58 protein-coding genes are annotated in these 57,671 nt (G+C 49.2%); 31 read left to right on the forward strand and 27 right to left on the reverse strand.

The features are described from left to right. The first annotated feature begins 131 nt into the window (after positions 1-131). Positions 132-533 carry a hypothetical protein gene (locus PHQ97_06500; GenBank protein ID MDD4392383.1) on the forward strand — a complete coding sequence of 134 codons (402 nt, stop codon included), beginning with the start codon at positions 132-134 and terminating at the stop codon, positions 531-533. Positions 534-878: 345 nt separating this feature from the next. On the opposite strand, the gene PHQ97_06505 is transcribed toward PHQ97_06500, so the two are convergent. Further along, positions 879-1,391, reverse strand: coding sequence for a chemotaxis protein CheW (locus PHQ97_06505; GenBank protein MDD4392384.1), 513 nt, complete (start codon positions 1,389-1,391; stop codon positions 879-881). A 1,065-nt stretch (positions 1,392-2,456) separates the two neighbouring features. Here PHQ97_06505 and PHQ97_06510 point away from each other — a divergent pair. Further along, positions 2,457-3,449 (forward strand): tRNA 4-thiouridine(8) synthase ThiI, encoded by a 993-nt coding sequence (locus PHQ97_06510; GenBank protein MDD4392385.1) that lies wholly within the window; start codon positions 2,457-2,459, stop codon positions 3,447-3,449. Positions 3,450-3,647: 198 nt separating this feature from the next. On the opposite strand, the gene rlmN is transcribed toward PHQ97_06510, so the two are convergent. Further along, complete coding sequence (gene rlmN / locus PHQ97_06515; GenBank protein MDD4392386.1) at positions 3,648-4,697, reverse strand: 23S rRNA (adenine(2503)-C(2))-methyltransferase RlmN; 1,050 nt, start codon at positions 4,695-4,697, stop codon at positions 3,648-3,650. A gap of 472 nt (positions 4,698-5,169) precedes the next feature. Between rlmN and ffh the strand changes: the two genes are divergently transcribed. From ffh to PHQ97_06570, 11 genes are all read left to right on the forward strand, one after another. Beyond that, positions 5,170-6,501 carry a signal recognition particle protein gene (gene ffh / locus PHQ97_06520; GenBank protein ID MDD4392387.1) on the forward strand — a complete coding sequence of 444 codons (1,332 nt, stop codon included), beginning with the start codon at positions 5,170-5,172 and terminating at the stop codon, positions 6,499-6,501. A gap of 12 nt (positions 6,502-6,513) precedes the next feature. Next, positions 6,514-6,768 carry a 30S ribosomal protein S16 gene (gene rpsP, locus PHQ97_06525; protein MDD4392388.1) on the forward strand — a complete coding sequence of 85 codons (255 nt, stop codon included), beginning with the start codon at positions 6,514-6,516 and terminating at the stop codon, positions 6,766-6,768. Positions 6,769-6,814: 46 nt separating this feature from the next. After that, on the forward strand, positions 6,815-7,045 hold the full coding sequence (locus PHQ97_06530) for a KH domain-containing protein (protein MDD4392389.1): 231 nt from the start codon (positions 6,815-6,817) through the stop codon (positions 7,043-7,045). A 19-nt stretch (positions 7,046-7,064) separates the two neighbouring features. Next, positions 7,065-7,556, forward strand: coding sequence for a ribosome maturation factor RimM (rimM, locus tag PHQ97_06535; protein ID MDD4392390.1), 492 nt, complete (start codon positions 7,065-7,067; stop codon positions 7,554-7,556). Positions 7,557-7,581: 25 nt separating this feature from the next. Next, on the forward strand, positions 7,582-8,331 hold the full coding sequence (gene trmD, locus PHQ97_06540; GenBank protein ID MDD4392391.1) for a tRNA (guanosine(37)-N1)-methyltransferase TrmD: 750 nt from the start codon (positions 7,582-7,584) through the stop codon (positions 8,329-8,331). Then, on the forward strand, positions 8,324-8,878 hold the full coding sequence (locus PHQ97_06545) for an RNA methyltransferase (protein ID MDD4392392.1): 555 nt from the start codon (positions 8,324-8,326) through the stop codon (positions 8,876-8,878). Before trmD ends, PHQ97_06545 begins: the two co-directional genes overlap by 8 nt. 59 nt (positions 8,879-8,937) lie before the next feature. Further along, complete coding sequence (rplS, locus tag PHQ97_06550; GenBank protein MDD4392393.1) at positions 8,938-9,291, forward strand: 50S ribosomal protein L19; 354 nt, start codon at positions 8,938-8,940, stop codon at positions 9,289-9,291. A 64-nt stretch (positions 9,292-9,355) separates the two neighbouring features. Beyond that, positions 9,356-9,979, forward strand: a complete 624-nt coding sequence (locus PHQ97_06555; protein ID MDD4392394.1) for a ribonuclease HII — start codon at positions 9,356-9,358, stop codon at positions 9,977-9,979. A gap of 29 nt (positions 9,980-10,008) precedes the next feature. Beyond that, complete coding sequence (locus tag PHQ97_06560) at positions 10,009-10,380, forward strand: YraN family protein (protein MDD4392395.1); 372 nt, start codon at positions 10,009-10,011, stop codon at positions 10,378-10,380. Positions 10,381-10,388: 8 nt separating this feature from the next. Next, positions 10,389-11,240, forward strand: a complete 852-nt coding sequence (gene rsmI / locus PHQ97_06565; GenBank protein ID MDD4392396.1) for a 16S rRNA (cytidine(1402)-2'-O)-methyltransferase — start codon at positions 10,389-10,391, stop codon at positions 11,238-11,240. Between the two features lie 64 nt (positions 11,241-11,304). Further along, complete coding sequence (locus PHQ97_06570) at positions 11,305-11,892, forward strand: 4'-phosphopantetheinyl transferase superfamily protein (GenBank protein ID MDD4392397.1); 588 nt, start codon at positions 11,305-11,307, stop codon at positions 11,890-11,892. A gap of 110 nt (positions 11,893-12,002) precedes the next feature. On the opposite strand, the gene PHQ97_06575 is transcribed toward PHQ97_06570, so the two are convergent. The 7 genes from PHQ97_06575 to PHQ97_06605 all read right to left on the reverse strand — a co-directional run bounded on the left by PHQ97_06575 (position 12,003) and on the right by PHQ97_06605 (position 15,874). Beyond that, the gene (locus tag PHQ97_06575; GenBank protein MDD4392398.1) at positions 12,003-12,443 is read right to left on the reverse strand and encodes a histidine kinase N-terminal domain-containing protein; all 441 of its coding nucleotides are present in this window, start codon (positions 12,441-12,443) and stop codon (positions 12,003-12,005) included. Between the two features lie 36 nt (positions 12,444-12,479). Beyond that, on the reverse strand, positions 12,480-12,674 hold the full coding sequence (locus PHQ97_06580) for a hypothetical protein (protein ID MDD4392399.1): 195 nt from the start codon (positions 12,672-12,674) through the stop codon (positions 12,480-12,482). 519 nt (positions 12,675-13,193) lie between these two features. Then, a complete protein-coding gene (locus PHQ97_06585) occupies positions 13,194-13,532 on the reverse strand; it encodes a ferredoxin-thioredoxin reductase catalytic domain-containing protein (protein ID MDD4392400.1) in 339 nt (112 codons plus the stop codon). After that, positions 13,532-13,783, reverse strand: a complete 252-nt coding sequence (locus tag PHQ97_06590; protein MDD4392401.1) for a glutaredoxin family protein — start codon at positions 13,781-13,783, stop codon at positions 13,532-13,534. The genes PHQ97_06585 and PHQ97_06590 overlap by 1 nt, the downstream gene beginning before the upstream one ends. Before the next feature lie 204 nt (positions 13,784-13,987). Next, entirely contained in the window at positions 13,988-14,656 is a 669-nt protein-coding gene (locus PHQ97_06595) for a TIGR04282 family arsenosugar biosynthesis glycosyltransferase (GenBank protein ID MDD4392402.1), read from the reverse strand. After that, a complete protein-coding gene (locus tag PHQ97_06600; GenBank protein ID MDD4392403.1) occupies positions 14,656-15,255 on the reverse strand; it encodes a peroxiredoxin in 600 nt (199 codons plus the stop codon). Before PHQ97_06600 ends, PHQ97_06595 begins: the two co-directional genes overlap by 1 nt. A gap of 46 nt (positions 15,256-15,301) precedes the next feature. Continuing rightward, positions 15,302-15,874: a TlpA disulfide reductase family protein gene (locus PHQ97_06605; protein MDD4392404.1), complete on the reverse strand. Its 573-nt coding sequence runs from the start codon at positions 15,872-15,874 to the stop codon at positions 15,302-15,304. A gap of 1,087 nt (positions 15,875-16,961) precedes the next feature. Between PHQ97_06605 and gspG the strand changes: the two genes are divergently transcribed. From gspG to PHQ97_06670, 13 genes are all read left to right on the forward strand, one after another. Then, positions 16,962-17,417, forward strand: a complete 456-nt coding sequence (gene gspG / locus PHQ97_06610; GenBank protein MDD4392405.1) for a type II secretion system major pseudopilin GspG — start codon at positions 16,962-16,964, stop codon at positions 17,415-17,417. A gap of 17 nt (positions 17,418-17,434) precedes the next feature. Continuing rightward, positions 17,435-17,950, forward strand: coding sequence for a type II secretion system protein (locus PHQ97_06615; GenBank protein ID MDD4392406.1), 516 nt, complete (start codon positions 17,435-17,437; stop codon positions 17,948-17,950). A 5-nt stretch (positions 17,951-17,955) separates the two neighbouring features. Beyond that, positions 17,956-18,444 (forward strand): prepilin-type N-terminal cleavage/methylation domain-containing protein, encoded by a 489-nt coding sequence (locus PHQ97_06620; protein ID MDD4392407.1) that lies wholly within the window; start codon positions 17,956-17,958, stop codon positions 18,442-18,444. Positions 18,445-18,477: 33 nt separating this feature from the next. Then, complete coding sequence (locus tag PHQ97_06625) at positions 18,478-19,158, forward strand: prepilin-type N-terminal cleavage/methylation domain-containing protein (GenBank protein ID MDD4392408.1); 681 nt, start codon at positions 18,478-18,480, stop codon at positions 19,156-19,158. A gap of 4 nt (positions 19,159-19,162) precedes the next feature. Beyond that, entirely contained in the window at positions 19,163-20,245 is a 1,083-nt protein-coding gene (locus PHQ97_06630; GenBank protein MDD4392409.1) for a general secretion pathway protein GspK, read from the forward strand. A gap of 83 nt (positions 20,246-20,328) precedes the next feature. Next, positions 20,329-21,819 (forward strand): type II secretion system protein GspL, encoded by a 1,491-nt coding sequence (gene gspL, locus PHQ97_06635; protein MDD4392410.1) that lies wholly within the window; start codon positions 20,329-20,331, stop codon positions 21,817-21,819. A 22-nt stretch (positions 21,820-21,841) separates the two neighbouring features. Beyond that, positions 21,842-22,369: a hypothetical protein gene (locus PHQ97_06640; GenBank protein MDD4392411.1), complete on the forward strand. Its 528-nt coding sequence runs from the start codon at positions 21,842-21,844 to the stop codon at positions 22,367-22,369. A gap of 9 nt (positions 22,370-22,378) precedes the next feature. Beyond that, on the forward strand, positions 22,379-23,260 hold the full coding sequence (gene gspN, locus PHQ97_06645) for a type II secretion system protein GspN (GenBank protein MDD4392412.1): 882 nt from the start codon (positions 22,379-22,381) through the stop codon (positions 23,258-23,260). 42 nt (positions 23,261-23,302) lie between these two features. Then, complete coding sequence (locus PHQ97_06650) at positions 23,303-24,157, forward strand: type II secretion system protein N (protein ID MDD4392413.1); 855 nt, start codon at positions 23,303-23,305, stop codon at positions 24,155-24,157. A 122-nt stretch (positions 24,158-24,279) separates the two neighbouring features. Next, on the forward strand, positions 24,280-26,292 hold the full coding sequence (gene gspD / locus PHQ97_06655; protein MDD4392414.1) for a type II secretion system secretin GspD: 2,013 nt from the start codon (positions 24,280-24,282) through the stop codon (positions 26,290-26,292). 97 nt (positions 26,293-26,389) lie between these two features. Then, positions 26,390-28,132, forward strand: coding sequence for a type II secretion system ATPase GspE (gene gspE, locus PHQ97_06660; protein MDD4392415.1), 1,743 nt, complete (start codon positions 26,390-26,392; stop codon positions 28,130-28,132). 21 nt (positions 28,133-28,153) lie between these two features. After that, entirely contained in the window at positions 28,154-28,573 is a 420-nt protein-coding gene (gene yidD, locus PHQ97_06665; protein MDD4392416.1) for a membrane protein insertion efficiency factor YidD, read from the forward strand. Positions 28,574-28,576: 3 nt separating this feature from the next. Next, positions 28,577-29,515, forward strand: a complete 939-nt coding sequence (locus PHQ97_06670; protein ID MDD4392417.1) for a tetratricopeptide repeat protein — start codon at positions 28,577-28,579, stop codon at positions 29,513-29,515. Positions 29,516-29,623: 108 nt separating this feature from the next. On the opposite strand, the gene PHQ97_06675 is transcribed toward PHQ97_06670, so the two are convergent. The 5 genes from PHQ97_06675 to PHQ97_06695 form a co-directional block, all read right to left on the reverse strand. Beyond that, positions 29,624-32,020 carry a PAS domain S-box protein gene (locus PHQ97_06675; protein ID MDD4392418.1) on the reverse strand — a complete coding sequence of 799 codons (2,397 nt, stop codon included), beginning with the start codon at positions 32,018-32,020 and terminating at the stop codon, positions 29,624-29,626. 104 nt (positions 32,021-32,124) lie between these two features. Then, the gene (locus PHQ97_06680) at positions 32,125-34,302 is read right to left on the reverse strand and encodes a DNA translocase FtsK (protein MDD4392419.1); all 2,178 of its coding nucleotides are present in this window, start codon (positions 34,300-34,302) and stop codon (positions 32,125-32,127) included. A 22-nt stretch (positions 34,303-34,324) separates the two neighbouring features. Then, complete coding sequence (locus PHQ97_06685; protein ID MDD4392420.1) at positions 34,325-35,974, reverse strand: ribonuclease J; 1,650 nt, start codon at positions 35,972-35,974, stop codon at positions 34,325-34,327. Further along, the gene (locus PHQ97_06690; GenBank protein MDD4392421.1) at positions 35,968-36,693 is read right to left on the reverse strand and encodes a lysophospholipid acyltransferase family protein; all 726 of its coding nucleotides are present in this window, start codon (positions 36,691-36,693) and stop codon (positions 35,968-35,970) included. Before PHQ97_06690 ends, PHQ97_06685 begins: the two co-directional genes overlap by 7 nt. Before the next feature lie 203 nt (positions 36,694-36,896). Next, positions 36,897-37,229: a hypothetical protein gene (locus tag PHQ97_06695; GenBank protein MDD4392422.1), complete on the reverse strand. Its 333-nt coding sequence runs from the start codon at positions 37,227-37,229 to the stop codon at positions 36,897-36,899. Positions 37,230-37,577: 348 nt separating this feature from the next. Between PHQ97_06695 and thyX the strand changes: the two genes are divergently transcribed. Further along, a complete protein-coding gene (thyX, locus tag PHQ97_06700; protein MDD4392423.1) occupies positions 37,578-38,240 on the forward strand; it encodes an FAD-dependent thymidylate synthase in 663 nt (220 codons plus the stop codon). Positions 38,241-38,362: 122 nt separating this feature from the next. On the opposite strand, the gene PHQ97_06705 is transcribed toward thyX, so the two are convergent. From PHQ97_06705 to PHQ97_06740, 8 genes are all read right to left on the reverse strand, one after another. After that, positions 38,363-38,551 (reverse strand): 4Fe-4S binding protein, encoded by a 189-nt coding sequence (locus PHQ97_06705; GenBank protein ID MDD4392424.1) that lies wholly within the window; start codon positions 38,549-38,551, stop codon positions 38,363-38,365. 177 nt (positions 38,552-38,728) lie between these two features. Beyond that, the gene (locus tag PHQ97_06710) at positions 38,729-39,730 is read right to left on the reverse strand and encodes a hypothetical protein (protein MDD4392425.1); all 1,002 of its coding nucleotides are present in this window, start codon (positions 39,728-39,730) and stop codon (positions 38,729-38,731) included. An 8-nt stretch (positions 39,731-39,738) separates the two neighbouring features. After that, a complete protein-coding gene (gene cysS, locus PHQ97_06715) occupies positions 39,739-42,018 on the reverse strand; it encodes a cysteine--tRNA ligase (protein MDD4392426.1) in 2,280 nt (759 codons plus the stop codon). Positions 42,019-42,035: 17 nt separating this feature from the next. Continuing rightward, a complete protein-coding gene (gene tmk, locus PHQ97_06720) occupies positions 42,036-42,680 on the reverse strand; it encodes a dTMP kinase (protein ID MDD4392427.1) in 645 nt (214 codons plus the stop codon). A gap of 10 nt (positions 42,681-42,690) precedes the next feature. Then, positions 42,691-43,656, reverse strand: coding sequence for an HD domain-containing protein (locus PHQ97_06725; protein MDD4392428.1), 966 nt, complete (start codon positions 43,654-43,656; stop codon positions 42,691-42,693). Positions 43,657-43,704: 48 nt separating this feature from the next. Continuing rightward, positions 43,705-44,478 (reverse strand): 5'/3'-nucleotidase SurE, encoded by a 774-nt coding sequence (gene surE, locus PHQ97_06730; protein ID MDD4392429.1) that lies wholly within the window; start codon positions 44,476-44,478, stop codon positions 43,705-43,707. Positions 44,479-45,121: 643 nt separating this feature from the next. Beyond that, complete coding sequence (locus tag PHQ97_06735) at positions 45,122-47,227, reverse strand: DEAD/DEAH box helicase (protein MDD4392430.1); 2,106 nt, start codon at positions 47,225-47,227, stop codon at positions 45,122-45,124. 311 nt (positions 47,228-47,538) lie between these two features. Beyond that, the gene (locus PHQ97_06740) at positions 47,539-48,360 is read right to left on the reverse strand and encodes a fibronectin type III domain-containing protein (GenBank protein ID MDD4392431.1); all 822 of its coding nucleotides are present in this window, start codon (positions 48,358-48,360) and stop codon (positions 47,539-47,541) included. 496 nt (positions 48,361-48,856) lie between these two features. Between PHQ97_06740 and PHQ97_06745 the strand changes: the two genes are divergently transcribed. Next, positions 48,857-49,000, forward strand: coding sequence for a hypothetical protein (locus PHQ97_06745; GenBank protein MDD4392432.1), 144 nt, complete (start codon positions 48,857-48,859; stop codon positions 48,998-49,000). A gap of 11 nt (positions 49,001-49,011) precedes the next feature. On the opposite strand, the gene PHQ97_06750 is transcribed toward PHQ97_06745, so the two are convergent. After that, positions 49,012-50,385, reverse strand: coding sequence for a sigma-54 dependent transcriptional regulator (locus PHQ97_06750; GenBank protein MDD4392433.1), 1,374 nt, complete (start codon positions 50,383-50,385; stop codon positions 49,012-49,014). A gap of 337 nt (positions 50,386-50,722) precedes the next feature. Between PHQ97_06750 and PHQ97_06755 the strand changes: the two genes are divergently transcribed. After that, the gene (locus tag PHQ97_06755) at positions 50,723-52,708 is read left to right on the forward strand and encodes a U32 family peptidase (protein ID MDD4392434.1); all 1,986 of its coding nucleotides are present in this window, start codon (positions 50,723-50,725) and stop codon (positions 52,706-52,708) included. Between the two features lie 234 nt (positions 52,709-52,942). Here PHQ97_06755 and PHQ97_06760 read toward each other — a convergent pair whose 3' ends face one another. From PHQ97_06760 to PHQ97_06770, 3 genes are all read right to left on the reverse strand, one after another. Beyond that, entirely contained in the window at positions 52,943-54,256 is a 1,314-nt protein-coding gene (locus PHQ97_06760) for an amidohydrolase (GenBank protein ID MDD4392435.1), read from the reverse strand. Next, entirely contained in the window at positions 54,240-55,082 is an 843-nt protein-coding gene (locus PHQ97_06765) for a purine-nucleoside phosphorylase (protein ID MDD4392436.1), read from the reverse strand. Before PHQ97_06765 ends, PHQ97_06760 begins: the two co-directional genes overlap by 17 nt. Before the next feature lie 110 nt (positions 55,083-55,192). Beyond that, the gene (locus PHQ97_06770; GenBank protein ID MDD4392437.1) at positions 55,193-55,393 is read right to left on the reverse strand and encodes a hypothetical protein; all 201 of its coding nucleotides are present in this window, start codon (positions 55,391-55,393) and stop codon (positions 55,193-55,195) included. Between the two features lie 140 nt (positions 55,394-55,533). Between PHQ97_06770 and PHQ97_06775 the strand changes: the two genes are divergently transcribed. Then, entirely contained in the window at positions 55,534-55,887 is a 354-nt protein-coding gene (locus tag PHQ97_06775; protein ID MDD4392438.1) for a hypothetical protein, read from the forward strand. A 79-nt stretch (positions 55,888-55,966) separates the two neighbouring features. After that, positions 55,967-56,407, forward strand: a complete 441-nt coding sequence (locus PHQ97_06780) for a SoxR reducing system RseC family protein (GenBank protein MDD4392439.1) — start codon at positions 55,967-55,969, stop codon at positions 56,405-56,407. 119 nt (positions 56,408-56,526) lie between these two features. Here PHQ97_06780 and PHQ97_06785 read toward each other — a convergent pair whose 3' ends face one another. Further along, positions 56,527-57,621 carry a KamA family radical SAM protein gene (locus tag PHQ97_06785; protein MDD4392440.1) on the reverse strand — a complete coding sequence of 365 codons (1,095 nt, stop codon included), beginning with the start codon at positions 57,619-57,621 and terminating at the stop codon, positions 56,527-56,529. Positions 57,622-57,671 lie beyond the last annotated feature (50 nt).

The raw sequence follows: 57,671 nt of genomic DNA on the forward strand, positions 1-57,671 counted from the left end.
ATGCAGATCGAATATTGCCGGGTTTTGGAAAGCTGATAAAAAATCATTCTCTCCCTGATCAAATCATCCAACTAATTGCCGACGCGCATTCGTTAGCTTAATCCAACTGAATATTGTGATCATAGGATTTTGTGTATTCAAAATTTTTGAATGAACAGATCGAAATGACCAGAGAAAAGCTCTCTATCGTTTCCCGACATTATGACGATCTGGGAACATTTGACCTTCCGGTGGACGGTGGCTTTTTTTCGAAACTGAAAGAATCCACCCGGGGACTGGAATTAAAAGCCGGACAAATGAAGGAAATTTTTTCTGTGATATTGAATAATATGGGAGAGATCATCGATTCCTTGATAAATTTGACGGTCCTGTATGTCGCTTTATTCTTATTTCAGGTGGTTTTGATTCCTGTATGTATGTTATGGGCATTGTTTAAACTCGTGAATATCGTATTCGTGTCAAATTTAGAGACCTGGCTTATAAACGAGCTTCAACCGAACCCCGTGCCGGCGGACCGGACCATGAAGGCATGATAGTTTTATCTTATCGACAGGAGCTGGAAATGCAGACGATGTCAGAATGGCTGAACAACGCAGGTTTACACTTGGCCGGGCGGTCTCGCTGGCACTGGATCTGGGGAGCGGTCGTTGATCGAAAAAAATGCCTTTGTCCGTTTTGACAGCGATTCAAAGTATAATAAAGCGATCATACAAAAGCTGATTTCCGAAACCAGGGCGCATATTGCGCGTGTTGAAAACATGGCCAAAAAAATAAGGTCTGCGGAACAAAAATGACGGATATGCTCTGATTTCCAGGGAAAGCCGGATCATATCCGTCAGACAACCGGCGTAAATGGGGCAGGATTGAAATAAACCAGGCTACGCGACATCCTGAATCAACACGGTCTCTTCGGTACTCAGCACTTTGTCGATGTCCAGAAGGATTTTAACCCCGCTTTCCATTTTTGCCATCCCAAGGATATATCTCGTATCCAGAGATATCCCAAAGGCCGGAGTGTTTTCAATGTCCTCGCCTTTGATATTAAGAACCTCGGAAACAGAATCAACGACGATGCCCATAAGAATGATTCCGGACGGACCTGCAAGTTCCACTACAATGATACAGGTGCGTTCCGTATAATCTACGGATTCCATGCCAAATTTCATTCGAAGATCAATAACCGGGATCACTTTTCCCCGCAGATTGATTACCCCTTTGATATAATCCGGAGTCTGAGGGACTGAGGTGATCGGCATCATTCCGATGATTTCCTTGATTTTCAAAATGCCGATCCCATATTCTTCATTGCCCAGCGTGAAAGTCAGATATTTGCCTTCTCTGTCCGCCATGATTTTTACTGCCTTGTTGATGGTTTCAGTTGTTTCAGTCATCTGGATACCTCCTTTATGATCAAACGTTTCATGTACGGAAATTGACGCAGTTACATATAATATGTTGCAGCAACACGGCCTGTCAGGCATCATTAAAAAAACAAGCCAGTTCAATGACTGCGATGATATATATTACAGCCAGAGCTATTATCAGTTTCAAGTAGAAAAATAAAGAGAGAAGAGAGTTGGGTTCAGTTCGGCCCAATTGAGGAAATAACCCATCCGGTCTGCAAACCGGTTTTACGACCAATACCCGGGAGTATGAGCAAGTAGCTCCAACGTGTCTGAAACCTCTCTATTGACCTCTTTTACTATCGCCATCGAACAATTCTGAATCAGCCTGGTTTTATTTAGATCATATCCGGTGGGTCCAATAATCTGTTCGATTGGCGCTTCTGAAATATCACGGGATGCGGGAAACTTTTTGAATAATTCTCCGGAGACGAAGTTTGGGCTTGATCATAACTGCGGCCACAATGTCACGGGGTCCGTCCCGTCCGTTGCCGGCTTCTCCAGCACGGTCCGGGGGATGCCGGGCCCATGAAGCTAAAGCGCAAAAACTCGGCAAGCCTCAAACAGTTTGCGCTTCTTAACGCTTCATGGCCCCGACATCTTTTTCCCGGATCGCGCCATGTCGTACGCCGGCAACGGGCGGGACTCAGAGGCTACGCACAGCAAAATATGGCCGCAGTTATGATCAAGCCCCGAAGTTTACTTGTTTGACGGTGCAGCGCGCAGAAAGGATAGTTGCGATAGGCAATTCAAACGGGTTGTTGAAATTGAGTTGTGTCTTGACATTCGGGGGGGGCACCTTTAGAATTTGTCGGATCAGTTCAATGCGTTCTTCATTCAGCATGATGGCTGAACCTTACTGTCTGGCTGATTCAATATTGCCGATTGGCTGTTGCAATTTTTTCAGTCATGAGCTTCGCCCTGCCACAGGGCAAATGCACAAACCGGGGAAAACAGATATTTCCGGATAGACGCTGCCTGACCAGGTCAGTGGACTGTTTGTATGGTCAACACAATAGACATTATCATTGAATGAAAGTGGGCCAGGGTTGTATGAATTCAACTAAAAAAGTTCGGGCTTTAGGTCTTTGTTCCGGAGGGCTTGACAGTATATTGGCCGCTCTCGTATTAAAAGAACAGGGGATAGTCGTTGAATGGATTACGTTTGAGACGCCGTTTTTTTCGGCGGACAAGTCGGTAAAAGCATCCGAGATGACCGGTATTCCAATAACGGTTCAGCAGATTACGACTCCCTATCTTGACATGCTCAAACACCCGCCGTGCGGATATGGGAAAAACATGAATCCCTGTCTGGATTGTCATGCGTTGATGTTCAGACTGGCCGGTGAAGTGATGAAGAAAAAAGGAATGGACTTTCTGTTCAGCGGTGAGGTCATGGGACAGCGTCCCATGTCACAGACCAGAACCTCGCTTCGGTATGTGGAAAAACATTCGGGTTTTGACGGATATATACTCCGGCCGTTGAGTGCAAAGAAACTTCCGGAAACCATCCCGGAGAAACAGGGTCAGGTAAACAGGGAACTGTTGCTTGATCTGTCCGGAAGGTCCCGTAAACCTCAAATTCAGCTTGCCGCAGAATTTGAAATCACTCAATATCCGGTGCCTGCCGGGGGGTGCCTTCTGACAGACAAAATTTACTCAATCCGGCTTAAGGATTTGTTTGATCACGGGGATTCTGATCAAGAGACGGATTTTTATCTGCTCAAATACGGCAGACATTTTCGTTTGAATCAGGCCGTAAAGCTCGTTGTCGGTCGAGCGCAGAAAGAAAACGAACAATTGTTGAAACTGTACAGGCCTGAAATGGATTTCATTCTTAACATCAGTCAGATACCCGGTCCCGTTGTCCTCGTGCCGTATGGGGGAAGCAGTGAAGATATCTTTCTTGCCGCATCCATCTGTGCAAGCTACAGTAAAGCCGGGAAGGGCACCGTTGCGGATGTGCTGGTAAGAACGCCCGCCGGGCAGTACAACATCAAGGGGGTGGCAGCTTCACCGGATGAATTCAGGCATCTGATGCTGTAATTGCAGCGTTGTATAAACAAAAGGATGATTTTTTTTGGGGCTCGATCATAACTTCGGCCATAGTTCCGAAGTGTGGCCGCCGAGTCCTGCCTGTTCCCGGTGTACGACATTGCGCGATCCGGGGAAAAGATGCCGGGACGGAGCCCGCGCCAACGTGGCCGAAGTTATGATCGAGCCCTTGTTTTTTAACCATTTTGTTTATGACCCGATGGGGGAAGCTTGTTCGGTGTGACGGGCGCGAAGCTGGCCGCATGCGGCGGATATGTCCAGGCCCTTGCTGTATCGGATGTTGACGGTGTAATTGTTTTTTAAAAGAATTTCCTGAAAACGGAGGATATCGGCGGTTTCGGGCCGCTTAAATTTGCACCTGTCATATTCGTTAAACGGAATCAGATTGATTTTTGCCTTGATGGACTGTAACAGCCTGGACAGTCGTTTTGCGTCATCCGGCAAATCATTTATTCCCCGGATCAGAATGTATTCAAAGGTGATTCTCCGGCGGGGTTTCAGGGGAAAGTTTCGGCATGCTTCAAGAAGCTGCTCCAGGGGATATTGCCGGTTGATCGGCATAAGCATGCTGCGGGTTTTGTTATCGGTTGCATTCAGGGAAACTGCCAGGTTAACCTGTGCATCTCGCCCCAGGTCAGAGAGCCTTGGCACTATGCCCGCGGTCGACACCGTCACCCTTCGGGTTGAAAATTTGAGACCGAAATCGCTGTTGGTAATCACATCGATGGCCTGAATCAGGTTGTCATAATTAGCCAGAGGCTCTCCCATGCCCATGAAAACGATATTGGTCAGCGGCTTGGATTCCTTCAGCTCATTTGCGATATCCCGAACCTGCGAGACAATCTCGGCTTTGGTCAGGTTGCGTGTAAAACCGTTTTTGGCGGTCAGGCAAAACTGGCATCCCTGAACGCACCCGACCTGAGTCGATATGCAGAGCGTGAAATGGTCTTTTTCCGGAATCAGGACGCTTTCAATGTACTCACCGTCGTTCAGCCGGAACAGATATTTTTTGGCGCCGTCGATGGACGATTCCGTTTTCAGGATTTTCAGACGCGACATCGTGAAATTTTCAGACAGTACATCGCGAAGACTCTGGCTGAGGTCCGTCATGTCTGAAAAACTGTCAGCTTGTCGCACATAAATCCATCTTGATATTTGCCGGGCCCGGTAGGATTCCCATGAATGCTCCAGAAGCCATGCGCTCAGTTCCTCAACAGAGAGTTCTTTAATATCCTGCATAGTCGATTCAATCATTGTGCTCGTTAACATCAATTAATAAAAGGGGCTTTCGTTTCATTGTGCCGTTCGAATTCGGATACTATTTGAAAACTCGGATAAAATCAATCCCGGTGGATACTGGATGCATAATTTCATCGCTGTTGTCCGGAAAATGGCATTACATGCGGTGTAACCGTAACCGGAGATGAATGAGAAAATAAAATGTTTTCGAGAGGTTGAGCGTGGGTGAACAAATGACCGCTGGTAAATATAACGGTTTAGTTTAGTAATATCTTTTGCTTGACATTAAAATGGTTTAATAATAGATTCAAACTTTTCTCTCAATACAGTTCTGCGGCAAGGCTATTGAGAAACAAAATAAATTAAATTATAATAAAAAATAATCAGGCGCGTGGGGGAATATCCGGATTCAGGGACGCTGATATCGTAAAGAAATAGATTCCCCCGCTTGAAATATGTTGATCGGTGAGGTATGTTTGAAAATTTAAGTGACAGGCTGAACTCCGTATTCAAGGAACTGAGGGGGCACGGCAAATTAACGGAGACCAACATTGAGGAGGGCCTTAAAGAGGTTCGGATGGCGCTTCTCGAGGCCGATGTTCACTTCCGGGTTGTTAAACAATTTGTTTCCGGTATCAGGGCGCGTGCGCTGGGTCAGGAGGTGATGGGCAGTCTGACCCCTGGCCAGCAGGTGGTCAAGATCGTTAATGAAGAGCTGGCCGGGCTGATGGGAGGCGACTATAAAGAACTGGAGCTTTCCGGGCCGCTTCCGATATCGGTTATGCTTGTGGGCCTTCAGGGGTCCGGTAAAACAACGACATCCGGAAAGCTTGCCGCTTTGCTGAGGAAAAAAGGCAGAAAACCTTATCTGGTTCCGGCAGATGTCTATCGGCCGGCAGCGATAGAGCAGCTGAAAAAGATAGGCTCTCAGCTTGATATTCCGGTATTCCCGTCTTCGACCCTGATGAAGCCGGTTGATATCTGCCAGGAGGCCCGCGTTGCCGCTTTGAAGGCGGGTTGCGATACGCTCCTTTTGGATACGGCAGGGCGTCTTCATATCGACGAGGAACTGATGGCGGAGTTGTCCCGGATCAAGGATATGGTTCATCCGTCCGATATTTTGTTTGTGGCTGACGCCATGACCGGCCAGGATGCGGTCAACAGCGCCAAATCGTTTAATGATGCCCTGGATATCGGCGGTGTCATCCTGACGAAAATGGATGGTGATGCCAGGGGCGGCGCAGCGATTTCCATCAAGGCTATTACCGGTAAACCGATCAAATTCATAGGTGTCGGCGAAAAAATAGGTGATCTGGAAGTTTTTCATCCTGACAGGATGGCGTCCAGGATACTGGGGATGGGGGATGTCCTTACGATCATCGAAAAAGCTCAATCGGTCATCGATGAAAAGGAAGCGGCTGAGCTAGAAAAAAAACTTAAAAAAAGTCAGTTTACACTCCAGGATTTTCGTAATCAGATGGTTCAGATCCGCAAGATGGGGTCATTGAGCGATATTATCGGGATGATCCCCGGTATGGGGAAGATAAAGCAGCTTAAGAATCTGGAAGTTGATGAAAAAGAACTTTCCAGAATCGAAGCCATCATCAATTCGATGACACCCGGTGAACGTCGGCAGTACACCATAATTAACGGAAGCCGGCGGAAAAGGATTGCAAAAGGAAGTGGGACTAGCGTACAGGATGTTAACCGGCTGCTTAAAAATTACAGCCAAGTGCTGAAAATGATTAAAAAGATGAATAAAGGCGGCATGCGAGGCCTCGGCCGGGGGATGCTGCCGTTCTGAAGGAGATATAAAATGGGAGTAAAAATCAGATTAGCCAGGCATGGGGCGAAAAAAAGACCGTTTTATCGTATTGTAGTGGCTGATGGCGAATGCCGAAGGGATGGCAGGTTTCTTGAAATTGTGGGAACTTACAATCCTCTGCAGGAGCCGGCAGAAGTAGCTTTAAAGGCGGAGCGGATTAAATATTGGATGGGTCAGGGGGCTATCCCGACTGATACCGTGAAAAGTCTTTTGCGAAGGGAAAAGTTTTTTACTTGTCCCGAGTAATTTTCATTGCCTCTTGTTCTCAACAGCCAACGAAGGAGATGGAGCTATGAAAGATCTTGTCAAGTATATTGCGCAGGCACTGGTCGATAATCCTGAAGAGGTGGTAGTCGACGAAATCGAGGGGAACCAGACATCGGTATTGGAACTTAAGGTTGCCAAAGAGGATTTGGGGAAGGTTATCGGTAAACAGGGACGAACGGCAAGAGCGATTCGGACGATACTGAGCGCGGCGTCAGCGAAGGTAAAAAAACGGACGGTTCTGGAGATAATTGAATAATTAGCCGGATAAATGTCAAATGCTGATTGGGAAAATTGTCGGGGTTCATGGCCTTAAAGGGACGCTCAAGGTTCTTTCTTATGTTGAATCCGTGTCTTTTTTTAAGCCGGGAAGTTCGATTCGTGTAAAAAATCAAAACGGTATCGAGTCCATCTATACGCTCAAATGGGTTAAACCGCACAAGCGCGGTCTCCTGTTTCAGATTGAAGATGTAAATGACTGTGATATGGCCCAGCCGCTGATCGGATCGATGCTGCACATCGATAGAGAAGCGCTGCCGGACATAGAAAATGGAACCTACTACTGGGTGGATCTTATCGGGCTTTCTGTCGTTACATCCGATAATATCTGTATCGGACGCGTGGAATCCATATTTCCGACCGGGAGCAATGATGTCCTGGTTGTGAAAGACAACGGTAATGAAATTCTAGTTCCGGCTCTGGAATCGGTTATCAGAGAAGTTGATCTCGAGAATGGAACACTGGTGGTTGATCTGCCGGAAGGATTGTAACTGAAGAGGCTCATCGGGTTATTAAATGAAAATTGATGTTCTAACCATATTCCCGGAAATGTTCGACGCATTCCGGGAATATGGAATGATCAGAAAGGCTGTTCAGGAACACAAGGTTTTTGTTTCTGCCGTCAATATCCGGGATTTTGCCGATGGCCGGCACCGGGTTACGGATGACAGACCCTATGGCGGCGGATGTGGTATGGTCATGAAGCCGGGACCACTGGCTGGCGCAATCCGATCAGCAAAGAAACAGTCTCCTTTGTCCAGGACAATTTTGCTCAGCCCCCAGGGGCGGGTGTTTGATCAGAATCTGGCCCGTGAATTTGCGACATGGGAAGGGATGATTCTGGTTTGCGGACGTTATGAGGGGGTGGATGAGCGCGTCTGTCAGGATGAAATAGATTACGAGATTTCCATAGGCGATTATGTGCTGACCGGGGGGGAACTGGCGGCTATGGTCATTACTGAAGCGGTGGTTCGACTTATTCCCGGCGTACTCGGAGGAGAGGAATCAGCGGAAAAAGATTCGTTTGAAAATGATCTTCTGGAACACGGGCATTATACCCGACCATACGATTTTGAGGGGAAAACCGTACCGGAAGTTCTGCTGTCAGGCAATCATAAAGATATAGAACAGTGGAGGCATGAAACATCCCTCATCCGCACCTTCCTCAAGAGACCGGATTTATTGAGAAGACGGTTCCTGAGCGTTCAGGAAAAAGAAATACTGAAAAAGTGGTGGCGGGATATTGAAGATATCATTCATGCCTGAATTGTATGTGGCCTTGATCCATTTTCCTGTGGTTAACAAAAACGGGGAGGTTATTGCATCGGCAGTAACAAATCTGGATCTGCACGATATTTCAAGATCTGCCAGAACATACGGGGTGCAAAGGTATTATGTTGTAACTCCGCTGGATGATCAAAAGCAGTTCGTCGGCCGGCTTGTCGATCATTGGGTCACCGGCAGCGGGGCTGTATATAATCCGGAACGTCGTAAGGCCCTGGAGTTAGTTTGTATCAAAAGTTCATTGGAAGAAGTAAGAGATGATATTCGTCAAGTCAGCGGACAATATCCTCACACGATAGTGACCTGTGCGCGTCATTGTCCGCGCAGCATCGGGTATGATCAGCTGAAAGAGAACATAAACAGTGGTGGACCTCATTTGTTGATGTTCGGTACGGCGTGGGGACTGTCTGGAGACTTCATGGACCAGGCGGATTTTGTTCTTGATCCCGTGGTCGGGATGACGGATTATAATCATCTCTCTGTTCGATCGGCTGCCGCCATCATTCTGGACAGACTGGTGGGAAGGTAAACGATAGCCGGGTTCGATCTGAAAAACAGTTAAATTAGAGAAAGATATTGGGAGACGTTATGCAAATGATCAAACAACTGGAACGGGAAGTCATGCGGCTGGATATTCCCAGCTTTGACCCCGGAGATACCGTCAAGGTGCATGTGAAAATACGTGAAGGTGAAAAAGAGCGAATCCAGGTGTTTCATGGCGTTGTTATCAGCCGGAAAAACGGTTTGGCCAATGCCGCATTTACCGTGAGGAAAATGTCATACGGTGTAGGCGTGGAACGGGTATTTCCCCTTCATTCGCCCATCATTGACAAAATTGAAGTGGTCACCCGGGGCCGGGTCCGCCGCTCCAAAATTTATTACCTGCGCAATCTTAAAGGTAAGGCTGCCAGAATCAGGGAACGTCAAACTGCTCGCGGGTAGTATCAGCACGGGAACAGGCTTCTGACGGATGGCGCTTCATTACAGCGGGTCGCAAGGACGCATCATGTCAATGGCACCTGATTTGTGGGCCTTCGAAAATAAAGCCAGGGGAAAAGGGTATAAAATTATTGCAGGCATAGACGAGGCCGGCCGGGGACCACTGGCCGGCCCGGTTGTATCGGCTGCCGTCATTCTGCCCGATGTCTTTCCGGTATCCGGCATCACTGATTCAAAAAAACTGACCCCGAAAAAAAGAGATGCGCTATACGATCAGATATACATCCATGCGGTTTCTATCGGAATCGGAATCGTGGATGCCATTGAGATTGATCGTATCAACATTCTTCAGGCATCGCTGCTGTCGATGGCCATTGCGGTCGACAACCTGAACCCGGCGCCGGATTGTCTCCTGATTGACGGTACGTTTCGGATACGGTCGTGTTTGATGCAGTATCCCATTGTTAAAGGTGATAACTTAAGCATGTCCATCGGTGCTGCGTCCATTGTCGCTAAAGTTACGCGTGATCGGATGATGCAGCTGTATCACCAGTATTATCCGCAATATGGTTTTGAAAAGCATAAGGGGTATCCCACCAGAGCACATAAAGATGCCATTTTGAGATTCGGATCTTGTCCGATACACCGGAAAAGTTTCAAAGGGGTGAATGGTCCGGAAAACATCTTTTAATACTGAAGATGGGCAAACGGGGCGGCAGGATGCAGAACAGACGGCAGCTGTTGGGGAAAACCGGTGAGGATATCGCTGTGAATTACCTGCTTCTACAGGGGTATACCATTATGGAACGCAACTATCGAACCTGCTTCGGAGAGATTGACATCATCGCCAAAGACGGCAATTCCATCGCATTTATTGAGGTAAAAAGCCGGACATCGAAGCGGTTCGGTGATCCGAAGTGGGCCATCACTCCTAAAAAGCAAAGAACCATTTCGATGGTGGCGCTGTATTACCTCAAACAGACACAGCATTCTCAGGTGAAGGCCCGGTTTGATGTGTTGACCGTCAATTCTGCTGACATCGATCCCCGGGTCCAACTTATCAAGAATGCTTTTGAACTGGCCTACACCTAATCCGGCTTATGAAATCATCAGGCAAACTTTATGTCGTAGCGACTCCGATTGGTAATATGGAGGATATCACTCTCAGGGCCGTCAGAATACTCGGGGAAGTGGATCTGATCGCTGCGGAAGATACGCGGCAAACCGGAAAACTGCTGGCCTGTCACGGAATAAAGGGCCATCTGATTTCTGTCCATGAACACAATGAAATCGAGCGGACTGCAGGGCTGATCCGGAAACTGAAAGACGGTTGCTCCATTGCGCTGGTTACCGATGCCGGCACGCCCGGGGTGTCAGATCCGGGATATCATCTGGTCCGGGTGGCCATAGAAGAGAAAATTTCTGTTGTTCCGATCCCGGGAGTATCTGCTGCCATCGCCGCACTGAGTGCTTCCGGCCTTCCGACCGATTCCTTCCTTTTTGTCGGATTTTTACCCAAAAAATCATCAAAACGGCTTCAGCAACTCCACGATCTCTCAAATCAGCCCGGAACCATTATCGTGTATGAATCTCCCCGGCGTATCCTTTCGCTGCTGAAAGAACTTGAATCCGTGATGGGAGACCGATACGCGGTCCTGTCCAGAGAGATTACCAAACTTCATGAGGAATTTATCCGGGGAACGGTCTCGGAGATATGGGCAGATCTTGGCGGGCGCCAGTCGGTCAAAGGAGAATGCACGCTTCTGATTTCCGGATGCGAAAAGGATAAACCGGTTTCCATGGAAATAATTCAGGAAGAAATTCAAAGTGCTTTAAAATTAAAAAACGGGACGGTTTCTGATATTGTAAAAGATATTGCCAGGCGATACCCGCTTTCAAAATCCAGAATTTATGAGGAAGCATTGAAAATCAAAGCGAATGAAACGTCATAAGATGCCCTTTTCATTGTTACGCCAACAGCTTTCAGTCGAAAATCGCCTGCCGGATGTCTCCGCTGTGAATCATTACGCGAATCGAAAGAATACGATATATCCGGTAATCCTGCCGGTTCCGGATAACCGGAAAAATCTGTCCGGAAGGGGCAAAGTGGCCTTCCTGAGCCGCCACGCGAGGTCGGCTCTGGCGCTGTCTGCCTCGATCAGCCAGGCCAGTATCACTGAACTGGAAAAAGATGAAAGCGGAGCACCGGTACCTTCTAACGGATATTACTGGTCATTGACGCATAAATCCGATTTTGTGGCGGCGGTCACCTCCCGTTCGATGATTGGCATAGATGTTGAGAAAATCAGACCCTGCTCGGCGTCCCTGTTCCGGAAAACAGCGAAAGAAGAGGAGTGGCGTCTGTCTGATACAGATCGCCGATTTCTTTTTTTCCGTTTCTGGACCTCCAAGGAGGCTGTATTGAAGGCCGCCGGAACCGGACTCAGGGATCTGGCATGCTGCCGCGTGGTGAATGTTCCGGATCAATATCATCTGGTGGTTCATTACAACGATACGGATTGGTTAATTGAACATCGGTGGTTTGATGGGCATATTGCTTCCATCGTCGCCAATGACTGCCATATCGAGTGGGTATTCGCCTGAACAAAGACTCCGGCTTTTTCAGGTTTAATCTGCCGCCGGTGAGACGAATTTCAGAAACCTCACGGCATCACATGCAAATACATACGGACGTTACCATAGCAGGGCAGTCATTACCTGCTCATTTCTTCGTATTTCTGAATTACAAAATAGGTTCCGTGATCAAAGATCCGGATCGTCTTGTTGATGCTCTCTATTGCTTTGTGCTGATCCAGAGGGGTAAGAAACATTGCCTGGACGTCTGCGTAAAGCCACATGTGGCGTCTCATCATAATCAGTGCGTAGATGGTTTCCTTCAAGGGAGTGCCTTCGAGATAACGGTCTTCAGCGTATTTTGAAAAAAAACGATATACTTCCGTATAGGGCTTTTCACTGAAGAATATGTCTCTGAGCTTTTTATAAAAATCCATGCCCTGCTGGATGCATTCGTTATGAGGCTTTGAATGAAAAGACGGGGTCCTGAGATTTGTCCGAACGGCTTTGCTCCACTGATCAGATATTTTTTCAGCATGCCGTTCGGTAATCTCGATCAATCTGTCTGCAAATGCTCTCATTTTTTTCTCCTTTGATCATAACCTTACTCACTGGGTTTACAGATCGACCCAGAGATCTGCCTCATTCCCGCAATGCGTGCAGACAATATGGCCCTTTTCTTTTTTGGGGGCCGTTTTTTTCCCCTTAACGGGTACCTCTTTTTCAACCGGTTCCAGAGAACAGCTGATGGTCATTTCTGCCTCATTTCCGCAATTTTCACATTTGCATACTCGTTTTACTATTTTACTCATCTGATTGCCTCCTTTTGATTTTTAGGTTAGGGACATTACGACTGTCCTGAAACTGAGCAGGATAATATGGCTTTTAATAGCCCTGACGCGAAATAAATTGCTGAGCTGAATGCGGTAAAAAATACGTCCGTATAGCGCCGGGATCGATCAGCGGGTATTGCTTCGGTCACCGAAAATAAAGGGTTGGTGCTATCATTGGCCATTGGGTCATTCCCGCGCAAGGCGGGGATCCAGTTCGAGAAACAAGCCCGAAAATAAAACCGGGACAACATACGGGTTGAAACCGTCAGAGAGGAAAATTCGTTACAAACGATAACGCATCATTGATGCGGTCGTTATACAACTGAATCTGGTATTGTATTTAAATCAGATTTATACTTTAAGATGAAATAAATACCGCCGGATGTCAAGAAGGAAGTGTGTCCGGAAACGGTGCGTCCTCTGTAAAATCAGCGAAGATACTATTGAAATCAAAGTCATTTCCGAAGCCGTTTCTTTTCCACTGAACGATATTTTGTGCTAAGATTCCCCCGAAGTCTTTTCAGGAGGGCGTCGTTCAGGGATATAAGCATGCGGCAGCCTGCCTTCATTCCACTCCACGGACACATACAGATTGCAATAGCAGCTGCCATATTCTTTGACATCGGCAGCCCGGTAAACACAGGGACAGATAATGTCCTGATCCTGCGCCCGGTTTTCCGATGCCAGTCTGCATGGGCAGGACATATAGCCATAGCGACGTTTGTTGACCAACAGACCTTCCAGCAGCTCAAAGACTCTTTGCCTGTCGTGATTGAAAACATACCCCTTGGGTTCCTGGGCCGATTTCAATATGCCGTAGAGTGTTTCAGCATCCATTATAGCCCCAGCGCCTCCTTTATTTCTTTTTCCTTGTAACCGATGATAACTTTATCGCCAATGATGATGGTGGGAAATGAACATTGAGGATTGAATGCCATCACGTCTTTTAAAATGGCTTTTCGTTCCTCCCCATGCAGGAGATCGACATCAACGAATTCATATTTGATGATGCATTCTCCCAGAAATTTTTTTGTAGCATTGCAGTGGCTGCACGTGCTCAGCGTATACAGTTTGACAGGCAGTGTCATGAAATTTCTCCTTGTCATGGATTAGTCTTCAGTCGTGAGTCATCCGTCTGAAGGCCACTATTTTCAGTTCTCGTCAGACTATATCTCTTGGATTAATTGTTTGACCGAAATTTTACTTCCGGTTTTAAACGTACATGGACTCCATCCGGGTTGAAACAGCCCTATCAGGGGCACGATGCATCGTGGCCTGTTGCTCAACGGCATTCAGCGATTCAAGATCTGCTTCAGATATCGTAACGTATGCGAACTGCGAATCATTGACGGCGATGCGGATCGTACAAATGATATCAAATCATCCGGTTCATCGATATCCTGACAAACCGGCAGGATGTGAACCCTGCGGCAGCGGATTGTCAATCGGCTCAGGGTAAGGGAAAACACCTGTGGACTGCTCCAGGGCATGTTGTTAAACACATCGGGTTGAAAGGTGTCGGAATTAAACCCAATCAGGTAATAGCCCCCGTCATGGGACGGGCCGATTACAGCATCGGTTCTGAGCAGCGCATCACAGGCCTGATGGACGATCGATGACGTAAGCGCTGGGATATCGCTTCCGATAAGTAATACGGGGTTGAACCCGTCCGAGAATGTTTCTGAAAACGCGGATAGCATTCTTTGTCCTATATCGCATCCCTCTTGAGGAATGTAGTCATATTGGCTGCCGAACCCTTTGATCATGTTTTCCGACGCATATGCGGGGAAAAAGCAGATTCGGATATGGTAAAGCCCTGTGTCAATTGCATCGAGAACATCGGCTAAAAAGCATTTATACAGAGAAAGCACCGTATCCGGCGGCAGTTTTTTTGCCAGTCGTGTTTTGACGAGTCCTTTTTCAGGCGCACGTGCGAAAACGATGATGCAGGGCCTGGACACTATAGAAGTTTTTCCAGCTCGGTAACGATCAGTTTAAGATCTGGCCTGACATTGATATCCGAAACATGGGTAAAGGTGATAATTCCCTGCTTATCGATGATAAACAGGGCTCGTTCCGCAAGCCCGTCTGAGCGAAGGATGCCGAATTTGTCTGATACCGCGCCATGAGGCCAGAAATCCGAGAGGACATCAAACCACAGGTCACCCATTTGAAGCGTCCAGGCGAACAGGGTGGGAATATTATCAACTGAAATTCCTAACAGCACGGCATCGTGCTGCTCGAAAAAAGGTTTTGCAAGGTTATACCCGGGCCACTGATCTGAACATACGGGTGTCCAGGCCGCAGGTATAAAAGAAAGAACCACATTTTTCTCTCCTCTGAACTGGCGAAGAGAGATCTGTTTGCCTTGAATGGATGGCAGGGTGAAATCCGGAGCGGGCTCGCCTGCTTTGACCTTTAAAACACTGTCGGTCGGCTTCAGCTTTCCGGGATCGTAAATTGACCCTTTATACGCATCGGAAAGCCCCATCGCCGTTCCGGCAGATATTAACAGGACCGCAAAGATCAAAATTGAGGACAAAAGGATATATCGTTTCATTAAACCTCCTTTTCATAACCGCGTGAGCGGAAGGATTCCTCCCTTTTTATTTGAGTCCGGATCGTTTTACGATGGTATCTAAAAAATTATCCGGGTTGTTAAAACCGCCGAGCTGGGTATATACGATGCGGTTCGTGCCGTCCGGTTCAATTCGGACAGCGATAAAATAGGGCGTTAGCACCTGACCGATTTTGTCGTGGATGGATAAATCCGTATCCGGGAACAGAGGGAACGGTATGGCGTACGATTTTCGGAAAAAATCGACTTCAAATGGAGAATTCCCGGCACCGATACCGATAATTTTAATTTTGTCGCGAAAGTCGCCGCTTTTTTGGATCCGTTGATACAGCTGGTTGACCGATGGCGCATGACGCTGACAATGCGGGCAGTACATACTGAAAATTTCTATGATGACCACTCTGGACCGGATTTGAGGAATTTGAAAAGAATCGCTGCCCTTCAGCCCCAGGTAGGTCCGGTGAACGTCGTCATCCGGAATTTTCAGGGTAATGTCAGGCAGTGGGTGGCCGATTTGTGGTTCGATTGTTTTCCCGTAGATCAGATTCGGGAATGCGAAAAGGCATATTGCGAAAAAAACACTGTTTATCAGGCACTTCATGATCGTTTCCTCCATTTGAGGCCGAGGACATTCCGGTGCTTTTTCGTAATGAGGCACACAGAGATTGGAAGATGTCCGATTCAGCAGGGAGTTTCCGGATCGAAAAATCGGGATATGCAACCCGGTTATCCTGTGCAATAATTCACCGAGTTACGCCTGGGGCCACTTTTGTAACGTGATAGTATGATATGAGGCGGATGAAAAAAATCATAATGTGAAAATCACTCGCTGTGCCCGATTCCTGGGGGTATGCTTGAAACAATGAACCCGGGGGGGCTTTGAATCTGACAGAAAAAAACGCTACGATCACCCGGGTGATTCACTTGTTTATCGGGTTTCTGCGGGTAGTTCCAAGGGCTCGGATTAAAATTTCTCTAAACAAAAAATATCAGAATTCAAATGGAATATCAAGTTATTGATAAAGAAATTATGTCAAATTGTTGGGGATGATGGTATAGGAGAAAGTAAATATAAGAAAAAAATCAGGTGGTTGATCATAATCTGTCGAACGAAGCTGCCGGCGTGGTCGATGATGGCCTGTCCGTCCTGTCGGGCTTGATCATAACTGCGGCCACCATGTCACGGGGTCCGTCCCGCCCATTGCCGGCTTCTCCAGCACGATCCGGGGGATGCCGGGCCCATGAAGCTAAAGCGCAAAAACTCGGCACGCCTCAAACAGTTTGCGCTTTTTAACGCTTCATGGCCCCGACATCTTTTCCCCGGATCGCGCCATGTCGTACGCCGGCAACCGGCGGGACGCAGAGGCTACGCACAGCAAAATATGGCCGCAGTTATGATCAAGCCCGTCCTGTCATTTCTGCGGGCAGCGGCCAGGGGGGGGTGAAGCTGGTTTTTTAACCGATGAAAGGCGATACCGCTTCGAAATTGATCCGGGGGCGGCCGGCGCATCCGGTTCGATATGGCCGATCGGCGGCAGATCGAATTGATTTATTTGTCAGCAGTTTGCTTTCGCGAAAGGGATGTGGTATTTTTTGTCATTGGAACATGAATTTGAAATTGAGCGACGATTTGTTGATAGTTCAGCAAAAGATCAGGTAAAAGGCATTTAAATACACACGGAGGTATGATGAAATACAATATATTCCGCAGATCGATCCGCCAGGGGGGCTTTACCCTGATCGAGTTGATGGTGGTGATTGTCATATTGGGGATTCTGGCCGGGTTAATCATTCCCAGAATCATGGGGCGTCCCGAAGAGGCAAAACAATTGAAGGCGAAAATGCAGATCGAAAGCATTGAAACCGCGCTTAAACTATACAAACTTGACACCGGTACTTATCCCTCAACGGAGCAGGGGCTCCAGGCCCTGGTCGAAATACCGGATACGGAACCGGTCCCGGCAAAATGGCGTAAAGGTGGATATCTCGAAAAAGGCAGACTTCCCAAAGATCCATGGGGATATGAGTTTGTATATTTGAGCCCGGGAATTCATGACGATGTTGATATTATGTCATACGGCGCTGACGGGGTTCCCGGCGGAGAAGATAAAAATCAGGATATCAACAGCTGGGAAATTGAATAAGAGACATCTTCGTGCCCATGATCAACGATCTCGTCGATAACCGGGGGGGATATACCCTGATAGAACTCATCGTGGTGGTAGCCGTCATGAGCATGGTGCTTTTTTTTACCGTTCCCCGATTTCAGAAAACGGTTTTTGTCAGCGATACCAAACAACTTTCCCAGTGGTTGATCGTAAATGTGAAAGCGTTGAAAGAGCGCGCTGTCCGGGATCAGAAAAATTATCGGCTGCATATCAATATGACCGACAGTCTTCTGTGGATCACCCATGATGAGATGTCTGAGGAAGCGGCCGATGAGGCGCAACGCGGTGCCTATCAACTGCCTTCAGGGGTGAAGGTTCTGGACGTGGAGTATCCGGGCCAGTTCAGGGTGGATTCCGGCAGTGCCGTTATCCGGTTTTACAAAAAAGGGTATTCCGAAAGGGCATTGATTCATGTCGCAGATGAAGATGATAACCGCGTTTCTTATCACATCGAGCCTTTTCTCTCCAGAATCGGCATAACCCCGGATGATGTCGGATTTGAGGGATGAGGGATATGACAACCAAATCCGGTGCTGACTGTAAACCGCTCATGATTTTTCCCGGCGATTATCACAGGGGGGCAGGGGGGGGGAGCATTGGCCGTCGGTATCGATTGATACGTTCATGTGCCGGCTTTACCTTGATGGAGGTCATGGTGGCGGTATCCATTATTGCCATAGTGCTGGTCAGTGTATTCCGGATGCATGCGCAGAGTATCTCGATGAATCAATCCGTACAGTTTTATACAACGGCGCCCCAGCTGGCCCAGGCAAAAATGTCGGAACTGGAGAGAACCGTGACCGACAGCGGGGCGGAACAATCCGGCAGTTTCGGAGACCGGTTTGACGGCTATGTCTGGAAGGCATCCATACAGGAGGTGGAATCAGAGCCCCTCGGCAGTATTGCAGGGGATCTGAAACGTATCGATCTATCGGTGTCGTACCGCGATGACCAATTGGTGTATCTTCTTCGAAATTATGTGATGGCCCGTGATGAGCAATAGGTGGATTTACACATGTTGTCCGGCAGATATGCCATGAAAACACATCCCCGCTCCGGCGGTTTTACCCTGTTGGAAATTTTGATCGCAATGTTTATCTTTGCGATCGTGATCAGCGTGCTGTTCGGTTCGTATCGGGCCGTTTTTATGGATATCGGGTCCATCACCCGTGGCGGTGACTATTATGAGATGGCAAAAGACTGTATAAACCGGATAACTCTGGACCTGCAGTCCACATACGTGAGCTTCCGCCCGCAATACAGTCCGCCGGACATCGATGATGATCCTGATCCTTATCGGATTGAGGGTAAAATATCATCCATCGGGGGCAATGATTTTTCCAGCCTTCGGTTTGCGGCGGATTCACATATCGGATTTGAACGGCCACCGCTGCAGGGGATCGCTCAAATCGTCTATTATGTTCAGGACCGTGGCCCGGGACAGTATGTGCTGAGACGCTCAGACAGCCTCTATCCTTATGACCCCTTTGAAGAGAACAAAAACGATCCGGTGCTGTGTGATCATGTCCTGTCGCTGTCATTCACCTATTATGATCAGGACGGCGAATCGTACGACAGCTGGGATTCAGACTCGGACGATGTCGGTTTTTCCACACCCGGGGCGATCGGCATTCGTCTTGAAATAGGCGATGCTGATTTTTCGCGGGAATTTGAGACGGTCGTAACCCTTCCGGTGTATCGGCCCGAGAAGAAATAAGACAATGGTAAAGATCGTATCTATCATAAGGCCGAATCGGGGGATGGCGCTTCTCATCACCATCACCGTCATCACCCTGATGATGGTGACCACCATCGAGGTAAACCGCAGAGTACGTTCAAACGTCATCTCAACTGCGGGGACCCGGGATCGGGTTACCCTCTCTTATATGGCTTCATCCGGGATACATGCGGCCATGGCCATGCTGATCAAAGACAGGAACGATTCGGATACGGATTCGTTGCAGGAAGACTGGGCCAACCCTGAGAAAGTCGCTGAGGTCATGGGAGACATTCCGTTTGAAAGCGGCCGGGTATCGGTTGAAATCATCGATGAAATGGGTAAAATTCAGGTGAATTCACTGGTCGATTTTCCCGAAGGGCGCGCGTTTAATGAGGCCCAGCATCAGTTGTGGGAAAATTTTATCGCTTTTTTCAAACTTCTGGATGATGAGCAATTCCAGGATATCGAGCCATCCACTATTTTGAATTCAACCAAGGACTGGATCGATTCCGGAGACGACGATGCCGTAACCGGCTTAAGCGGCGCAGAATCCGATTATTATCAGGGACTGGAACCGCCGTATTCGTGCCGGAATGCGCCGTTTGATCATTTAGGAGAGCTGGCCCGGGTAAAAGGGGTTACGGCTGATCTGTTTGATGGCGTGGGCGGCGAGAGCGGAATATCGTCTTATCTGACAGTTTACGGCGTGTCAGCCACCGCGGAAAACAAGTTTACCTACAAAGGCAAAATTAATATCAACACTGCGTCCTTGCCGGTCATCGCTGCCCTGCTGCCGCCCGGTGACGCAATTTTTGCTCAGCCCATCGATGAGTACCGGCTTGAAAAGGCAGATGAAACTTATATTTACAATCTTTCAAGTCCGACATGGTACAAGGATGTCCCGGGGTTGAGTGATGTGACAATCAAAGCGGATCTGATTACGACATCAAGCGATATATTCCGTATCCGGTCGGTTTCTACCCTCGATGACATGTCCATGACGGTAACTGCTGTTGTTCAAAGGGCAAAACAGGCAAAAACCGGCAAATGGACATGCAGCGTGTTGTGCTGGCAGCCGGAATGACATATAACATATTCTGTCTGTCCAATTAAACCGGTGATGCTTTCGGCCTTTCTGCGAAAGGTTGAGCCGAATGCAGCCGGCAGATGAGTCATAAAACCGTCAAGGTTGAATTATTTATGAGCCGATCCATATTAGCAATTGATATTCGGGAAAATGGCATAGCGGCCGTTCAGGTGAAAAAGACCATGAAGGAAAGCTGGATAGAAAACTGCCTTTACATTCCCGTAACAGAAAGCGTAACAGAGCCCGGCGACTGGATTGATCGCGTAAGAAAGGGGCTGGAACAGCTGGCAGAGAAAATTGATGTGCAAGCCTGCCGGTGTATCGCCTCGTTTCCGGCGGTCCGGGTTTCATTTCGAAATATGCAGGTCCCTTTCAAAGAACCTAAAAAAATTCGTCAGATACTGCCGTTTGAGTTGGAACCGCATTTGGCTCTGCCAATGGATGAGCAGCTGATGGATTTTATTCCGATTCATACTACGGGCGAGCAAACGGATTTAATTGCGGCTGTTCTGCAAAAATCCGAGTTCAAGTCCTTTCTGGACGCCTTTACCGAAAATAAAATAGATCCTGAAACCATTACCATCGGGGGATATCCTGTCGCTCTGAGCCTGATCAATAACCCGGATTCTCTTGAAACCTGGCTGCTGGCTGATGTCGATTCACACCAGGCGACCCTGTTTTTAATTGTGTCGGGTCGAATATCGCTTATCCGGTCATTTTCGCTTGGCCCGGATCTGTTCAATGGCCCAAACTCCCTTTGCGACAATATCCTCAGAACCGTATCGGCCTTTGAAGATGCATGCGGCACGGATTTAGTGGTGGAAACCGTCTTTATTACCGGAAGCGGTCTGCCTGAAACCGCTGTTGAGCAAGAGCTGGCACCGGTTCTGGAACTCCCGGTAACGCGGTTGAATTTGTTGGATATGGCCGGTATGGCAGTGCCTGATCAATCCGATCATATCTGGAAAAGCGATGTGATGGACAATGCGCTCGCGCTGGCCCTGACCGAAGTCAATGCCATTGACTGCCTGAATTTCAGAAAGGATACGTTTTCAGTCAAAAAGCAATGGACGGGAAATCGCAAACTAATTATCACAACCGGGTTGATCGCCGTAATGGCGGTGTGCCTGGGACTATTCAGTATCGCTGTCGATACCTGGCAGCTGAAGCAGCAGGTCAATGCGGTCGATGAACGTCTGGCAGACAAATTCCGGGCATCATTTCCCGAGGTAACGCGTATTGTCGATCCGGTGCATCAGATGCATGCTCATATCAAGGAAATGGAGAAAACGTCATTGTTTTCCGTTCAGACCGGATCAACCCAACCGGTCATCGATATTATTTATGAAATCAGCAGCCTCATTCCCAGACAAATTGACGTGGATCTGGATCGTATGGTGATCGATGAGGAAAGTGTCATGATTTCCGGACAAACCGATACGTTCAATTCGATCGATGATGTCAAAAATCGGCTCGAACAGTCGGATATGTTTAAAACCGTAACGATCAGCTCGGCCAATATGGACAGAACCGATAACCGGGTCCGGTTTAAACTCAAGGTAATTCTGTAAGGATTTTGAAAGGGTTGTATGAATGGCAATTAAACTCAGCAACCGTGAAAGATATTCCATCGCGGCCGCGGTAGCCTGTATCCTTGTTTTTGCTTTCATCCAGTGGGGTGTGGTTCCATTGATTGATGGAAAAAGGCAACTGCAGCGGGTGTTGCAGGTGAAAACCGGGATGCTGGATGAAATGGCTGATCTGACGGTAAAATATGATTCGATTCGGAGAGAATCCGAACGGATCACGTTGCGGTTCAGTGACAGAGACAAGGGGTTTGCCCTGTTTCCCTTCCTGGACCGGCTGGCGGGTGAGGCCGGAATTAAAGATAAAATCGTCTATATGAAGCCGTCCAGGATCGATATTAAAAACAGTCCGTATAAACTGTCTTCAGTTGAGATGAAACTTCAGGGCATCACGCTCAATCAATTGATGGCATATCTGTACAGCATTGAAACATCCAAAAATATGGTCGGCATTAAACGGATCTCCATATCAAAGGAAGGAAAGCAGAACCAGCTGCTGACTGCCGTGCTCCAGGCTGAAACCGCGGAAGAATAGTCTGTGCCTATGAACCGTTCAAAAAAGTGGCTATTGTATCTGATTGTGCTGATGGTATCGGCGGCTTTTTTCCTTTACCATTTGTTTCCGGCAGATGCCGTGGGGCAATACCTGGTGTCGGAATTGAACCGGGCTGTCCCCGCAGTTCGGGTGACAGCCGATACCGTTAAACTGAAGCCGGTGTTTCCCCTTGGACTGAAACTTGAAGGCGTCGGGGTGAATTATCTCGGTAAAGCCGCGTTTTATGCCGAAACCATGGTGGTGCGGCCCGATCTATTGTCATTGCTGAGCCATACGGTTAACGTTTCGTTTGCCGGTGCGGCCGCAAAAGGAGTGTTCAAAGGCATGGCCCGGGTACCCCGTGCCAAAGGGGATGGCCTGCTGTCAGTCGATGTCGATCTGGACAGAATCCGGATCGAGGATATCCCTGCCGTGTATGAGTTCATCCGGCAGGATGTGGCCGGCAGCCTGAACGGGCAGGTAACCTTTACCCGCGCAAATGTCGGGGGAACAGCAAACGGCAGGGCGCATCTGGTATTGTCGGATTGCACCATCCAGCTTCAGACGCCGTTAATCCCGCTGAATTCGGTGGCGTTCAACTCTATTGAAACCGACATCACCATCGAAGCCGAACGCCTTGAAATCAAGCGATGTGATCTCAGGGGTAACCAGCTGGACGCTGATTTCACCGGTTCGGTCGTCATGATGAAACCGGCCGGCAAAAGCGTTTTAAACCTCAGGGGCAGCATGAAACCTCATCCGTTGCTGCTGGCCGGTATCCGAATCATGTTTCCGGTCGATTCACTGTCTGAAAACCGGTCAGGAGGCGAAATTCCTGTCAGGGTCCGCGGTACGCTGGACAGCCCCGGTGTTTCCTTTCCAAGACAATGATAACGGAATTAACATTTACACTGCGGTATTGATGAAAATTATATGAAACGATACTTTATTATTATTAATATGTTTCTGATTATGTCGGGGGTATATTTTGGCGTCAAAGCGCTTTATTCCATTATGGCTTTTCGGCTCGACAGCGGCGTTACGGTTCAGCAGACCCCCGGGGAGCAGGCGGTGGTTGAGGAACGCCAGTATCCGCCATTGTCGGACTATAAGACCGTGATGGACAGGAATTTATTTAACATCACGCAGACGGGTGAAACGGCGGCTTCCGCGGTAACGGTCGATCTTGCAACGCTTGAAAAAACCGACCTGGCGTTAAAATTATGGGGAACCGTAACCGGTGACCGGAAAAAAGCATATGCGGTGATAGAAGAGGTGAAGAGCCGGGAACAGAATCTGTATCGGACCGGCGATACCATTCAGGACACCTCGGCATCCGTGAAGATGATTCTCAGGGGAAAAGTGATTCTGACCGCTGACGGGAAGGATGAAATTCTGGAAATGGAAGATACGGTTACCGAAAAATCCGGTAAGCTACCGGATCGAAGCGCGGCGGTAACCGGAAATACCCAGTCGGTCGATTTGGCGCGATCCTCGATTATGGACGCTGTCAGCAATCTTAATCAGCTGATGCAGCAGGCCAGGCTGCGTCCGTATTTCAGGCGGGGAATACCCGAAGGCCTGGTACTCAGCAACATTAAACCCGATTCGATTTTTAATCAGATGCAATTGAAAAACGGTGACATCATTACCGGCGTTGATGGACGGGATATCAAGAGTGTCGATGATGCCCTGAAGATGTATGACAGTCTGAAATCATCTTCAAGCGTTGCGCTCAAAATCAACCGTAGAGGAAAGGTTCAGACCATAAACTACACCATTCAATAGACAGAATGTCACAGGATAGATTTACTCATGCATTCCGGGATGAAAAGTCCATGGATGCTGGGAAGCGAGCATATTTGAATAAAACTTATTTAACTTATACGGAGATCAGACAGTTGAATTCCATGAAACTATACGCCAAAACTTTAAAACAGATCCGGTTCTGGATGTGGCTATCGATTGTTGCGATCATAATGACCCACGGCTCGGCGGCCTTTGCCCAAAACCGGTCCGCAGCGCCCGCCGGCTCAACTCCTGCCGCCGCTGCCCAGCGGTTTGTATCGATTGATTTTAACGATGTCGATATCAGCGTATTCATTAAATTTGTCAGTGAGCTGACCGGAAAGAATTTTGTGGTCGATAACCGGGTCAGGGGGAAGGTGACCATTATTTCGCCTACCAAGATATCCGTTGATGAAGCGTACAAGGTGTTTGAATCGGTATTGGAGGTTCATGGGTTTGCAACGGTGCAGGCCGGTGAAATTACCAAAATCGTTCCGGCGCCGGAGGCCCGGACAAAGAACATTCAAACGCTGATTAAGCAGGATGCCGTTTCTCCCGAGGATAGGGTCGTGACCCGGCTGATTCCGCTGACTTATGCCGATCCGGACGAACTCAAACGTCTGTTTGCCCCCCTGATTTCAAAAAACAGCGTGATGCTGTCCTATCCTCCGACCAACATGCTCATCGTCACGGATGTGTCGTCCAATATCAACCGCCTGCTTCGCATAATGAAAGTGATTGATGTAACCGGCATCGGGCAGGAGGTTTCCGTTATTCCGCTTGAATACTCGGAGGCGGCTAATCTGGTCAAAGTCCTGACCACGGTGTTTGCGCCGGCCCAAGCGGTCAAAAAGGGGATATCGGAAACGGAAATAAGGTTTGTCGCTGACGAGCGCACCAATACGATTGTGCTCAAGGCCAGCGAAGTAGATTCTGCAAGGGTCAAATCGCTCATCACAATGCTGGATAAGGAAACCCCTCGGGGTACGGAAAAAATCCGGGTTTATTACCTGGAAAACGCCATAGCCGAAGATCTGGCCGAAGTGCTCCAGGATCTTCCCACGAAAAAAAGCGCGGATACCAAGGGCAAACCGACAACCCCGGTGGTGTCCGAAAATGTCCGGATCAGTGCGGATAAAGCCACCAACAGCCTGATCATCATGGCAGAAAAGGAAGACTATCAGGTGCTTGAGGAGGTGATCAAAAAACTCGATATACCGAGGGCCATGGTTTATATTGAATCGTTGATCATGGAAGTCAATATGGATAAGAGTTTTGATGTCGGTACCGATTGGCGGGTATTGGCTGATACAACAGTCAATGGTGGCTCTGGCGTTTCAGGTGGCGGATTTGGTTCTGTTGATGTCACAGATTTGTCAACAGCCGATGGGTTCTCGTTGGGAATCGTAAGCGGGGCGCTTGATATCGTCGTTGATGGTGTATCTGTTACCCTTCCTAATATCGGAGCGATTATAAATGCGTTTAAATCTGACACTGATGTCAATATCTTGTCAACACCACAAGTTTTGACAACAGATCATGAGGAGGCGACCATCATTATCGGCAAGAACATACCGTATCAGACCCAGTCGGCGGCTGACAGTGGCGTTGAAACTTACAGCTCATATGAATACAAAGATGTCGGTATCACGCTGAAGATTACCCCGCATATCACCAAGGATCGGTTTGTCCGTCTCGTTATATCTCAGGAAGTTACCAAGTTGGTTTCTGATATCAGCACCTCAGATCGCCCCACGACGTTAAAACGGACCGTTGACACGACGGTCATTGTCCAGGACAAAAATACGGTTGTTATCGGCGGCCTGATTGACGATTCCGTCAGCAATACCACCGATACAGTGCCATGCCTCGGGCAGATCCCCCTGTTGGGATGGGCCTTTAAATCCATGTCAAACACAAGAGAGAAAACCAACCTGTATGTGTTTCTGACGCCGCATGTCATCAAAAATCCTGCTGAAGCCCGTGAAATATATTTAAATAAGAAAGAGCAGATCGATAAATTGCAAGAGGGTCAGATCAAGATGTACAGGGAAAAGAATGAACCTGACCCGGATCAGATGCAGCCGGATGCAGCAGCGCCCGAAAGTTTACCGTCTGAAACGACGGCACAATGATCGACCCGCCGGGCGAGTTATCCCTTTGGATATTTTGTGTGGGGCATCGGCCAATGATATCCAATCCACATTCAAGTGAAATTAACTGCATATAGGTATGAGAAAACATCTTACACAGATACTTAAAGACAACTTCAATGTTGCGGACACTGATCTGGATATGATCGGCCAGATTGCGGCTGAACGCAAAACTTCTCCCGGAGAGTTGCTGGTTCAGAAAAAAATTATTACCGAGGCCCAGTTGCTTGAAGCGTTCAGTATTCAGTACGGGATTCCCTTCTGGCCTGATTTGCCTCTGGATAACATCGCCATTGTATTTACGCAGAAAGTCCCGATTCAGTTTCTGAAAAAATATGTGATGATTCCGCTGCTCATCGATACACAGAAGCAGAAGCCGGATCCGGAACAGACGTCCGATCGGCAAAATGAAATTGATCGCTGCCTGATTGCCATTCACCATCCAGGCTGTTTTCAGGCCATGGATGATCTGGTCAGTATCCTCGGACTCAGGGACTACAAGATTGTATTTTCCACAAAAGACTCGATACTGTCGGCCATCAATTTATCTTATGATCTGAGCAGGGATTCGGCCGAGCAGCTGGTTCAGGACATGGAAGAAAGCAGCTCCATGGTCATCAGTGATATCGAGGATACCGCTGATCTGCTGGACGATACGAGCGATGCGCCGATTATCAAACTGGTCAATCATATCCTTTCTCAATCCATCAAGGCCCGTGCCAGTGATATTCATATCGAGTCCTACCAGGACAGTTTCAAGGTCCGTTACCGGGTTGACGGCATTTTGTATGACTTGATCACGCCTCCGAAATGGATTCAGCCGGCGCTGATATCCCGAATCAAGGTGATGGGCAAAATGAACATCGCCGAAAAACGGCTGCCTCAGGATGGGCGCCTGGAGGTGAGAATCGGGGAGCAGAGCATCGATGTGCGGATTTCGACGATCCCCACCGCATTCGGGGAACGGGTGGTACTCAGGCTGTTGAATAAAACGGCGTCGCTGCTGTCTTTGTCCGATATCGGTCTCAGTCCGGATCGGCTCAGCCAGCTCAATGACCTGGTCCGGTCTCCCTACGGTATCATCCTGGTGACCGGACCGACCGGAAGCGGGAAAACCACCACGCTGTACGGCGTTCTGTCATCCATCAACAGCCCGGATATCAATATAATTACCATTGAAGATCCCATCGAATACCAGATCAATGGCATCAGCCAGATTCAGGTCAAACCCAAGATCGGCCTGACGTTTTCCACAGGGCTTCGATCGATCGTGCGGCAGGATCCGGACGTTTTACTTATCGGTGAGATACGGGACAAGGAAACTGCAGAGATTGCCGTTCAATCGGCTTTAACCGGCCATCTTGTGTTTTCCACACTTCATACCAATGATTCGGCCAGTGCCATCACCCGTCTGGTGGACATCGGGGTCGAACCGTTTTTGATTTCCTCGTCGGTGATCGCTGTTGTGGCCCAGAGACTGATCCGGGTTCTGTGTCCGGAGTGCCGGCAGCCTTATACACCGGATGATCAGGCCCTTGAAACGATCGGGATCTCACCGGATCAGCTTCGGGATCATCGTCTGTATCAGGCCAGAGGGTGCGAAAAATGTTTTCATACAGGGTATCGGGGACGGGTGGGGATTTTTGAAATCATGGTTCTGAACAGCCAGTTAAAGAGTGTCATCCTGAAGACCTTTGATTCAAACATGATCAAACAGGAAGCGCTCGCCAACCGGATGATCACCCTCAGGCAGGACGGGGTTCAGAAGGTTCTCAATGGGGTATCCACGATTGAGGAAATCCTCAGGGTTACCCAGACATAACCGTAAAACGAAGCATATCAGGTGAAACGTATCAGCATATATTGTGTCGCAGCCGTATGGGTGTGCAGCCTGCTTATATCGCCTGTGCCTGTGGCGGCGGATGACCGGCAACGGGAGATGGGCCTGACTGTAATGGCCGATATGGCCGCCGGAACGTTGCGTTCATCGGAACGGTCGCTTCCGGTCGTTCTGAAGCCGGTCCAGTGGTTCAGTACTTATATTTCAAGGGCTGATGGGGATCGATGCGCCATGTATCCCACATGCTCGCAATATGCCATGGAATCGGTGAAACGCCATGGCATGTTCATGGGATGGATCATGACGTGTGACCGGCTCATGCGATGCGGCCGGGATGAACTCCGGCGTTCGCCATTGGTCGAGGTCAATGGCCGGACCCGATGCTATGACCCTGTTGAACAAAATGATTTCTGGTGGAAATAAGAGATGTTTAAGTTGCTTCAACGATGGTGCCGGTTATCCATATGGGTGGTTGTCCTGATGATGATGGCCGGTTTTGATTCCCATGCCGCATCCGTGATTGAACTGGATGCGGACCGGCAGTATGACTATGCCCGGCACTGTTATTCGACGGGTGATTTTTTTCGATCGGTTCAGGAATTCGAGCGGTTTGTATATTTTTTCCCGGAAGATGGCCGGGTGGAACAGGCCAGGTATCAGATCGGGATGTCCTATTTTAACGGGAACCGGTTCAGGGATGCGATCAAGGCATTTGAAGAACTGATTCGAACTTTTGAAAATACCGATTTTTCGATTCGTTCCTATGTCATGCTCAGCCGGTGCCATGAATTGCTCCATGATCCGGGACAGGCCGTTATCGTCCTTCAGAATCTGCTGGCACTTTTTGAAGATCCGATAGTCAGGGATGAGGCCCACTACCGGATCGGATGGATTTACCTTCAAACGGGTGACTGGGAAAAGGCCCGCCGGCATTTTGACCTGATCAGTCCTGCGGCAGCCGATACTTATCGGCTTAAACGCCTTTCATCAGAATTGGGCAAAAGCAGTCAGATTAAACAAAAAAATCCGCATCTGGCAGGCGCCCTGTCTGTTATTCCCGGGGCAGGATTCGCGTATTGTGAACGTTATTATGACGCGGTAACGGCCTTCTTACTCAATGCCGGTTTGATTTTTGCGGCCTTTGAGGCCTTTGATGATGAAAACTATGGCCTGGGAGGAGTTATTTCTTTTGTTGAACTCGGGTTTTATGGCGGAAATATCTACGGAGCGGTCTCCAGCGCTCATAAATACAATCAGGCGCAGGACCGGCGGTTTATCGAAACGATAAAGGAAACGGCCGGAATTACGCTTGGCGCAGTTCCGGGGAGCCGGAATGTCGCATTTTCCTTTAATTGTCGTTTCTGAAAAAAGAATCGTTAAAACAGGAAGATTCACCGCAGCGTGCATTGATCGACGCCATACAGCGATTCAAACTTTGATTGTCTGCATCTTTTCGGTAAAAAGGGTATCAGGTTATGGAAACAGGATATGACGGATCTGCTCGTCCAGATATTCCAGCTTGAACGGTTTTTGAATAAATCCGTTGCATCCGTCTTTCATTAAACCTTCAACGATATGATCGCGGCTGTAGCCGCTTGCAAGAAGGACCTTTACTTCCGGATCGACGGATTTCAGCCGGGCGTATGTCTCCCGCCCACCCATAACGGGCATGATAATATCCAGAATGACTAAATCAATCCTGCTCAGGTGTTCCCGGTAAAGCGTTACCGCTTCTTTTCCGCTGCTTGCAGTCATTACCTGATACCCCAGTTTGGTTAAAAGTTCTGAGCCGACATCGGTAATCAGATACTCATCATCAACCAGCATAATGGTTCTGGTCTCCTCCGGGTGGTGGTCATCCGGGAGCGATTTGGGTTCGGTTTTCGATTTGACCGCCGGCAGATAGATGTTGAAAAGAGCTCCTTTCCCCACTTCACTCTGCACTTCGATAAGCCCGCCGTGATTTCTGATGATCCCATAGGAAGAGGCCAGGCCCAGACCGGTTCCTTTCCCGTTGGGTTTTGTCGTAAAAAACGGATCAAATATTTTGGAGTGAAGCTCTTTTCGGATGCCGGTGCCGGTATCTTTTACGGAAATTTTTACATAGTTTCCCGGTTCCAGCCCTAACGGCCGGATCTGATGGGCTGAAAAGCTGATATTCTGCGTCTGAACGTACAGATCTCCTTCTGTCGCCATGGCCTGCCAGGCATTAAGATACAAATTGAGCAGCACCTGTTCAATTTGTCCGGCATCGACTTCTGTTTTCCAGATGCTGTGCTGGTAGGTGGTGTGAATGTTCACTTCCTTTCGGGTCTGGCTGAACATATTGAGACTTCGTTTGATCAGCACATTGAGGTCTGTTTTTTCCAGTTCCTGCTGCTTCGTCTGTGCGAAGTCCAGAATCTGGCGCGTGAGATTGGCGCCTTTTTCCACGTGCTGCTCAATAAATTTGAGTCGTTTATAATGAGGATGGCTGGGGCTGATATCCAGCAGCATCAATGTGGTGTAGCCTTGAACCCCCATCAGCAGGTTGTTGAAATCATGGGCAATGCCGCCGGCCAGAGTGCCGATGGCGTTCATTTTCTGAGATTCCTGGAGTTGGCGTTGAAGTTGCTCACGTTCCGTTACATCTTTGATGAGACCCTGAAACACGATTTTTCCCTCAAATTTCACAAGCGATGTTGACACTTCTATCCGCAGTCTGGAGCCGTTTTTACGAATCGTATTGATGACCTCATGATTGTCTGCGGGGGTTTCATCGTTAACCCATCTTTCGATATCGCGATGAATCGGGACATGATCCTCCGGTGAGATCACATCCCAAATGGTCAGTTTGAGAGACTCCTCCATCGTATAACCGTAAAGATCGCAGAACATCTGATTTAGTTTCAAAAACTGTCCGGAGGGTAATTCGAACATGAAAAACCCGTCCATGGTGGATTCCACGAGTGTCCGGTAGCATGTTTCGCTCTGCTTCAGCCGCTCTTCAGCCTGTTTGCGTTCCGTGATATTGATCAGGGTGGCCACGCATCGTTTTGTGTGAGCAATGATATTGACTCTATATAAAATATGTTTGATCTGACCGGTCTTGTCAGTGAGTCTGAACTCCTGTGGAGGGGGTGGCTGATCGGGTGGCTGTTGTCGTTCAGATAAATATTTTTTTATCGGGTCCAGATCGTCGTCGGCGATAAAATCGGGCCAGGTTTTTTCCCCTTCGATTTCTTCTTTCGAAAACCGGGTCAGGCGTTCAAATTCGGAATTGACCATTGAAATGCTCATATCATCTTCGAAAATGGCCATGGCGGCACCTGAGGCTTCAAAGGCTCTGAGGCGGTCGTCCGCCTGTGCCTCCGTCATCGCGGCGCAAATCCGTCCGGGCATGGTTTCCAGTACCATGGCCAAACCGATCATGATCTCACAGGTATCTATGACCGGATAATGGGTTTCGCTTATCAAACGGGGCTGGCCGTTGATTTCAAAAGAGATGTATTTTTTGACAGGAGGGCGGTGCCGGGCATCGACGATATCCCGGACAAGGTCCTTGAAGTGATCGCAGCCGGGCGGGTCGGCAAAAGGCCTAATGTCGGTTAAGCGCTTTCCGACGGTGTTATCCTGTTCCAGTCCGCATAAAGACAGGGCATGTGTATTCATAAACCGGACACAACCGTTTAAATCAATGATGACAAGCCCCATGTCAAGGCAGTTGAACACTGCATCAGGCGGAATGGGTTTTGTGCCGGGCCCCTCCGTTTCCGGTAAAGCGCGCTTCCGGGCAGGATGATATTTCATCAGAAATGCGACAGTTATCAGTGCTACCGCTGCACCGGATACCACACTGAAAAACGAAATAATAAACGCGTTAGTCATCATGGGTCTACTCTGATTCCTGTATGGTTTTATGGTATAGAGATTGCCTTAAACGAAGTGCTCCTCAAGCGATAGTGCTCCTGAGTCCGCCTGCAGGGCGCTTGCTTTTACATGCCGTCGTTTTCAAATCCCCTTACCAGGACTTCTCTGGGTTTGGCCCCATCCGATGGTCCGACGACACCTTCCTTTTCCATGGTTTCAATAATCCGGGCGGCGCGGTTGTACCCGATGCGCAGATGTCGTTGAACCATGGATATGGATGCCTGGCCGGCACGGGTGACAAGGGCCACAGCATCATCATATCGTTCGTCGTAGTCTTCATCTTCACTCTCTGCAGCCTGGGGTTCCTGTTTTTCCAGAACGGATTCATCATACTCCGGAGCTTGCTGGCTTTTTAGAAATTCTGTTATTTGCGTAATTTCCGTCTCTGAGATATAGGCTCCGTGAATACGCTGCAGCTTTGCCGTTCCGGGTGGAAGAAACAGCATGTCTCCGTTTCCGAGAAGGGTTTCGGCGCCGTTGGTATCGAGAATGGTCCTCGAATCGGTTTTGGAAGATACCTGAAAGGTCAGCCGGGTAGGGAAATTGGCTTTTATAATTCCGGTCAGAACATCCACAGACGGTCTCTGCGTGGCCAGTATCATATGAATGCCCGATGCTCTGGCCATCTGAGCCAGACGGGTGAGGGCCACTTCAACGTCGCGTGAGGCGACCATCATCAGGTCTGCCAGCTCGTCGATGATAATGACGATATAGGGCAGTTTTGTATGTCCCTCCGGATTGTCCGTGGCGTCTTTTTTTTCCATTTTTTGATTGTATTGAATGATATTTCGGGCTTTTTCTTCGGAAAGCAGCTTGTATCGATTTTCCATTTCACGAACGGCCCAGTAAAGGGCATTGGTCGCTTTTTTGATATCTGTGACGACGGGCGTGATCAGGTGCGGAATCCCGTTATACATCGACAGCTCAATGCGTTTGGGGTCGACCATGATGAGCTTGACGTCATCGGGACTGGCCTTGTACAGGAAACTGCAAATCATGGAATTTAACCCCACGCTTTTTCCGGTGCCGGTGGCACCGGCGATCAGCAGGTGGGGCATTTTGTCCAAAGCTGCCACCACCGGGTTGCCGACAATGTCTTTACCCAGACACAGCGTCAGTTTGGATTTGGATGCTTCAAATACATTGGAAGTGACTACCTCTTTGAACCGGACAATTTCCCGGGATGAATTGGGTATTTCAATTCCGATGGCCGCTTTGCCCGGAATGGGTGCGACAATTCGGATGCTGATGGCTTTGAGCGCAAGCGCCAGGTCATCGGAAAGATTGACCACTTTGTTGATTTTGACTCCCGGTGCGGGTTCATATTCAAAGGTGGTAATCACCGGCCCGGGGCTGACTGCAACAATTTTGCCGTGGACCCCGAAATCATCGAGTTTTTTCTCCAGTATCCTGGATTGCATTTCTAAAATTTCGGTGTTGGCCGATATCTCATTGTCTTCCGGGTCATCAAGAAATTTTATTGAGGGAAGCTCGAACCCGGATGAGGTTTTCATAAATTCGAAAACTTCCTGTTTCGGGGGCGGAATTTTTTTGATTATCTTGGGGACGGGGGGGGGGATTTCGATGGCCGTCGGTTTTTTTACAGCGGTTTTTTCCGTCTTTTTTGCTGACTTTTGTTGCGCCTTCAACATCGTGCGGGTTTTGGCTTTTTCTTTTCGCTGTTTCCAGAGTACATGCAGGGTTTTTATGCGATGGACGGCAGTGCCTCCTGCGTTTCTGAGCTTTCGGCCGAATGCCAGCAGGGAAAATCCGGTGGAAAGGATCAGACCGATGATCCAGCAGAGCAGAAGAATAATCAGTGCGCCGGAAGCATTGGAAAACCTGACCAGAAATGATGCCAAGGGAATGCAGATAATACCGCCGGATGAAAAATGGGTACCGAACATTGCGTAATGGTTCTGTTTCAGCGCCAGAAGACTGCCCGTGGCGATAATCAGCAGAAGCCCTCCGCCCACGGTCATGGCCTTGGCTTTTGCGGGATGGCTGCCCATAAAATGGATGCTGGAAATCATCAGCAATACCGGTATCCAGAAGGCACCGAGGCCGAACAGTCCAAACAGAATGCCAGCCACATGCGCCCCTAGAAAACCAAAAAAATTATGGATATGAAGGGTGGCGCTCGCATTGTGAATGGAAGGGTCAGCCGCGCTGAAGGACAGGAGGCTGATCAGGGTAAAAATAACCATGAAAAATAATAAAATACCGATGATTTCCTTGCGCATTTGATGATGAATCCTTATTCCCTCATACTTCCAGAATAAAGGGAAGTATAACCGGACGGCGGCTGATGGCAAAATTGAAATATTTTCTTAACGCCGATTTAATTCGGGTTCGGATGAGTTCGATCCGATTCTCACTGTCCGGGGGCAGCTCGTCTATCAGCTGGAAAATGACATCTTTTGCGCCTTCCAGAACATGTCCGGTTTCTGTTTCAAACACAAACCCTCTTGATACAATTTCAGGCCCGTAGACCACGACGCCGGTCTGTTCATCAAAGGCCATATTGATCACGACAAGCCCGTCTTTTGATAGAATATGCCTTTCCTTGAGCACGCTTTTACCGACATCGCCGACACCTTTGCCGTCAATGAGCACTCTGCCGGTCACCACGCTGTCCGTAATACGGCAACCGGTTTTGTCAAATTCGATGACCTGGCCGTTTTCGGCCAGCAATGTCCGGTCCACGGGAATGCCTACCTCCTGAGCCAGCCGGGTGTGCAGCACCAGATGACGATATTCACCATGAATCGGTATGAAATACCTTGGTTTTGTAAGAAGGATCATCTGTTTTAATTCTTCCCGGAACGCGTGACCGGATACGTGAATTGAGGAGATCTTTTCATAAATTACATTTGCTCCGCGTTTGTAAAGTTTATTGATGATGCTGGCAATGGCCTTTTCATTGCCTGGGATAAATTTGGAGGACAGGATAACCGTATCATTGGCTTTGATTTGAATTTGCCTGTGATTTCCGGCCGCCATTCTGGCCAGAGCTGACATGGGTTCCCCCTGGGAACCGGTCGTGATCATGATAATATTTTCGTCGGGGAACCTGTCAAGCTGATCAAGCGTTATCTCCATTGATTCCGGAATTTGGAGATAGCCCAGTTCCCTGGCGATGGCAGTGCTTTGTTCGATACTTCGACCGGTCAATATGATTTTGGAGCCTCTTTTCCTGGCGATGTTTATGATTTGCTGGATACGGGAGATATTGGAAGCAAAAAGCGCGACGATGACACGTCCCCTGCTTTCCCTGATGATGGCGGCCAGCGTGTCCCCGACCTGCTCATCTGAAATGGTCGTGCCTTCCTTTTCCACGTTCGTGGAATCTGACAGCAGCGCCAGGACACCTTCTCTGCCAAATCGTGCAAAACGTTCCACATCCGTCAGCATTCCCCGGATGGAGGTGGGACCGATTTTAAAATCCCCGGTATGGACAATCAGCCCCAGAGGCGTTCGGATACCCAGTCCTACGCCGTCAATGATGCTGTGTCCGACCCGCACAAATTCGAGATTAAATTCCCCGATTTGTAAAGTTTCATCCGGATGAATTACTTTGAGTTCCACATCGGGAAAAAGTCCGTGTTCGTCAAGCTTCTGACGGACAATGCCCAGTGTAAACGGCGTGCCGTATACCGGGGCGGTTATTTCTCTGAGCAGATAAGGCAGGGCGCCTATATGATCTTCGTGTGCATGGGTCAGCACGATGGCCGAGATTTTATGCCGGTTTTCGATGATATAGTCCATTGCGGGGATCACAAAGTCAATTCCCAGCATATAGTCTTCGGGAAACATAAGACCTGCATCGACGATGAACAGGGTCTCTCCATATTCAAATACCATCATGTTCAGGCCGATTTCGCCGAGGCCGCCCAACGGAATTATTTTCAGCATACGGATTTGACCTTTTCCATCGATTCAAATGAGTCGAAAATGATCTCTCTGATTCTGTTTTGAAGAATATTGGCTTCTTTTCGGGTATAGGCAGATGTTTCAACCGGAGGAAGAATTTTGACAGTTACATTTCCGGGGCGAATTCTTAACCGGTTTTTTGGCATGATGGGCCAGGTGCCGTGAATAACGACCGGAATGATCGAGACCCCCGAATCGATTGCCAGCCGGATGCCCCCTTTTTTAAAGGAACCGATATGTCCGTCATGGCTTCGGGTGCCTTCGGGGAATATACACACGGAAGTGCCGGTTTTAATAATCTCAGCCGCTTTTTTGAGGCTTTTAAGTGCAGACTTGGGATTGGAGCGGTCAATGCTGATATAGCCGGATCGGCGTATCACATAGCCGAAAAAAGGAATGTCAAACAGCTCTGCTTTGGCAAGCCATCGGAACTGAACGGGAAGACAGGCCATCAGCACCGGGATATCAAAATTGCTCTGGTGATTGGCCATGTAGATAAAGAATCCGGACGGATTTATGTGAGACAGCCCACGGACATTGACCTTGATTCGGCTGGCGAACAGTATGCCTTTTGCCCATAATCTGGCAATGATATGAGACAGATTTCCGGTTTTATCAAAAAAAGAAAACAGGACGGCAAACATACCAAAGATCAGTGTCGCAAGTATAATCCATATGATAATAAACAGTGTCCGAATCATAAGAGTCATTTCCATCGTGAGCAGCTGACCGGATAACCGGGCTGATTGCTCGGAGACAACTACCTGTCTGAATTGTCACGGGTTTTTTACTTGTGTTGATATCAGGGCAGATGCCCTTGTGTCAATTCGAGCAATGCGGCTGCGGGTGGCATCCGCTCAAACATATGACGCACTCGGAACGAAAACCGGCTGCAGAAGACGGGTCAGGTGATGATGCACAGTTCGGAAAACATATTGTCAACCAGCTGGATGATCCAGTTTCGCTGGGCTTTGTCAGCATAGCTGATACAATCGCACCGCACACGGTTTTTCGTCCGCACCAGCAGTTCGCAAACCAGTTTTTCCGGTGTCAGATCCAAAGCGATATAAAAGGGGCTGCACTCGCCGTGAGAGGCTTGGACGTTGTTGTACAGCGTCGGTTCGAGCGGTATCCAGTAAATTCCACCCAGACTGCAGGCTTCGCAGTGCAGATCCAGATGTGCTCTGATCTTTTCGTAGTCAGGGTATCTGAGTTCATCTATGACATAACTTTTCATAAGCCATTTACATACCATATGACGTGTTATGGTGCAATACATATATGATTGCCGGCCCGGCAAGCTGGTCGGGGGGTGGAGGCTGATTTAAATCTCCATAAAAGTCATTGCCCAAAAAAAATGTGTGATGTAAGGTTAACCGTGGGGAACTGTGTGTCCCGGGTCTGGACAGGTTGAATGAATAAAATTTGTGGGGGTTTTATCGCTTATGCATCGGAACGCCTGACGCGACAATGCCTGTTTCGACCGGGGGTGCCAAGAAGGCGGATGAAAACCGTTAAGGGCTCAGCGCCGGAAAATCAGATCGCCATGGAATTAAAATAATTGATGACCAGATAAAGGAGTTTGATGATGAAAGTCGTATCCCCTTCTCATGAAATCCTCTTTATGCCGGATACGGATTCAATCCTGAGCTGTATCGAAATGGCCGGAAGAACCTGCTACAAGTCGGAGGACAAGATTACATCGGGTTCAGCCATGGAGTTTGCAGGGCGTCTGATAAAAATGGGGCATCTGAGTGTGATTGAACATTTTTCGATTACGGTAAAATTCATATGTGACCGGGGGGTGACCCATGAACTGGTTCGTCATCGTCTGGCATCCTACAGCCAGGAAAGCACACGCTATGCCAACTATTCCAGGGACAGGTTCGGCAAAGAAATTACCGTTATAAAACCGGTTTTCTGGGATGAGGATTCATTGCCGTACCGGTTGTGGTACAGTGCCATGGAACAGGCGGAAAACAGTTATATGAAACTTCTGGAATCCGGTGCCCGACCCGAACAGGCCAGAAGTGTTCTTCCCAACAGTCTGAAAACCGAAATCGTCATGACATGTAACCTCAGGCAGTGGCGGCATGTGTTTGAACTCAGATGCGCCAGCGCCGCTCATCCCCAGATCCGGGAAATCATGCTCCCGCTTCTGGAAGATTTTCATGCATCTGTACCGATACTGTTTGACGATTTGTTTGAAAAATTCAGCGCTGACATCAGAACGATTTCAGAAAAATAAAACAGATGCGCGGCAGGGCGGATTGACGGTCGACAGGGCGGCCGATAAAGGGCCGAGCAGCTGGGTAAGGCTTCCCCCGGGGACATTTGCATGGGGCCCCGGGGGAAAGAATCGAGTAATTTCTAGTCTTCCTGAACCTCAATTGCATCTTCCGGACATGCTTCAACGCAACTTTCGCAACCAATGCATTCTTCGGCATTGACCGCAACAGATTTTCCGTCTTTCATTTCAAATACTTCTACGGGGCATACATCGACGCATGCTTCACATCCGACGCATTTTTCTTCGTCAACAACTGGATTAAATGCCATTGAAAAGTCTCCTTTTTAAAGTAATAGAGTCAAAAATATGACCAATAATTTTTTCCCATAACAAAACCCCCTTATAATAAATGCCAGATCGAGTCAAGCATTGTATCGCAGAGATTTAAAAATAATAACCGCTATTTTCCGGCACGCCGGAACCGGAGCATGATGCGGACGTAGTCCTTAAAGGTCAATGAATATCACAAGTGTATTTGCAACGCTCCGGTGAGATTGATCCGCGGCCGAGTCTAAAGTTGGTTCGCTGGTAAAGAGGGCTATGAAATCCGTGGGCCTCGTGTTATGTGCAACGAAAACGGTCATCGAACCTTTATGAGCCTTTTCAGCTGTGTTCAGCGGGTCGTTAAAGAAAGTGTTTTGAGGCGAATGACCGTGAACAGCCAGATGCTGCAGATATGTCGCCATATCAGTTTTCCCGGCCGGGCGGTCACGGGACAGTAAATTTTGAATTGACTCGATGTTATCGAGAAATAAGCGCTGTTCCAGCGCAGGGGCTTTTCCCCTGATGTGGTCGATTACCTCACGACTGGTGGTAATCAGCATGTCAAATCGGAGTCGGTCCGCGTCATTTGCGAACAGCCGGGCCCAGGCTTCCATCCGTTCGGCGGTCATAAAGTCGCCGGAGCCGGCATTCGGAAAATCGTCTGAACCTGCTATGCTCTCCGGAAGGCGGATGCCTTCCCCCGTCAAATTCGCAAAAAGATTTTTTCGCATGGTTTCATGCGATGCTAAATTTTGAATCAATTCAGACTGCTGCTCATCATATTGCTGGGCAAAGTGCAGAAATATCCTGCAGGACAGCAGTCGGTTATTTTTCGATGCCGGAGCCGTTTGCATCTGGTGCTTGATATCCGATCGGATCCGGGAGACCGATGTTTCCTCAAAAAAGGGAATGTGCCCCTGCCGGGTTTTAAAAAAGGAAAAGTCTCTGGCGTTATGAAGTTCGGACCAGGTTTTAAAATCGTTCAGCAGTGCATGTATTTGATCTTCATCGCCTTTAACCGGGATCCGGAGCTCGATCCGGTCATCATCGGCCAGACGTTTCAGGTGAACCGGAGTTCTCATGGCCGATGCCTGGTAGACCGTTACCCTGCCGAACATGCGTTGCAATGTGGTTGCAGTGGGTTCTGATATGTACGTGAATGGGAAATACAGCGGATTCATCATGCATGCCTTTATTTGATTTTTACGTCCTGAACCGGTATCCCCAACGCAATCAGCTGGTCGCGGATACGATCTGCCCGGTCAAAGTTTTTTTCTGCCCGTGCAGTTTCTCTTTTACGAATCAGCTCTTGAATTTCCGGTGTTAAGGGGGTCGGGTCAAAATTTAAAATATTCAGTACAGAATCGATGGCCCGGAATTCATCGATGACTTTCGATGCCCCATGCGGATCGATCTGACCGTCCTTTATGAGGATGTTGATCTGCTTGACACGTTTAAACATGGAGGTTATGGCGGTGGCAATGTTCAGATCGTCATCCATGGCATTGATAAAACCCTGCCGGATATCATACAACAGTTGATCCAGTTCCGGATACGGCCGGCCTTCCGTGATATGGATCAATTCGTGGATGCAGGTGTCGAGCCGGTTCAGGGAGCGGGCGCAGTAGTCCAGGCGTTGCGGTGAAAATGCCAGTGCCTTTCGGTAATGGTTTGACAGCAGCCAGAACCGGATTTGTCTGCCGCTGTAATTCATATCAATCAGATTCTGAAGCGTCAGATTGGCATTTTCCGAATGGGGTTCTTTGCCATTGATCATCACCTGATCACAGTGCATCCAGTACCGGGCCAGAGGCTTTCCGGTAACTGCGCCGGCAATGGCGATTTCATTTTCGTGATGGGGGAATATCAGGTTGCGGCTGCTGGTATGAATATCAAAGCTTTCTCCGAGATATTTCATGGCCATGGCAGCGCACTGGATATGCCATGAGGGGCGGACATTTCCCCATTCGGTTTTGGTATAGATTCCCCGTTTCAGTTCGGACAGCCTGGAGCGTTTAAACAGGGTAAAATCCCTGGGATTGTCTTTTTCATACTCATCCAGATCCACGGTTTTTCCGGGTTGGATTTTATTGATGTCCACACCGGATAATTTGCCGTAGCCCGTGAATTTGGATATATCAAAATACACAGATCGGAGCTTTTCATATGCAAAGCCCTTTTTGACCAGTTTGCCGGCCAGTTCGACCATGTCATCGATATGCTCGCTGGCTTTGGGATAGTGGGAAGCGGGTTTGATTTTCAGAATTTTCATGTCCCGTTTGAAGGATTCGATGTGCGTCTGCGTAAAGGTCGTCAAATCCTGACCGGCTTTTTCCGAACCTTCGATGGTCTTGTCGTCAAAGTCCGTGATATTGACCACGTGGTTGACGGCAAAGCCCCTGTATTCCAGATAACGGCAAAGCAGGTCCGAAAAAATAAACCGGCGGCATTCCCCGAGATGAATTCGGCTGTGGGCGGTGGGGCCACAGGAGTACATGGTTACATTGCCGGGCCGTATCGGCTCAAACGGCTCCTTTGTCCGGCTCAGGGTGTTGAACAGGCGTAGATTGACCTTTTCCCTGACATCAAACAGGGGGGTACTCAGATACCGCTCCCCGCTGTCCGGAAAGATCATCACGATGGTTCCTTTGTCCAGTCCGGCAGCCTCCTTCATTGCGATGGCCATGGCCGCCCCGCTGCTCATCCCGACAAAAAGTCCTTCTTCCTTTGCCAGTCGCCGGGTCATTTCAAAGGCATCCTCGTCGTCGATATTGATTTTTTTGTCCAGAAGCCGTTTGTCGAAAATTCCCGGGCAATAGGCTTCCTTCAGATTTTTAAGCCCCTGAATTTTATGGCCGAGATACGGTTCGACCCCGATAATCTGAATGGAGGGATTGTACTTTTTCAGGCGTTTTGAAAGTCCCATCAACGTGCCGGTGGTCCCCATGGTGGCTACCAGCATGGACACCGTTCCGCCGGTCTGCTCCCAGATTTCCACGGCCGTGCCCTGGTAATGGGCCTGGCAGTTCGCGTCACTGTTATATTGATCGGTCATGTAATATTCATCGGGATATTCCCTGGCCAGCCGGTAAACTTCTTCAATGGCGCCGTCGGTTCCCATATGCCCCGGGGTCAGCAGAATTTCGGCGCCGCGGGCCTTTAAAATTTTCCGTCGCTCAAGGCTTGCCGCCTCGGACATGGCCAGCAGCAGTTTGTAGCCCTTAACCGCACATATCAGGGCCAGGCCGATCCCGGTGTTGCCGCTGGTCGCCTCGATGACCGTTTTGTCAGGGGTGAGCCGTCCTGATCGTTCACCGGCCTCGATCATATACAGAGCGGTCCGGTCCTTGATAGAGCCGCCGGGGTTCAGGTATTCCAGTTTGGCCAGAATCGTGACGTTCGGGTTCGGATTCATGCGCCTGATTTTTATCAGCGGCGTGTGGCCGATGCTGTCAAGAATAGAATGATTCATGAGCGTTTCCCATGCGTTTATCTATAACAGTTTTCCGGCAGCCGGGAAATTTCATTCAAAATTTCCTGCCGGATTTCATTTTCAGTTGCGGTGGCGTCAATAATTCTAAATCGCCGGGGATCACGATGCGCCAGCTTCAGATAACCGTCTCTGACCTTTTGGTGAAAGGACAGCTTTTCTTGTTCAAAACGGCATTCCTGATGGGTTCTGGATCCGTTGTGGATCTGTTTCCATGCCCGGGCCAGCCCGGTTTCCGGGGGAAGATCCAGAAGCAGGGTCATATCCGGGGTAATTTTATCGAGAACCAGCTGATGGAGCTGTTCAATCAGCTCGACGGAAAGGCCCCGTGCAAATCCCTGGTAGACCACGGTAGCGTCGGCATAGCGGTCGCATATGACCACCTTTCCATCTGCAAGGGCCGGTCTGATCAGTTCGTTGATATGCTGAACGCGATCAGCCACATACAGCAGCAACTCGGTTGCAGGGTCCATGTGGCAGCTGGCAGGGTCCAGAACGATGGAACGGATCTGTGTTCCGATCGACGTGCCCCCGGGTTCACGGGTCAGTATGCAGTCCAAACCCTTTGTCTGGAAAAAATCAACCATATGCCGGGCCTGCGTGGTTTTGCCTGATCCTTCAATGCCTTCCAATGTAATAAACATATTAATCCCGTTAACGGCCAGATGTTTCCTGATGGTTTCCCATATAAAAATGACGGCCTAAAAGTCTGTGAAACGATGTCCATGTTTCACCCGTATTTTCCTTATCCATGAACTCGCGGATGGCGTTGACCTTTGAATCGATCTCATCGACATAGTTGAGCAGCACCGCTTCGATGGTCTTGGGCGGTTCCGGCGAGCCGAATTCCCGTGTCCCATGATGACTGATGATCATGTGCTTGAGCAGCAGGGCTTTTTCTTCCGGAAAACCATGGATCGCGTTCAGCTTTTCATCAACCATTTCCAGACCCACAATGATATGGCTCAGCAGCCTGCCTTCGTCGGAATAATCAATGGCTGTGCGATAGGAAAATTCCCTGATTTTTCCGACATCATGCAGCAGGGCCCCGGCCAGAAGAAGATCTCGATCGATCCCGCTGTAGTGGGAGGCCACTTTGTCCGCCAGAATGGAAACCGAGAGGCTGTGTTCCAGAAGCCCCCCGATATACGCGTGGTGCATTTTTTTGCCTGCCGGTGCCGATGTGAATTTCCGGACAAATTCGGTGTCGTTGAAGAATGATTCCAACAGTTGTTTCAGATGCGGGCATTGCACCGAGTCGATCAGTTTCTGAAGCCGTTCGAGCATGGTATCCGGATTGCGCCGGCTTACGGGAAGAAAATCGGCCGCGTCCACCGTTTCAGGGTCATGTGCGGTCATCTCCCGGATCACGAGTTGAAGTATTCCCTTGTATTCACTGACCAGACCCCGAATTTTCACAAAATCCCCGTTTGAAACATTGCCGGAGATCTGGCTGACATTGTCCCATGCCACCGCCTTTATGCTGCCGGTCCGGTCGCAGAGGGTTGCATTCAAATACGGGTTGCCGTCTTTTTTCTGCCCCAGCGTTTTTTCAGACAATACAAACAGATCATCAACCGCCTCACCGGACGACAGAGAATTGATGAATTGCTTTTTCATATAAAGCCCCTTAATGACAGAAGTCAGAGATCAGATAGCCGATACCCCTCAACCCTCAGCCTTCAATCCTTTATGCATATCCCATTTTCTCAGTTCTTCCATCACGCCGTAATCGGTCGTATCGCATTTGATCGGGGTGATGGAGATATGGTTTGCGTTCAGCGCGGCCTGATCCACATCCTCGCTGTTTCCCGGGTCAGGCGGTTCACATCTCGGCCAGAAGTACGACCGGTTGTCCGGATCCAGTCGTTTTTCAAAATGCTCACGGGACATGGAGCTGCATTGTCTGCTGATGCGGATGCCGTCAATGAGGTCCAATGGCATATCCGGAATGTTCACATTTAAAAAAGTGCCTTCAGGCAGTCCTTTTTCAAGCACCTGCCCGGACAAGTACGTCGCAAACTCGGCAGCAGCGTCATAATGCAGGGCCGCCCGTCCCTGAAGTGAAACCGCGATCGCCTTGATTCCGCATAAGGTGGCTTCCTTGGCGGCGGCCACGGTTCCTGAGTAGTTGATATGAATACCGACATTTGCGCCGGGGTTGATACCGGAGACTACCAGATCCGGCTTTTCGGCGAGTATCTCCAGAATTCCGATTTTAATGCAGTCTGCAGGAGTTCCGTTGACTGCATAGCCCGTGCAGCCGTTGATATTCGAGATAACGGCTCGAAGCGGCTGATGCAGCGTGATCCCGTGGCCCACGGCGCTTCGCTCCCGGTCAGGCGCTATCACACTGACATGATGGCGCTTGCACAGATGGTCGTAAAGTGCCCACAGGCCGTCAGCGTAAATCCCGTCATCGTTGGTTAACAGAATGTTCATGGTTGATTCGTTTGTACCGGTTCGATATTTTTCAGGTTATGGGTTACAGTTAAAGTTCTTTGTCGCAAACTTTTTGTATACATCAATCTATATCTTTTTTAAAGTGTTATCAGACAGTTTTTTAGTATCGCCTCAATCAGCGTATCTTTATTTCTTCCCCATGACTTATAATATCACCCTGTGGCTTCGGCCGGGCGCATGCCGGATGAAGAATCGAAGAAACACTCGGTAACGTATAAAACCGTACAGGTATCGGTCATATTTCTGACAGCTGTGTTGATATCAGCCGTTCTGCTGTGGCTGAAGCTGCAGTCGCGCTGGAGAAGCCGGCAATGGGCGGGACAGACTTCACGACATCCTGGCCACAGTTATGATCAAGCCCGGAACTGTCAGGCCCAGACATGTGCTGGAGCGGTCGTCCGAGGTCGGGGGGCGGGGGGTCGGTGCATCCGGCGTTCAAGGCGGGCGCGTTTGTAGAAAGCGCAGCGGTGCTGCTGCAGATTGATCCGGGAACGGATGCATTTGGAGAGGCGGTCGACCTCGTCCCGGGTCGAATCTGTTCGGTTATCCATCGGGCAGACCGCAAACGGGTGGTCTCGGTCAACTGTGATCCGGATGTATCTGCTGTTCCCTGTCCCCTGATTTATTCTTTATCGATGACCGGATCTTTCAGGATCAGTGCAATGGCTTTGGAGGCGGATTCTGCCGCCCTGGGAAATGTGTCGGCCAGTGCCCGTATGTGACGGAGATTATCCGCTGTCCGGAACATGAGCATCGCCAGGTCGCCTTCCTGAATTTCAGAGATCTGTATCACGGTGTCCCAGTCGTTGCCGGACGCCCATGCGTAGACGGCCGCAGAGGGCCTCAGAAACAGCATTCTTACTTCAAATCCGCGATTCATCATGTACGCGGAAAACGGTCTGAGCTTTTTTTTGACGTTAAGGAATGCGGTCAGCAACGGCTTGGGGATAAAGCGTTTTGCGATTCGTTCATCGGATTCTTTTTCATTTACAAACGAGGCAATGATCGCTGCCAGCAGCGCAGGGTCAGTTTCCGGAAAAAGCCCCAGGCGGAAGCCTTCGGCAATCAGCAGCGGCTGATCGACTCTCAGCCTGGATGCCCAGATGCCGTCTTCGGTCAGGGTGTTGATGTCGGATACAAACTGGGTTTCCTTCAGAAATTCCAGGTGTCGTTCAAAATCCTCCCAAACATATTGCTGCTGGTAACCGAGATGGTCTCGCGCCGTTGCCCTGGATTTGTCCTGTAAGAGAAGATATGAAGCAAACGAGTTCTTCAGCAGGTCTTCTATCTGCGGGGGGGTATGCGACAGCAGCAGATTCAGCACCATGGAAAAATTAATCCTGATCTGACTGTTGACATTCGAGGCGGGCGCATGGACCAGATTTGAGATCAGTCTGACATCCATGAATTTGTCCGGCACCACAATGGCAAATCCGATGCGATCCATTCCTCTGCGACCGGCTCTGCCGGTCATCTGGTGAAATTCCGTAGAGGTCAGGGGAAGAAACTCAGTGCCGTTGAAGCGGTCGGAGTTGAGAAACGCCACGCTTCTGGCAGGGAAATTGACACCGGCTGAAACCGTGGAGGTAGCAAACACCGCATCCAGAAGTCCTTCTGTCAGAAGCTCTTCGAGCAGAAGTTTCCAGGCCGGCAGCTGACCGCTGTGATGCGCGCCGATGGCATGCTTTTCAAGATGATATATCTGACTGTGTTTGGCAATATGCGGGTAACGGTCTATAAAGGTCTGGATTGTGTCATGGATTCGTTTCTGACGGTCCGGATCATCCAAAATGTTTGTTGTGCAGAGATTCAGCGCGTTGTTACAATCCGCCCTGGATTTGAGGAAAAAAATAGCCGGCAGCAGATTGTATTTTTTCAGGACGCGCAGCACATCTCCAAACGGTGGAAGTCTTCCCCCGGTGGAAAACCGGGGAGGATTTTTCATTTTGGCATAATCGAGGACCTTTCCGTAGATCCTGGATTTTTTTTGGGTTCCGCCTATGGTCATCAGGGGATACAGCATGCCGGAAGGATGGAGAAACAGCGTAAACAAAGGAACCGGACGGGTGTTTTCCTCGATGATGTTGCAGGGCCTGGAGCGTATAGCGGTGAGCCATCTGGCGATCTGGGGGGCGTTGCCGATGGTGGCTGACAGCATCAGCAGAGGGATTCGAACGGGAAGATAAATCATGATCTCTTCCCACACGACGCCCCGGTCCCTGTCGCCCAGAAAATGGGCTTCATCCAGAATAACGACATCGGCATCCAGGTCCTTTCCCCGGTGCATGGCATCATAGAGCTGATTTCGAAGAATTTCCGTGGTCCCGACGATGATCGGTGCGGCAGAATTTTCCTGCCGGTCACCCGTTAAAATGCCGACATGGTCAGAACCGAATATGTTTGAAAATTCGATATATTTTGAATTCGACAACGCCTTCAGGGGAGAGGCATACCACGTCCTGCCGCCTTTTTGAAAGGTCGCGGCAATGGCTTGCTCGGCAATCCATGTTTTCCCGGAACCGGTCGGTGCGGTTACCAGACAGTCTCCCCGGTCCATCGCCGCAACCGCGTCGAGCTGAAACGGGTCCGGCCTGAATGGCGCTGGTTCGGGTGCCCCGATCAATGCAAAAACCGGCCTGAGCCGGGGATCTGCTCCGGGTTTTATCCGGACCGGTGGTGCGGTGCTGTTGGCGGGCGATGACCTTCCATAACGTCGATGGATTTTCATATGAATTTAAACCGTTTCTTTCGGGCTGAAGATATTGACGAAAAGAATGCGCAATAAATCGTCTGTCTCAGACGTGTGAAGATAAAAACATCAGGTTAAAACAATTCATACCACCGGCAACGGGTTTGGGCAAGCCTATAGGGATAATTTAAAGGGCCGGGTAAAGGTGCTTTGAGCCTGGAGACTGAAAAAAGCTCATGTCCGGCGGGATAAGTTCAGCGGGACATGGGCTTTTTCAGAGGGAAAACAGAAAAAATGTTATGGGGGGGGGTGTGTGGCAGTACATCCCCCTGAGATGCATTGTTCTCCGGTTATGGCACTAAATAAGAGACTTCGGTGGAAAAGTCGCTTTCCAGGCCGTCCGTGTTGTATGCAGTGGCGGCAAAATAGTAGGTGGTGCCGGGTGTTAGATCGGCAATGGTGCAGGAGGTGAAATTGCCGACATCGCAGGTGGTGTCATAGGTCCGGCTTTGGAGGCCATAATGGATTTTGTAGCCTGCCAGATTCGTCTCGGAGTTGGTATCCCAGGCCAGTGTGAGCTGAGCTGTGGTTGCGGGGGTTTCATCGGGTGTCGGATCCAGGAGGTTGATGATGCCGTCACTGTCGTTGTCAGCGTTCCAGATATCGTTCCAGAAATTAAGTTCATCGGCGTCGGAGATGCCGTCAGCATCGGTGTCGGGGTTGTCGGGATCGGTGCCGTAGAGGGTGAGTTCATCGGTGTCGGAGATGCCGTCCTGATCCGAGTCGACCGGATCGGTTCCGGGATCTGAGGTTGTTCCGGATTCCGGGACGAGGTAAGAAATTTCGGTGGAAAAGTCGCTTTCCAGGCCGTCCGTGTTGTATGCAGTGGCGGCAAAATAGTAGGTGCTTCCCGGCTGCAGATCAGAGATGTCGCATACGGTTAGATTGCCGACATCGCAGGTGTAGGTGTAACTCTGGCTCTGGAGTCCGTAATGGATTTTATACCCGGCCAGGTTGGATTCGCTGTTGCTATCCCATTGCAGGTTTATCTGAGCTGAACGGGCACTGCCCGTATATGAGGCTATGAGCATAAAGACGGTAAGTAAAAACAGGCATGCGCGACCGCATGCTCCCGGGTTGAAATATGACAAGGTCAATCTGCGGTTTAACATAATTTAACTCCTTATTATCCGTTTACATTTCTGGCAGATTTTGCAAAAAAATGCGATAACCGGTTAATATTGCACAGTTATAGAGGATCTGCCGTCAATAATCGATAACTTGAAACTCGGCCGCCATCAATTACAGGTTGTCCAACAAGGCCGGCCGGCCCATGTGTCGACACGAAGAAAAGCAATATCGGTGCCACCGGAAATATGCCTTGTAAAAACTAACGATGAAAACCATGAAGAGAAAATCAGGAAAACCATGAAGAGAAAAACAGGAAAACTTGATATGCCGGTGCGATTCAGCATCAACTCCATCAGAAGAATAAATAAATCAACGGGTGTTTTCCCGGGATGATAAAAAAAATATGGCGGCGTGGAGATGTGAGAAAAAACGTTTTGAATTGCATTTTTGTAAGCAGGTCATGGACGGATTACAGAAGTGAAATTAACTCAGTCGTGAGTTTTGGGGATACAGTTAAAGAGGAACCTTGGTGGGTTGATGGAAGGGATGGGTTCGGCAGGGAAGGGGTGGGTGGATATCGGTTTTGAGGAAAATGTTGTAAGGGCGGATTCTGTCACTGCCCATGGTGCAAATGCCAGAGGCTTGGGGAAAATTCTGGACGGCTGGATAGAAGAGGGTTGACAGGTATGGGGTTATTTGTTTTTACGCCATTTGGTGTGGGTGATGCCGTATTGCCGGATTCGATAATTTAACGCTCTCGGGGTAATGCCCAGTTTTTTGGCGGCTTCTGCCTGAACCCATAAACTGTCTTCCAGGGCGTTCAGAATCATTTCCTTTTCATGCTCTTTCAGGGTTTGAGTTTCAGGCGGCGGGGTAATCAATTCCGGGGGGGCCGGTTTTTGAATCGGTTCCGGCAGCATAAAGTTCTCGGGATGAATCCAATCGGTTTCTTCCAGAATGACACCTCGTTCGATGCTGTTTGCCAGTTGCCGAATATTGCCGGGCCATGAATAATTTTTAAAAGCCTCGATCACCTCTGGTGAAAATCCCAGGACTTTTTTTTTCAGATTGCGGCAGATTTTATTCAGGATGAAATTGGCCATCGGCTCGATGCAGTCTTTTCGCTCTCGCAGGGGAGGCAGGTGAAGGCGTAATACATTAATTCGATAATACAGATCTTCACGGAAACGGCCCTCTGAAATCAGATTTTCCAGATATCGGTTCGTGGAAGCGATAAATCTGACATCCGAATGGATCGTTTTATTTCCGCCAACGCGTTCAAAAGATTTTTCTTCCAAAAATCTCAACAGCTTGGTCTGGAGAGAAATGTTGATTTCTCCGATTTCATCTAGAAACACGGTTCCGCCCCTGGCTTGTTCCAGTCTTCCGATTCGGGTTTTATTCGCTCCGGTAAACGCGCCTTTTTCGTGACCGAACAATTCGCTCTCCAGGAGGGTTTCGGGTATATTGGCACAATTGATTTTGATGAAGGGCTTATCCCGTCTGATGCTGTTAAAATGGGCAACCCCGGAAAGAAAGCTTTTTCCGGTTCCGGTTTCTCCGGTAATCAGGATGGTGCCATCGGTTTTTGCAAATTTTTTCAGGGTTTCAATCAGTTCTTTCATGGATGGACTGAAGGCGATCACTTTGTCGAAATCATAAATGACATCCTGCTCGTGCCTGAGGTAGTCAATTTCATTTTTCAGATGGGTGGTTTCCAGTGCCCGGTGCAGACTCAGTTTTATTTTTTCGTCTGAAAATGATTTAAAAATGATATCATAAGCGCCCTGACGGGACGCGTTGACGATCAGGCTGGTTTCATTTATGTTAGTAATGATGATAACCGGTGTATGAGGCGAATTTTGCTTGATTTCATTTAACAGGGTCAGGCTGTCACGGATTTTGAGCTGAAGATCCAGAAGGATAATATCAAATTCCTTATGAATCAATATATGGTCGATATCATCGCCGTTCGGCCAGTAAGTGAGGTCGTATCCCGAGATCAGAATTGATTTGAAAAAATCTTTCCATTTTATTTTTTCTTCTATGATCAGTATTGAGGGCATGTGGAACGTTACCGCCTTAATGTGATAACAATTATGTGCCTCTGCCGAACCGGCTTACACGCGCTGAAAAATGTATGACCTCCATGAATCAGCCTGCCTGGAGCAGAATGGGCGAACCGGATCGACCGGGTGGATGCAATTGATGAACAGTATTCGACAACCAGAGATATTTGGTGTAGTTATAAAAAAAACGCATATTGTTTAAAGGCCGGGGCACTGAGATTGTGGCGTGTATGATGCGACATATGCTGATATGCCATATTAAATACTTTATTGTAATGTATTAAATAAACAATGGATTAGCAACCGAATTTTTTTCGGATTACGATTGGACGTTATGAATCATATGAACCATACGGTTTTACCTCCGTTAATACTGGCTCCAGCCGGAAGCAAAGCGTCTTTTCTCGCTGCACTGGCCGCGGGCGCAGATGCGGTTTACTGCGGGTTGAAACATTTTTCAGCCAGAATGGAGGCCAAGAATTTTACGATTGAGCAGTTGGAGTCACTGACCCGGTTGGCCCGAAAGAAAGGGGTCCGGGTGTATGTTACGCTAAATTCGTTAATCAAACCCGATGAACTGGATGCGGCAGCCGGTCTTCTGGAGCAACTGAGCCGGTTTGTAAAACCGGACGGGTTGATCGTTCAGGATCTTGCATTGCTGTATCTGGCCCGGGAAACAGGATTTTCCGGAAAGATTTTTTTGTCTACGCTGGCCAATGTCAGCTTTCCTGCTGCATTGAAACTGGTACATGGCATGCTGGGGGTCGAAGGCGTGGTACTGCCACGGGAACTGAGCATCGATGAAATCAAAGCCCTGTCCTCTGCATGCCCGGAAGGACTGAATCTGGAAATGTTTGTTCATGGCGCACTGTGCTATGGCGTCTCGGGCCGCTGCTACTGGAGCAGTTTTTTTGGCGGCAAAAGCGGTTTAAGGGGCCGGTGTGTTCAGCCCTGCCGCAGGGTGTACGATCATAAAGGCCAACGGGGCCGGTTGTTTTCATGCCAGGATTTCAGTGTTGACGTGCTGGCAAAAGTGCTGTCTGGCATTCCTCAGGTGCGGCAGTGGAAGATCGAAGGCCGGAAAAAAGGCCCCCATTATGTGTTTTATACGGTCAAGGCCTATCAGATGCTCCGGGATCATATCGCGGAGCCTGACATGAAAAAAGCGGCGCTGGGGCTGCTGGAGCAGGCCCTGGGGAGAAATACCACGCATTATAATATTCTGCCGCAGCGTCCGCAGAATCCGGTCAATATGAATGAGCAAACCGGATCGGGTCTGTTGATGGGCAGGCTCCAGGGCAGCCGTCAAAATTTCTGTATTATTCCCCGTGAGGAACTGCTGGCCGGAGATGTACTGCGCATCGGGTATGAGGATGACCCGATGCACCACATTATCCGGCTTAAACGAAGCGTTCCGAAAAAAGGCCGTCTGCATCTGAACCTGCCTGAGGGAAAGCCTCCGGTAACGGGAACGCCGATTTTTTTGACGGACCGTCGGGAAAAAGCCCTGGACGATATGCTCAAAGAACTGGAGCAGGAGCTGGAAGAGTTGCCGGCCCGTCCGCCGGCGCACGCAATGCCGTTACAGCTGGAAACGCCCCGTAATTTTTCCATAAAGGCAAATCCGCAGGAAATACGTGTCTGCCGGAAGACCGGGTATCGGAAATCCGGACGTCCGGCCGCGCTGTGGCTCGCTCCGGATGAGGGAAAACAGATTCCGGCAGCGGCTCAAACGCCGGTATGGTGGTGGCTGCCCCCCGTGATCTGGCCTGAGGAAGAACAGCGCTACATCGATCGGGTGGCGAAGCTTTTGAAAACCGGGCACCGGCAGTTTGTGCTCAATTCACCGTGGCAGGCAGCGTTTTTTGCGGATGCGGAAAAAATGACGCTGTGGGCCGGGCCGTTTTGTAATACGGCCAATGCAGCAGCGGTTCATATGCTCAAAACCCTCGGGTTTTCAGGGGTGATTGTCAGCCCGGAGCTGAGCAGGGAAGACTACCTGCAGCTGCCTCGCTCAAGCTGTCTGCCTCTGGGGATCGTGGTCTCGGGATGCTGGCCCCTGTGTATCTCCCGGATTCTGCCGCCGGACCTGAAACCGGGCGAGCCGTTTACCAGCCCGAAAGGAGAAACCGCCTGGTACCGTCACGATGGGTCGAATGTCTGGGTGTATCCCAACTGGCAGCTGGATTTGACCGATAAAAAAAATGAACTTGCCCGAGCGGGGTATCAGCTGTTTGTGCATCTGGATGAATCTTTTCCGGCACAGGTGGAAGAAAAAAAACGACCGGGTTTGTGGAACTGGGATTTGGGTATGAAATAAGGGTCGCTGCGCTTGAGGGGCGGGAGCTTTTTGTCTTGCGCGAGATATTTAAAAAACAGCCTTCCGAATACTGCTGGCTTTGTGAAGGCAGTGCTTTCTATACCGTGTATGGATAATTTTTTGCCGCGGATTTACGCGGATGAACGCGGATAAAAAAGAGCAACTCAAAATAAGTCCCAGTTGTTATTCATAAAAAAATCCGTGATGATCCGCGTAGATCCGCGGCAAAAAATTTTAATCCGTTTTGATTCGTTTTGAAACCGCAATGACATCGGCCATGGCTTTTCCCACATCGATCGTCAACAGTCTGCCGTTTTCCATGACCACCCGTCCGTTGATGATGGTGGTATCGACATCGCTTCCCTTTGCCGCGTACACCAGGTGGGATTCCGGGTGATACATCGGCGTCAGGTGCGGTTTTCGGGTATCGATTACGATGATATCGGCTTTTTTACCGGCCTCGATGGCGCCGGTAACTTTCCCCAGCCCGATGGCGCGGGCGCCGTCAATGGTGGCCATCCTCAGGACAGATACGGCATCGGTAACCGTGGGATCCAGCGTGCCGACCTTATGCAGCTTTGCCGCCGTATCCATTTCCAGAAACAGGTCCAGATCGTTGTTGCTCGCACAGCCATCGGTTCCAAGTCCCACACAGACGCCGGCGTCCAGCAGCTTTGGCACGGGCGAAATGCCGGAAGCCAGTTTCATGTTGCTTTCCGGGTTGTGGGATACCTTGACATCGAAGCGTTTTAAAAGGGCTATGTCATCATCGGTCAGGGCCACGCAGTGACAGGCCAGAAGGTGGGGGGACAAAACTCCCAGGTCCGCAAGGTGCCCGATGGGGGTCAGTCCGTACTGATTTTTGCAGTTATTCACTTCAGCTTGCGTCTCAGACACATGGATCACCAGCGGCAGGTTGTGGGTCTGAGCCAGCAGGAACGCTTTTTTAAGGAGGCTTGGCGCACACAAATAGGGTGAGTGGGGCTCGACGGCAATCGTGATGAGCGGATCGTTCTTCCATTTATCTATGAGCATCTGCGTGTAGGCAAACCCCTGATCCAGCGGCCCGTAATTCGGGGATGGAAAATCATAGAGGACTTCACCTACCACGGCCCGCATGCCTGCATGATTTGCCGCCCGGGCAACCGCGTCCTCAAACAGATACATATCGCAGAAGCTGGTCGTGCCGGATAAAATCATTTCGGCACAGGCCAGAAGCGCCCCCTGATACACCATGGGTTCATCCAGTTTTGATTCCGCCGGGAAGATGTGATCATTGAGCCAGGTCATCAGCGGAAGATCATCGGCAAGTCCTCTGAAGCATGTCATGGAGGCATGGGTGTGGGTGTTGACAAGACCCGGCATGATAATGCCGCCGTGCGCGTCAATACGGCGTTCTGCTTTCCATGAAGAAAAGGTGTCGGACGGTCCGATGGCGGCAATGGTATCCCCGGTGACGGCAACGGTTCCGTTTTGAATCCGGGTGTTGCCGGCATCCATCGTCAGAATGGTTCCGTTTGAAATGAGAATATCAGCTGTTGTGATCATGGGCGGTAAAATTCCTTATGACATGGGTGATGATGGTTCCTACCTTGACAGCGGCTTGCTCTGCTACCGCGATAATGTCTTCAACCGTTGCAGGAGACGGAGTATCCGGGTTGTTGACGTTGGTGATGGTCGACAGACCCAATACCTTCATGCCGGCGTGGACTGCGGCAATCACCTCCTGTACCGTGGACAGGCCAACGGCATTGGCGCCGATGGTTTTCAGAAACCGGACTTCTGCGGGTGTTTCAAGAGACGGTCCTTTCAGGCCGGCATAGACGCCCTGTTGCAGCGTAATTCCGGCGTGCCTGCCGGCTTTTTGGGCCAGTTTGCGCAGTTCCGGGTCGTAGGCGCGGCTCATGTCGGGAAAGCGGATGCCCCAGCTGCCCTCATTCGGGCCGACGAGGGGATTTTCACCGGTCAGATTGATATGGTCGGTGATGAGCATGATATCGCCAGGCCGGAAGCCGGGGGTCAATCCACCGGCCGCATTGGTGACAATCAGTGTATTTATTCCCAGTTCCTGCATGACACGGATGGGAAAGGTTACCTCAAGAGGCGAATACCCTTCATATAAATGAAAACGCCCCTGCATGACGACAACCGGCTGTTTTTCTACGCGACCGAACAGGAGTTTTCCGGCATGGCTTTCGACCGTCGAGACCGGAAAATTCGGGATGTCCGAATAATCAAACGTTTCGGATCGTTCCATCGAGCCGATGCTGCCGGCAAGGCCGGTTCCTGTTAACACGCCGACTTCGGGCGAAATTGAGATGCGTTTTGTTAAAAAATCTGTGGTTTCCATGACTTTATTTTTGAAGTTGTTCATGGTGTCAGCCCTGTTCCGTTATGTTAATTAAGATAAGCGGATATGTGCCGTTTATAAGGGTTCATTAACGCCATTGATGATGACAATTTACAATACCTTAGCGTGGCGATTCAGTCAAGGTTTCGCCCGCCAGCTCCGGGTGTTTTAATATCATCGCTCACCCCTTTTATTCCCGCCTGCCTCAGGCCTCTGGCGTCGATCCATTCATCATCAGCCTTTTTGGGGGCCTGGTAATCGATGATCAACCCACTGTGATCTGATTGAAAATCTAACTCATTGACTTTTTTCAAGGTATTGTATAATGTAGTCAAATTGCGCCTGATGGAAACCGTCTGCTACTGGCTATATAGGTAGGGTTTTAACCATGAGTGTAAGTGGTGACCTTGTCGGGGGCCTGATAATGGGGATCAAATTCGAAATTGAATTTATACAGTCGTGGTAAGTGAATCATATGAAACTATCAGAGATCAGGGATATATTAAAAGCTGAAGTCCTTGCCGGGGAAGTATTTCTGGATCGAAAAATTGTTTCAGGGGCTGGTGCGGATCTGATGGATGATATTCTCTCTGCTGTGGCAAAGGACTCGGTGTTACTGACGGGTTTGACGACCGAGCAGGTGGTGAGAACGGCTAAATTCGCCGGCGTCGGCGCTGTTATTTTTGTACGGGGAAAACGGCCGGAAAACGGTCTGGTGGCGTTGTCAATGTCTTATAATCTGCCGCTGCTGGTAACGGATTATCCGTTATTTGTATCCAGTGGCCGGCTTTATATGAATGGCCTCAGAGGCCTGGACGGGTCGTGGTGATACGCCGGAACCGGTTCATTCAATACCGGGCAGCGATGTTAATGAAATGAAATAAGTTTATTGATGCGAGGATGGTAAGTTGGCAACAGAAAAAGGTGTAGTGGGTAAGCTTGGGATAGACACAGCCTGGGTCAAGACAGTAAAATCCAGTTCCTGTAAATCATGCGCTTCACGGGATTCGTGTGCCGAAGGCGGGGGCGGGAAACAGATGGAGGTTGAGGCCATCAATACGATTGGGGCACAGATCGGAGATGAAGTGCTCATCAACGTGGCAACCTCATCTTTTGTAAAAGCCACCTTCCTGCTGTATGTGTTCCCGATTTTGTGCATGATTGCCGGTGCGGTGATCGGGCAGAATTATGGCTCTTCACTTATCGGGCTGGAAGGATCTGATGCCTCGGTATTATTCGGGTTCGCGTTTTTTTTCGTTTCGGTTGTGATCGTGAAAATTTATGGGAATAAACTCGGCAAAAATAACGAATACCGGCCCCGGATTGTTAAAATCGTCCGGCATGGGTAAAGGCAAAAGATGCAAAAAAAACGGGTAACCGTTATATGAGGTCCGCCATCCACTCACGCGCCACCGGACCTCATTGCTTTTGCCCGCTGCCACTTTCCTGAGCCGGTTTTTCTGTCTTTTTATTCCAATGGATATTCAAATCTTTTACCCTGATAGTTTTCAACGATCAGCATGCCATTGTGTTCTCCTTTGATATATTCGGGCAGCAACGGTATCTTTCCGCCACCGCCCGGCAGATCAATCACGTAATGGGGGATGCCCATTCCGGATATATGCCCCCTGAGAGATTTAATAATGTTAAGGCCTTCTTTAATTGAAGTACGAAAGTGGCCGGTCCCGCTGACCACATCCGGATGATGGAGATAATAGGGCCTGACGCGTATTCGTAACAGTTGCCTCATTAATTGTTTCATCACCGCGGGCTGATCGTTAACCCCTTTCAGCAGTACGGTCTGGCAACCCAGGGCTATTCCCGAATTGGCGAGAAGGCTGCACGCCCGGGATGCTTCGGCTGTGATTTCAGCCGGATGATTAAAATGCGTGTTGATATACAATGGATGGTATTTGCTGAGCATGCGGCAAAGCGCAGGGGTAATCCGATGGGGCAGGGTGCATGGAATCCGTGTGTGGATCCGAAGAAAGTCAACATGCTCAATGGCGCTGAGCTGCTGCAGTATCCGTTCCAGCTGATCATCCTCCAGCAGCAGCGGGTCTCCGCCGGATATCAGAACATCCCGGACAGATTTTGTTTTCTGGATATATGTGATCCCCTCACGAATGGTTTCATCCGTAACGACATGGGAAGCCCCCACTTTACGTTTGCGCATGCAGTGACGGCAATATACCGCACATCGATTGGATACCAGAAACAGAACCCGGTCCGGATATCGATGTGTCAGGTTGGGGACGGGAGACTGGCCTTCTTCACAAAGCGGGTCTGCCATGCCTGACGGGTCTGAAATTTCCCTGATGTCCGGCACGGCCTGTTTCCAGATTCCGTCTCCCGGTGTGTGGATCAGAGATAAGTAATACGGGTTGATTCGCATCGGATAGTGAGCCGTTACCTGTTTGATTTCATCTGAATCTATCGGAAGTACTTTTGCAAGTTGTTCAGCAGAAACAATGCTGTCCATGAGGATGTCATGCCAGTCTGTCTCAGCCGGTTGATTTTGAGCGTCACAATTGTCATAATTCGGGTTCGAGCAGGGTATCAATTTTTGTACGACTCCTTTGGTGTATCGATTTTGCCTTGTCTTGTCGGGCG

The sequence above is a fragment of the Desulfobacterales bacterium genome, assembly GCA_028704555.1.
Taxonomy (GTDB): domain Bacteria; phylum Desulfobacterota; class Desulfobacteria; order Desulfobacterales; family JAQWFD01; genus JAQWFD01.

Bases quoted from the DNA above. Each gene is read 5' to 3' on its own strand.
- PHQ97_06505 (MDD4392384.1), bottom strand. From the start codon at position 1,391: ATGACTGAAACAACTGAAACCATCAACAAGGCAGTAAAAATCATGGCG.
- PHQ97_06510 (MDD4392385.1), top strand. From the start codon at position 2,457: ATGAATTCAACTAAAAAAGTTCGGGCTTTAGGTCTTTGTTCCGGAGGG.
- rlmN (MDD4392386.1), bottom strand. From the start codon at position 4,697: ATGCAGGATATTAAAGAACTCTCTGTTGAGGAACTGAGCGCATGGCTT.
- ffh (MDD4392387.1), top strand. From the start codon at position 5,170: ATGTTTGAAAATTTAAGTGACAGGCTGAACTCCGTATTCAAGGAACTG.
- rpsP (MDD4392388.1), top strand. From the start codon at position 6,514: ATGGGAGTAAAAATCAGATTAGCCAGGCATGGGGCGAAAAAAAGACCG.
- PHQ97_06530 (MDD4392389.1), top strand. From the start codon at position 6,815: ATGAAAGATCTTGTCAAGTATATTGCGCAGGCACTGGTCGATAATCCT.
- rimM (MDD4392390.1), top strand. From the start codon at position 7,065: ATGCTGATTGGGAAAATTGTCGGGGTTCATGGCCTTAAAGGGACGCTC.
- trmD (MDD4392391.1), top strand. From the start codon at position 7,582: ATGAAAATTGATGTTCTAACCATATTCCCGGAAATGTTCGACGCATTC.
- PHQ97_06545 (MDD4392392.1), top strand. From the start codon at position 8,324: ATGCCTGAATTGTATGTGGCCTTGATCCATTTTCCTGTGGTTAACAAA.
- rplS (MDD4392393.1), top strand. From the start codon at position 8,938: ATGCAAATGATCAAACAACTGGAACGGGAAGTCATGCGGCTGGATATT.
- PHQ97_06555 (MDD4392394.1), top strand. From the start codon at position 9,356: ATGTCAATGGCACCTGATTTGTGGGCCTTCGAAAATAAAGCCAGGGGA.
- PHQ97_06560 (MDD4392395.1), top strand. From the start codon at position 10,009: ATGCAGAACAGACGGCAGCTGTTGGGGAAAACCGGTGAGGATATCGCT.
- rsmI (MDD4392396.1), top strand. From the start codon at position 10,389: ATGAAATCATCAGGCAAACTTTATGTCGTAGCGACTCCGATTGGTAAT.
- PHQ97_06575 (MDD4392398.1), bottom strand. From the start codon at position 12,443: ATGAGAGCATTTGCAGACAGATTGATCGAGATTACCGAACGGCATGCT.
- PHQ97_06580 (MDD4392399.1), bottom strand. From the start codon at position 12,674: ATGAGTAAAATAGTAAAACGAGTATGCAAATGTGAAAATTGCGGAAAT.
- PHQ97_06585 (MDD4392400.1), bottom strand. From the start codon at position 13,532: ATGGATGCTGAAACACTCTACGGCATATTGAAATCGGCCCAGGAACCC.
- PHQ97_06590 (MDD4392401.1), bottom strand. From the start codon at position 13,783: ATGACACTGCCTGTCAAACTGTATACGCTGAGCACGTGCAGCCACTGC.
- PHQ97_06600 (MDD4392403.1), bottom strand. From the start codon at position 15,255: ATGAAACGATATATCCTTTTGTCCTCAATTTTGATCTTTGCGGTCCTG.
- PHQ97_06605 (MDD4392404.1), bottom strand. From the start codon at position 15,874: ATGAAGTGCCTGATAAACAGTGTTTTTTTCGCAATATGCCTTTTCGCA.
- gspG (MDD4392405.1), top strand. From the start codon at position 16,962: ATGAAATACAATATATTCCGCAGATCGATCCGCCAGGGGGGCTTTACC.
- PHQ97_06615 (MDD4392406.1), top strand. From the start codon at position 17,435: ATGATCAACGATCTCGTCGATAACCGGGGGGGATATACCCTGATAGAA.
- PHQ97_06620 (MDD4392407.1), top strand. From the start codon at position 17,956: ATGACAACCAAATCCGGTGCTGACTGTAAACCGCTCATGATTTTTCCC.
- PHQ97_06625 (MDD4392408.1), top strand. From the start codon at position 18,478: ATGAAAACACATCCCCGCTCCGGCGGTTTTACCCTGTTGGAAATTTTG.
- PHQ97_06630 (MDD4392409.1), top strand. From the start codon at position 19,163: ATGGTAAAGATCGTATCTATCATAAGGCCGAATCGGGGGATGGCGCTT.
- gspL (MDD4392410.1), top strand. From the start codon at position 20,329: ATGAGTCATAAAACCGTCAAGGTTGAATTATTTATGAGCCGATCCATA.
- PHQ97_06640 (MDD4392411.1), top strand. From the start codon at position 21,842: ATGGCAATTAAACTCAGCAACCGTGAAAGATATTCCATCGCGGCCGCG.
- gspN (MDD4392412.1), top strand. From the start codon at position 22,379: ATGAACCGTTCAAAAAAGTGGCTATTGTATCTGATTGTGCTGATGGTA.
- PHQ97_06650 (MDD4392413.1), top strand. From the start codon at position 23,303: ATGAAACGATACTTTATTATTATTAATATGTTTCTGATTATGTCGGGG.
- gspD (MDD4392414.1), top strand. From the start codon at position 24,280: ATGAAACTATACGCCAAAACTTTAAAACAGATCCGGTTCTGGATGTGG.
- gspE (MDD4392415.1), top strand. From the start codon at position 26,390: ATGAGAAAACATCTTACACAGATACTTAAAGACAACTTCAATGTTGCG.
- PHQ97_06670 (MDD4392417.1), top strand. From the start codon at position 28,577: ATGTTTAAGTTGCTTCAACGATGGTGCCGGTTATCCATATGGGTGGTT.
- PHQ97_06675 (MDD4392418.1), bottom strand. From the start codon at position 32,020: ATGATGACTAACGCGTTTATTATTTCGTTTTTCAGTGTGGTATCCGGT.
- PHQ97_06680 (MDD4392419.1), bottom strand. From the start codon at position 34,302: ATGCGCAAGGAAATCATCGGTATTTTATTATTTTTCATGGTTATTTTT.
- PHQ97_06685 (MDD4392420.1), bottom strand. From the start codon at position 35,974: ATGCTGAAAATAATTCCGTTGGGCGGCCTCGGCGAAATCGGCCTGAAC.
- PHQ97_06690 (MDD4392421.1), bottom strand. From the start codon at position 36,693: ATGATTCGGACACTGTTTATTATCATATGGATTATACTTGCGACACTG.
- PHQ97_06695 (MDD4392422.1), bottom strand. From the start codon at position 37,229: ATGAAAAGTTATGTCATAGATGAACTCAGATACCCTGACTACGAAAAG.
- thyX (MDD4392423.1), top strand. From the start codon at position 37,578: ATGATGAAAGTCGTATCCCCTTCTCATGAAATCCTCTTTATGCCGGAT.
- PHQ97_06705 (MDD4392424.1), bottom strand. From the start codon at position 38,551: ATGGCATTTAATCCAGTTGTTGACGAAGAAAAATGCGTCGGATGTGAA.
- PHQ97_06710 (MDD4392425.1), bottom strand. From the start codon at position 39,730: ATGATGAATCCGCTGTATTTCCCATTCACGTACATATCAGAACCCACT.
- cysS (MDD4392426.1), bottom strand. From the start codon at position 42,018: ATGAATCATTCTATTCTTGACAGCATCGGCCACACGCCGCTGATAAAA.
- tmk (MDD4392427.1), bottom strand. From the start codon at position 42,680: ATGTTTATTACATTGGAAGGCATTGAAGGATCAGGCAAAACCACGCAG.
- PHQ97_06725 (MDD4392428.1), bottom strand. From the start codon at position 43,656: ATGAAAAAGCAATTCATCAATTCTCTGTCGTCCGGTGAGGCGGTTGAT.
- surE (MDD4392429.1), bottom strand. From the start codon at position 44,478: ATGAACATTCTGTTAACCAACGATGACGGGATTTACGCTGACGGCCTG.
- PHQ97_06735 (MDD4392430.1), bottom strand. From the start codon at position 47,227: ATGAAAATCCATCGACGTTATGGAAGGTCATCGCCCGCCAACAGCACC.
- PHQ97_06740 (MDD4392431.1), bottom strand. From the start codon at position 48,360: ATGTTAAACCGCAGATTGACCTTGTCATATTTCAACCCGGGAGCATGC.
- PHQ97_06745 (MDD4392432.1), top strand. From the start codon at position 48,857: ATGGAAGGGATGGGTTCGGCAGGGAAGGGGTGGGTGGATATCGGTTTT.
- PHQ97_06750 (MDD4392433.1), bottom strand. From the start codon at position 50,385: ATGCCCTCAATACTGATCATAGAAGAAAAAATAAAATGGAAAGATTTT.
- PHQ97_06755 (MDD4392434.1), top strand. From the start codon at position 50,723: ATGAATCATATGAACCATACGGTTTTACCTCCGTTAATACTGGCTCCA.
- PHQ97_06760 (MDD4392435.1), bottom strand. From the start codon at position 54,256: ATGATCACAACAGCTGATATTCTCATTTCAAACGGAACCATTCTGACG.
- PHQ97_06765 (MDD4392436.1), bottom strand. From the start codon at position 55,082: ATGAACAACTTCAAAAATAAAGTCATGGAAACCACAGATTTTTTAACA.
- PHQ97_06775 (MDD4392438.1), top strand. From the start codon at position 55,534: ATGAAACTATCAGAGATCAGGGATATATTAAAAGCTGAAGTCCTTGCC.